The sequence below is a fragment of the Limnobacter sp. G6BE5S genome (assembly GCF_058448965.1).
In genome coordinates, this window is record NZ_JBZFLM010000004.1 from 56,769 (window position 1) to 112,983 (window position 56,215).

At 51.8% G+C, this 56,215-nt stretch carries 57 protein-coding genes (2 of these 57 only partly in view); 30 read left to right on the top strand and 27 right to left on the bottom strand.

Annotation, left to right across the window (positions count from 1 at the left end; translation table 11 throughout):
* Both hslO and ACVL1J_RS08205 read right to left on the bottom strand, forming a co-directional pair.
* Positions 1-572: the 5' portion of an Hsp33 family molecular chaperone HslO gene (gene hslO / locus ACVL1J_RS08200; protein WP_394672553.1), read on the bottom strand. The gene continues 358 nt to the left of window position 1, outside the view; 572 of the gene's 930 nt are visible here — the first part of the coding sequence; the start codon lies at positions 570-572; its stop codon lies off the left edge, out of view.
* Positions 573-596: 24 nt separating this feature from the next.
* Positions 597-1,121 (bottom strand): gamma carbonic anhydrase family protein, encoded by a 525-nt coding sequence (locus ACVL1J_RS08205; RefSeq protein ID WP_491665272.1) that lies wholly within the window; start codon positions 1,119-1,121, stop codon positions 597-599.
* Positions 1,122-1,172: 51 nt separating this feature from the next.
* On the opposite strand from ACVL1J_RS08205, the gene ACVL1J_RS08210 reads away from it, so the two are divergent.
* From ACVL1J_RS08210 to ACVL1J_RS08250, 9 genes are read left to right on the top strand one after another with little or no spacing between them, the layout of a single operon-like run.
* Entirely contained in the window at positions 1,173-2,009 is an 837-nt protein-coding gene (locus ACVL1J_RS08210) for a ferritin-like domain-containing protein (RefSeq protein ID WP_491665273.1), read from the top strand.
* 15 nt (positions 2,010-2,024) lie between these two features.
* Complete coding sequence (locus tag ACVL1J_RS08215) at positions 2,025-2,909, top strand: 3',5'-nucleoside bisphosphate phosphatase (RefSeq protein ID WP_341236988.1); 885 nt, start codon at positions 2,025-2,027, stop codon at positions 2,907-2,909.
* A gap of 11 nt (positions 2,910-2,920) precedes the next feature.
* Entirely contained in the window at positions 2,921-3,577 is a 657-nt protein-coding gene (locus tag ACVL1J_RS08220; protein ID WP_159571086.1) for an L-threonylcarbamoyladenylate synthase, read from the top strand.
* Positions 3,577-4,233 carry a site-2 protease family protein gene (locus ACVL1J_RS08225; RefSeq protein WP_341236987.1) on the top strand — a complete coding sequence of 219 codons (657 nt, stop codon included), beginning with the start codon at positions 3,577-3,579 and terminating at the stop codon, positions 4,231-4,233. Before ACVL1J_RS08220 ends, ACVL1J_RS08225 begins: the two co-directional genes overlap by 1 nt.
* Positions 4,234-4,239: 6 nt before the next feature.
* Positions 4,240-5,277 (top strand): tryptophan--tRNA ligase, encoded by a 1,038-nt coding sequence (gene trpS, locus ACVL1J_RS08230; RefSeq protein WP_341236986.1) that lies wholly within the window; start codon positions 4,240-4,242, stop codon positions 5,275-5,277.
* 1 nt (position 5,278) lies between these two features.
* The gene (locus tag ACVL1J_RS08235; protein WP_159571079.1) at positions 5,279-5,866 is read left to right on the top strand and encodes a class I SAM-dependent methyltransferase; all 588 of its coding nucleotides are present in this window, start codon (positions 5,279-5,281) and stop codon (positions 5,864-5,866) included.
* Positions 5,867-6,745, top strand: a complete 879-nt coding sequence (gene dapA / locus ACVL1J_RS08240; RefSeq protein ID WP_341236985.1) for a 4-hydroxy-tetrahydrodipicolinate synthase — start codon at positions 5,867-5,869, stop codon at positions 6,743-6,745.
* A 24-nt stretch (positions 6,746-6,769) separates the two neighbouring features.
* Positions 6,770-7,927, top strand: coding sequence for an NlpB/DapX family lipoprotein (gene bamC / locus ACVL1J_RS08245; protein WP_159571073.1), 1,158 nt, complete (start codon positions 6,770-6,772; stop codon positions 7,925-7,927).
* 5 nt (positions 7,928-7,932) lie between these two features.
* Entirely contained in the window at positions 7,933-8,751 is an 819-nt protein-coding gene (locus tag ACVL1J_RS08250) for an MBL fold metallo-hydrolase (protein WP_201301483.1), read from the top strand.
* Between the two features lie 85 nt (positions 8,752-8,836).
* On the opposite strand, the gene ACVL1J_RS08255 is transcribed toward ACVL1J_RS08250, so the two are convergent.
* Positions 8,837-9,061: a hypothetical protein gene (locus ACVL1J_RS08255; protein ID WP_159571070.1), complete on the bottom strand. Its 225-nt coding sequence runs from the start codon at positions 9,059-9,061 to the stop codon at positions 8,837-8,839.
* A gap of 238 nt (positions 9,062-9,299) precedes the next feature.
* Positions 9,300-10,451, bottom strand: a complete 1,152-nt coding sequence (locus ACVL1J_RS08260; protein WP_159571067.1) for a cupin domain-containing protein — start codon at positions 10,449-10,451, stop codon at positions 9,300-9,302.
* 100 nt (positions 10,452-10,551) lie between these two features.
* Between ACVL1J_RS08260 and ACVL1J_RS08265 the strand changes: the two genes are divergently transcribed.
* Entirely contained in the window at positions 10,552-11,100 is a 549-nt protein-coding gene (locus ACVL1J_RS08265; RefSeq protein ID WP_159571064.1) for an FKBP-type peptidyl-prolyl cis-trans isomerase, read from the top strand.
* On the opposite strand, the gene ACVL1J_RS08270 is transcribed toward ACVL1J_RS08265, so the two are convergent.
* From ACVL1J_RS08270 to ACVL1J_RS08280, 3 genes are all read right to left on the bottom strand, one after another.
* Positions 11,097-12,116, bottom strand: a complete 1,020-nt coding sequence (locus tag ACVL1J_RS08270; protein WP_341236983.1) for a hypothetical protein — start codon at positions 12,114-12,116, stop codon at positions 11,097-11,099. The two genes, ACVL1J_RS08265 and ACVL1J_RS08270, sit on opposite strands and share 4 nt — an antisense overlap.
* Positions 12,113-14,677 (bottom strand): DNA mismatch repair protein MutS, encoded by a 2,565-nt coding sequence (gene mutS, locus ACVL1J_RS08275; protein WP_341237012.1) that lies wholly within the window; start codon positions 14,675-14,677, stop codon positions 12,113-12,115. The genes ACVL1J_RS08270 and mutS overlap by 4 nt, the downstream gene beginning before the upstream one ends.
* An 80-nt stretch (positions 14,678-14,757) precedes the next feature.
* Positions 14,758-15,525 carry an inositol monophosphatase family protein gene (locus ACVL1J_RS08280; RefSeq protein WP_201301482.1) on the bottom strand — a complete coding sequence of 256 codons (768 nt, stop codon included), beginning with the start codon at positions 15,523-15,525 and terminating at the stop codon, positions 14,758-14,760.
* A 43-nt stretch (positions 15,526-15,568) separates the two neighbouring features.
* Between ACVL1J_RS08280 and ACVL1J_RS08285 the strand changes: the two genes are divergently transcribed.
* Both ACVL1J_RS08285 and cysE read left to right on the top strand, forming a co-directional pair.
* Positions 15,569-16,375, top strand: coding sequence for an RNA methyltransferase (locus ACVL1J_RS08285; RefSeq protein WP_159571058.1), 807 nt, complete (start codon positions 15,569-15,571; stop codon positions 16,373-16,375).
* A 69-nt stretch (positions 16,376-16,444) separates the two neighbouring features.
* On the top strand, positions 16,445-17,212 hold the full coding sequence (gene cysE / locus ACVL1J_RS08290) for a serine O-acetyltransferase (protein ID WP_201301481.1): 768 nt from the start codon (positions 16,445-16,447) through the stop codon (positions 17,210-17,212).
* Here cysE and ACVL1J_RS08295 read toward each other — a convergent pair.
* The 4 genes from ACVL1J_RS08295 to ACVL1J_RS08310 all read right to left on the bottom strand — a co-directional run bounded on the left by ACVL1J_RS08295 (position 17,209) and on the right by ACVL1J_RS08310 (position 21,124).
* On the bottom strand, positions 17,209-18,036 hold the full coding sequence (locus tag ACVL1J_RS08295; RefSeq protein WP_341236982.1) for a UDP-2,3-diacylglucosamine diphosphatase: 828 nt from the start codon (positions 18,034-18,036) through the stop codon (positions 17,209-17,211). The two genes, cysE and ACVL1J_RS08295, sit on opposite strands and share 4 nt — an antisense overlap.
* Positions 18,037-18,101: 65 nt before the next feature.
* Positions 18,102-18,593: a peptidylprolyl isomerase gene (locus tag ACVL1J_RS08300; protein ID WP_159571836.1), complete on the bottom strand. Its 492-nt coding sequence runs from the start codon at positions 18,591-18,593 to the stop codon at positions 18,102-18,104.
* A gap of 122 nt (positions 18,594-18,715) precedes the next feature.
* Positions 18,716-20,011 (bottom strand): L,D-transpeptidase family protein, encoded by a 1,296-nt coding sequence (locus tag ACVL1J_RS08305; protein ID WP_491665274.1) that lies wholly within the window; start codon positions 20,009-20,011, stop codon positions 18,716-18,718.
* Positions 20,012-21,124, bottom strand: coding sequence for a nuclear transport factor 2 family protein (locus tag ACVL1J_RS08310; RefSeq protein WP_491665275.1), 1,113 nt, complete (start codon positions 21,122-21,124; stop codon positions 20,012-20,014).
* A gap of 190 nt (positions 21,125-21,314) precedes the next feature.
* Here ACVL1J_RS08310 and cysS point away from each other — a divergent pair, with 190 nt between their 5' ends.
* From cysS to ACVL1J_RS08340, 6 genes are read left to right on the top strand one after another with little or no spacing between them, the layout of a single operon-like run.
* Positions 21,315-22,721, top strand: a complete 1,407-nt coding sequence (cysS, locus tag ACVL1J_RS08315; protein ID WP_491665276.1) for a cysteine--tRNA ligase — start codon at positions 21,315-21,317, stop codon at positions 22,719-22,721.
* Entirely contained in the window at positions 22,706-23,359 is a 654-nt protein-coding gene (locus ACVL1J_RS08320; RefSeq protein ID WP_201301480.1) for a DNA-3-methyladenine glycosylase family protein, read from the top strand. Before cysS ends, ACVL1J_RS08320 begins: the two co-directional genes overlap by 16 nt.
* Before the next feature lie 9 nt (positions 23,360-23,368).
* Positions 23,369-24,331 carry an acetyl-CoA carboxylase carboxyltransferase subunit alpha gene (locus ACVL1J_RS08325; RefSeq protein WP_159571040.1) on the top strand — a complete coding sequence of 321 codons (963 nt, stop codon included), beginning with the start codon at positions 23,369-23,371 and terminating at the stop codon, positions 24,329-24,331.
* Positions 24,332-25,300, top strand: a complete 969-nt coding sequence (gene tilS, locus ACVL1J_RS08330) for a tRNA lysidine(34) synthetase TilS (protein WP_341237749.1) — start codon at positions 24,332-24,334, stop codon at positions 25,298-25,300.
* 10 nt (positions 25,301-25,310) lie between these two features.
* On the top strand, positions 25,311-26,249 hold the full coding sequence (locus ACVL1J_RS08335; protein WP_341237748.1) for a 3'-5' exonuclease: 939 nt from the start codon (positions 25,311-25,313) through the stop codon (positions 26,247-26,249).
* A gap of 3 nt (positions 26,250-26,252) precedes the next feature.
* Entirely contained in the window at positions 26,253-27,932 is a 1,680-nt protein-coding gene (locus ACVL1J_RS08340; RefSeq protein WP_341237747.1) for an ATP-binding domain-containing protein, read from the top strand.
* Positions 27,933-27,945: 13 nt separating this feature from the next.
* Here the strand turns inward: ACVL1J_RS08340 and ACVL1J_RS08345 are convergent, their stop codons facing one another.
* The gene (locus tag ACVL1J_RS08345) at positions 27,946-28,440 is read right to left on the bottom strand and encodes a hypothetical protein (RefSeq protein WP_159571028.1); all 495 of its coding nucleotides are present in this window, start codon (positions 28,438-28,440) and stop codon (positions 27,946-27,948) included.
* A gap of 128 nt (positions 28,441-28,568) precedes the next feature.
* Between ACVL1J_RS08345 and ACVL1J_RS08350 the strand changes: the two genes are divergently transcribed.
* Positions 28,569-30,338, top strand: a complete 1,770-nt coding sequence (locus ACVL1J_RS08350) for a long-chain-acyl-CoA synthetase (RefSeq protein ID WP_341237746.1) — start codon at positions 28,569-28,571, stop codon at positions 30,336-30,338.
* Here the strand turns inward: ACVL1J_RS08350 and ACVL1J_RS08355 are convergent.
* Both ACVL1J_RS08355 and ACVL1J_RS08360 read right to left on the bottom strand, forming a co-directional pair.
* Positions 30,330-31,202, bottom strand: a complete 873-nt coding sequence (locus ACVL1J_RS08355) for a lipase family alpha/beta hydrolase (RefSeq protein ID WP_159571022.1) — start codon at positions 31,200-31,202, stop codon at positions 30,330-30,332. The two genes, ACVL1J_RS08350 and ACVL1J_RS08355, sit on opposite strands and share 9 nt — an antisense overlap.
* A gap of 34 nt (positions 31,203-31,236) precedes the next feature.
* Entirely contained in the window at positions 31,237-31,701 is a 465-nt protein-coding gene (locus ACVL1J_RS08360) for a hypothetical protein (protein WP_341237745.1), read from the bottom strand.
* A 122-nt stretch (positions 31,702-31,823) separates the two neighbouring features.
* On the opposite strand from ACVL1J_RS08360, the gene ACVL1J_RS08365 reads away from it, so the two are divergent.
* On the top strand, positions 31,824-31,949 hold the full coding sequence (locus tag ACVL1J_RS08365) for a hypothetical protein (RefSeq protein ID WP_256366118.1): 126 nt from the start codon (positions 31,824-31,826) through the stop codon (positions 31,947-31,949).
* Between the two features lie 98 nt (positions 31,950-32,047).
* Here the strand turns inward: ACVL1J_RS08365 and ACVL1J_RS08370 are convergent, their stop codons facing one another.
* The 3 genes from ACVL1J_RS08370 to ACVL1J_RS08380 all read right to left on the bottom strand — a co-directional run bounded on the left by ACVL1J_RS08370 (position 32,048) and on the right by ACVL1J_RS08380 (position 36,037).
* Positions 32,048-32,623 carry a hypothetical protein gene (locus ACVL1J_RS08370; RefSeq protein WP_341237744.1) on the bottom strand — a complete coding sequence of 192 codons (576 nt, stop codon included), beginning with the start codon at positions 32,621-32,623 and terminating at the stop codon, positions 32,048-32,050.
* Positions 32,624-32,760: 137 nt separating this feature from the next.
* The gene (locus tag ACVL1J_RS08375; RefSeq protein ID WP_159571013.1) at positions 32,761-34,950 is read right to left on the bottom strand and encodes a TRAP transporter permease; all 2,190 of its coding nucleotides are present in this window, start codon (positions 34,948-34,950) and stop codon (positions 32,761-32,763) included.
* Between the two features lie 106 nt (positions 34,951-35,056).
* Complete coding sequence (locus ACVL1J_RS08380; protein WP_159571010.1) at positions 35,057-36,037, bottom strand: TAXI family TRAP transporter solute-binding subunit; 981 nt, start codon at positions 36,035-36,037, stop codon at positions 35,057-35,059.
* A 256-nt stretch (positions 36,038-36,293) separates the two neighbouring features.
* Here ACVL1J_RS08380 and ACVL1J_RS08385 point away from each other — a divergent pair, with 256 nt between their 5' ends.
* A complete protein-coding gene (locus ACVL1J_RS08385) occupies positions 36,294-37,895 on the top strand; it encodes a peptide chain release factor 3 (RefSeq protein WP_159571007.1) in 1,602 nt (533 codons plus the stop codon).
* A gap of 65 nt (positions 37,896-37,960) precedes the next feature.
* On the top strand, positions 37,961-38,305 hold the full coding sequence (locus ACVL1J_RS08390) for an ArsR/SmtB family transcription factor (protein WP_159571004.1): 345 nt from the start codon (positions 37,961-37,963) through the stop codon (positions 38,303-38,305).
* Between the two features lie 47 nt (positions 38,306-38,352).
* Here the strand turns inward: ACVL1J_RS08390 and ACVL1J_RS08395 are convergent, their stop codons facing one another.
* From ACVL1J_RS08395 to ACVL1J_RS08410, 4 genes are all read right to left on the bottom strand, one after another.
* Positions 38,353-38,607: an acyl-CoA-binding protein gene (locus ACVL1J_RS08395; protein WP_159571001.1), complete on the bottom strand. Its 255-nt coding sequence runs from the start codon at positions 38,605-38,607 to the stop codon at positions 38,353-38,355.
* 18 nt (positions 38,608-38,625) lie between these two features.
* Positions 38,626-39,294 (bottom strand): TetR/AcrR family transcriptional regulator, encoded by a 669-nt coding sequence (locus ACVL1J_RS08400; protein WP_138518378.1) that lies wholly within the window; start codon positions 39,292-39,294, stop codon positions 38,626-38,628.
* A gap of 154 nt (positions 39,295-39,448) precedes the next feature.
* Positions 39,449-40,702, bottom strand: coding sequence for a patatin family protein (locus tag ACVL1J_RS08405; RefSeq protein WP_159570998.1), 1,254 nt, complete (start codon positions 40,700-40,702; stop codon positions 39,449-39,451).
* A gap of 71 nt (positions 40,703-40,773) precedes the next feature.
* Positions 40,774-41,223 carry a phasin family protein gene (locus ACVL1J_RS08410; protein ID WP_159570995.1) on the bottom strand — a complete coding sequence of 150 codons (450 nt, stop codon included), beginning with the start codon at positions 41,221-41,223 and terminating at the stop codon, positions 40,774-40,776.
* 245 nt (positions 41,224-41,468) lie between these two features.
* On the opposite strand from ACVL1J_RS08410, the gene ACVL1J_RS08415 reads away from it, so the two are divergent.
* Entirely contained in the window at positions 41,469-43,454 is a 1,986-nt protein-coding gene (locus tag ACVL1J_RS08415; protein ID WP_159570993.1) for an SDR family oxidoreductase, read from the top strand.
* Here the strand turns inward: ACVL1J_RS08415 and ACVL1J_RS08420 are convergent.
* The 4 genes from ACVL1J_RS08420 to ACVL1J_RS08435 are packed head-to-tail and all read right to left on the bottom strand — an operon-like array spanning position 43,451 to position 48,116.
* The gene (locus ACVL1J_RS08420; RefSeq protein ID WP_491665277.1) at positions 43,451-44,461 is read right to left on the bottom strand and encodes an alpha/beta hydrolase; all 1,011 of its coding nucleotides are present in this window, start codon (positions 44,459-44,461) and stop codon (positions 43,451-43,453) included. The two genes, ACVL1J_RS08415 and ACVL1J_RS08420, sit on opposite strands and share 4 nt — an antisense overlap.
* Before the next feature lie 5 nt (positions 44,462-44,466).
* Positions 44,467-46,110 carry a GMC family oxidoreductase gene (locus ACVL1J_RS08425; RefSeq protein ID WP_159570989.1) on the bottom strand — a complete coding sequence of 548 codons (1,644 nt, stop codon included), beginning with the start codon at positions 46,108-46,110 and terminating at the stop codon, positions 44,467-44,469.
* Between the two features lie 24 nt (positions 46,111-46,134).
* Entirely contained in the window at positions 46,135-46,650 is a 516-nt protein-coding gene (locus ACVL1J_RS08430; protein WP_159570987.1) for a hypothetical protein, read from the bottom strand.
* A gap of 11 nt (positions 46,651-46,661) precedes the next feature.
* The gene (locus ACVL1J_RS08435; protein ID WP_159570984.1) at positions 46,662-48,116 is read right to left on the bottom strand and encodes a coniferyl aldehyde dehydrogenase; all 1,455 of its coding nucleotides are present in this window, start codon (positions 48,114-48,116) and stop codon (positions 46,662-46,664) included.
* 122 nt (positions 48,117-48,238) lie between these two features.
* On the opposite strand from ACVL1J_RS08435, the gene ACVL1J_RS08440 reads away from it, so the two are divergent.
* The 7 genes from ACVL1J_RS08440 to ACVL1J_RS08470 all read left to right on the top strand — a co-directional run bounded on the left by ACVL1J_RS08440 (position 48,239) and on the right by ACVL1J_RS08470 (position 53,968).
* A complete protein-coding gene (locus tag ACVL1J_RS08440) occupies positions 48,239-48,952 on the top strand; it encodes a DUF8198 family protein (protein WP_159570979.1) in 714 nt (237 codons plus the stop codon).
* A gap of 132 nt (positions 48,953-49,084) precedes the next feature.
* Positions 49,085-50,776: an AMP-binding protein gene (locus ACVL1J_RS08445; protein ID WP_159570974.1), complete on the top strand. Its 1,692-nt coding sequence runs from the start codon at positions 49,085-49,087 to the stop codon at positions 50,774-50,776.
* 138 nt (positions 50,777-50,914) lie between these two features.
* The gene (rpsF, locus tag ACVL1J_RS08450; RefSeq protein WP_138518387.1) at positions 50,915-51,319 is read left to right on the top strand and encodes a 30S ribosomal protein S6; all 405 of its coding nucleotides are present in this window, start codon (positions 50,915-50,917) and stop codon (positions 51,317-51,319) included.
* Between the two features lie 26 nt (positions 51,320-51,345).
* Entirely contained in the window at positions 51,346-51,696 is a 351-nt protein-coding gene (gene priB / locus ACVL1J_RS08455) for a primosomal replication protein N (protein ID WP_159570969.1), read from the top strand.
* A gap of 25 nt (positions 51,697-51,721) precedes the next feature.
* A complete protein-coding gene (gene rpsR / locus ACVL1J_RS08460; protein ID WP_008249877.1) occupies positions 51,722-51,991 on the top strand; it encodes a 30S ribosomal protein S18 in 270 nt (89 codons plus the stop codon).
* Positions 51,992-52,009: 18 nt separating this feature from the next.
* Positions 52,010-52,462 carry a 50S ribosomal protein L9 gene (gene rplI / locus ACVL1J_RS08465; protein ID WP_159570964.1) on the top strand — a complete coding sequence of 151 codons (453 nt, stop codon included), beginning with the start codon at positions 52,010-52,012 and terminating at the stop codon, positions 52,460-52,462.
* Positions 52,463-52,582: 120 nt separating this feature from the next.
* Positions 52,583-53,968, top strand: a complete 1,386-nt coding sequence (locus tag ACVL1J_RS08470; protein ID WP_159570960.1) for a replicative DNA helicase — start codon at positions 52,583-52,585, stop codon at positions 53,966-53,968.
* A gap of 63 nt (positions 53,969-54,031) precedes the next feature.
* Here the strand turns inward: ACVL1J_RS08470 and ACVL1J_RS08475 are convergent, their stop codons facing one another.
* Together ACVL1J_RS08475 and ACVL1J_RS08480 are read right to left on the bottom strand one after the other, a co-directional pair.
* Complete coding sequence (locus tag ACVL1J_RS08475) at positions 54,032-55,687, bottom strand: PhoH family protein (RefSeq protein WP_341237433.1); 1,656 nt, start codon at positions 55,685-55,687, stop codon at positions 54,032-54,034.
* 67 nt (positions 55,688-55,754) lie between these two features.
* Positions 55,755-56,215 carry the 3' portion of a peroxiredoxin gene (locus ACVL1J_RS08480; RefSeq protein WP_159570954.1) on the bottom strand. Its footprint extends 10 nt past the window's final position, so only the last 461 of its 471 coding nucleotides appear in the window; its start codon lies off the right edge, out of view; the stop codon is at positions 55,755-55,757.

The window sequence follows — 56,215 nt, forward strand, 5'->3', positions numbered from 1 at the left end:
TCAAATTCTTTGCTTGAAGTAATGCCCCCGTGTTGTGGCATTTGCTGAAGCATGACACCGGCTGCGGTTGTTGCGTCCGAATTCAAAATCAGGCGGGTTTCCAGCTGTTCACTGCTGTGCATGTACGCTTCAAGAGAATCGGCCACGGTGCTGCCTGCAAGCGGCACAATGCCTTGGTAGGGGGCTTGTCCCGGCAGGCGGTTGCGTGGATCCAGAATAATGGCGCAAATGCCTTTGCCTGTTGCATTGACCAAGTCTTTGAAGCTGGCATTCTCAGGAATTTCAGCATCTTCAGCAAGCTTGACAGTGGCACGCAAGCCCAAGCGGCTGTTGCATTCAGCAACCAATAAACGAATTGGCCCGTCGCCTTGTATTTGAATAATCAAGGATCCCTCAAACTTCAGGGATGCGGACAACATGGTGCTGGCAGCGACCAATTCACCCAGTACTTTTTGAACAGGCCTTGGGTAGTCGTTGTTTTGAACCACTTGTTGCCAAGCCTTGGAAAGGTGGACCAAGTGCGCGCGGCAACTGGATTGATCAAAAATCAGGGTACGTAGAGTGTCGGTCATGGATACTAATTGGGGCTGCTAAGATTAATCGTCAATTCTTTCAAGTGTTTCTTTGAACAACTTGGCTTTTTGTACATAGAAGGCGGCGCCAATCAGGCGGGCCACTTCATCGTCGTTCAAGGTTCGGATCACTTTTCCAGGCGAGCCTACTACCAGGGAGCGATCGGGAATTTCCTTGCCTTCGGTGATCAGGGCGCCGGCGCCGATGATACAGTTTTTTCCGATCTTCGCACCGTTCAACACCACTGAACGAATACCGATCAAACTGCCTTCACCCACTGTGCAGCCGTGCAAACAAGCCTGATGCCCCACAGTGACATTTTTGCCCACAACCATGGGGTAGCCGATGTCGGTGTGCAGCACAGCGCCTTCCTGCACATTGCTGCCTTCCATGATGTGGATTAGTTCGTTGTCGCCGCGAATCGCCGCAAAATCCCAAACCGAGGTGTTTTCATCGAGCTGCACTTTGCCAATGATGCTGGCCATTTCAGCTACATAGGCGCTGGAGTGCACGGTGGGCGTTTCGCCGTTGATTTTGTACTTGGCCACAATTGTCTCCTGTGTCGGGGTGTTGCCATGGTTTGTTTGCCTTAAAATACCATGATCGATCCCTTATGCAGTGTGCTCATGGGCAGTGAACTTGAACAAACTTTGAGACAAACCGCCTTGCAGGCTTTGGAATGTAAAGATTCCCTGGAGAAGGTGCGTCTTGTTCTTGCAATTGATGTGAGCTTGCCCCTTGGGAGTCAAGCAAGCTTTTGCTCCCGTGTGGGGCGGCCAGACAAGCCTGAGCTGGTTCACCCTGCGCGCGTGCCCACACGAAAAGTCAGTCAACCCGTGGGGCGGGGCATGTTGCTGCACTCACTGGCCCATATTGAATTCAATGCAATTAACTTGGCGCTCGATTTGCTGGTTCGTTTTCCTTTCATGCCTGAACAGTTTTATCTGGACTGGCTGAAGGTGGCCAAAGAAGAGGCGCTTCACCATTCGTTGTTGTGCGACCGTCTTGCGGCGTATGAATTGACGTATGGGGACTACCCTGCACACGACGGCCTGTGGCAAATGGCCGAAAAAACCAAAGAAAGCTTGCTGGCGCGACTTGCACTGGTGCCCAGGTTACTGGAGGCACGGGGGCTGGATGTGTCGCCTGCCATACGTGAGAAACTGGCTGCAGCTGGTGACATGGAAAGCGCCAAAGTGCTAGACATTATTTTGCGTGATGAAATTGGGCATGTGGCCATTGGCAACCGCTGGTTCAATGAAGTGTGCAACAATGAATTACGCGATCCCATTGAAGCGTTCGAATATTGTCTGCGGGAATACACCGCACCACAGCCCCGATCGCCGTTCAATTTCAAGGCTCGCGCCCAGGCTGGTTTCTCTGAAGAAGAGTTGGCCTGGTTGATGCAAGTTGAATTGGAGCAATCGGCCCAATAAGCCAATTGCAAAAGTATGAGTAAAGCAGCACAAATCAATTGGAGTGATCCGCATTTGATCAATGCGGATTTGCATTGCCACTCCACCACATCGGATGGCACGTTGACGCCAGAAGAGTTGGCAGAACGCGCAGCCGCCAACGGTGTACAAATTTGGTCATTGACCGACCACGATGAGGTGGGTGGTTTGGCCCGAGCGTCAAAAGCCGCCGCTGAACACGGCATGATTTTTATTCCTGGTGTTGAAATCTCGGTGACCTGGTCTGCGGTGACCTTGCACATTGTGGGTTTGAATGTTGATTACGTAAACTCACCCCTGGAGAATGGCTTGGTCAGCGTGCGAAATGGACGCACCGAACGTGCCATGGAAATGTCACGCCAACTGGAAAGGGTTGGTATTGATGGCGTGTACGAAGGTGCCTTGAAGTTCGTGGGTAATCCCAACCTGATCAGCCGCACACATTTTGCGCGTTGTCTTGTAGAAAGGGGCGTTTGCAAAGACATTCGTGAAGTGTTCGAGCGCTTTTTGACCCCCGGTAAGCCCGGCTACGTGCCGCATGAATGGGCCAGCCTGAAACAGGCGGTGCAATGGATTCTCGATTCAAATGGCCAGGCCGTGATTGCGCACCCTGGGCGCTACGATTTGAATCCCATGCAGATGGACGAACTGGTTACCCAGTTTGTGAAGCTGGGCGGGGAGGGCATAGAGGTGGTAACGGGCAGCCACACCACCGATCAGTACGCCACCTATGCACGCAAGTCGGTGCGCTCAGGTTTGAAGGCGTCGCGTGGGTCCGATTTTCATGGTCCCACTGAATCCAGGGTTAATTTGGGTGAATTGCCCCGTCTGCCGGATGGTTGCGTGCCAATCTGGGATAATTGGGGCAAGTTGTTCAGCTAACAGGATCCCCATTGGCGCAGTTATTCAACGTTCACCCCCAAAATCCGCAATCGCGTTTGTGCAAGCAGGCGGCTGACCTGATCAATTCAGGTGGCATTGCCGCCATTCCAACGGACAGTTGCTACGCCCTGGTGTGCCATCTCGATGATAAAAATGCAGTAGAACGTTTGCGCAGGCTGAAAGGTATTTCCGAGAAACAGCACTTGGCCTTGCTATGCAAAGACTTGAGTGAACTGGGTAGCTACGCCAAAGTGAACAATGTTCAATACCGCCTGTTGAAGTCGGTTTTTCCGGGGCCTTACACCTTCATTCTTGAAGCAACCAAAGAAGTGCCCAAGCGGGTTTCGCATCCGTCCAAAAAATCAATTGGTTTGCGCGTGCCTGCTCACGCGGTGGTGCAGGGCTTGCTCGAACACATTGAAGGCGCGTTGATTGCCACGACTTTGCAACTTCCGGGAATGGAAGAGCCGGCACGCAGTGGCTGGGAAGCCCAAGAGGCTGTGGGCAATGATGTCGATTTGATTGTGGACGATGGCGAATATTGTGGCGCTTTCCCGACCACAGTGATCGACTGGACTGGCGAAGATCCGGTGGTAGTGCGTGTGGGTGCCGGGCCTTTAACCGGCCCGCTCGAGCCAGTCAACATTGAAGAACAGGAAGAGCTGTAATGGATTCAAGCATCATTCAAACGATTGCGGTGTATGCACTGCCGGTGTTGTTTGCCATTACCTTGCATGAGGCTGCGCATGGTTATGTAGCAAGAATGTATGGCGACAACACTGCGATGTACGCGGGTCGAATTACGTTAAACCCGATCAAGCACATTGACCCTGTGGGCACAATTCTGGTGCCAATCGCAATTTTGGTGTCTTCGAGCTTAATGGGAGTTGGCGCTTTTCTCTTTGGCTGGGCCAAGCCCGTACCCGTGAATTTCGGGAATTTGCGCAATCCGAAAAAAGACATTCGTTTCGTGGCATTTGCCGGTCCAGGTGCAAATTTCATCATGGCCCTGATGTGGGCGCTCAGTCTGAAATTACAAATTGTTACCGGTTTGAACGAACCATTTTTCGCTGAAATGGCCAAGGCCGGTATCGTGGTGAACCTGGTGTTGGCGGCTTTGAACCTGTTACCCATTTTGCCGCTGGATGGTGGTCGAATTCTGTTCAGCTTCCTGCCCAGTTCTGCAGCCTATAGTTTCAGCCGCACCGAGCCCTATGGCATGATCGTGCTCATTGCACTCTTGATGCTGGGTATCTTGCCCATGTTCATTCAGCCCGTTGTTAGTGTCGGGTTGAACGTGCTAACCCTTTTGTTTAATTTTTAAGCCACCATGTTTGCTGAACGCGTATTGTCGGGCATGCGCCCAACCGGTTTGTTACACCTTGGCCATTATCATGGCGTGCTGAAAAACTGGGTGAAACTGCAAAATGAGTTTCCCTGCCTGTTTTTTGTGGCCGATTGGCATGCGCTGACCACGCACTACGAAACCCCTGAAGTGATCAAGGAAAACGTGTGGGACATGGTTGTTGACTGGCTTGCTGCGGGCGTAGATCCCGAGAAAGCCACCTTGTTTGTTCAATCGAAGGTGCCCGAGCATGCCGAGTTGCATTTGCTGCTCTCGATGAACACGCCGTTGAGCTGGCTTGAACGCGTACCCACTTACAAAGACCAACAGGAAAAGCTCAGCGACAAAGACTTGGGCACCTATGGCTTTCTGGGCTACCCGCTGTTGCAGTCAGCCGATATTCTTATTTACCGAGCAACGCAGGTGCCGGTGGGCGAGGACCAGGTGCCGCACATTGAATTAACACGTGAAATCGCGCGGCGCTTCAACCACTTTTACAGCAAGGAAAAGTTGCTGAATGCGAAAGGTGCCGAAATTGGCCGCAAGCCGATTTTACTGGAGCCCAAGGCTTTGCTGACTGAAGCCAGCAAAATGCCGGGCCTGGACGGTTTTAAGATGTCCAAGAGCTACCAAAACACCTTGGCCCTGCGTGAAACACCCGAAAACATTTCTCAAAAAGTGCGGAAAATGCCCACCGATCCCGCTCGGGTGCGCCGCACGGATCCCGGTGACCCCTCGAAATGTCCCGTGTGGCCGCTGCATGAAGTGTATTCCGATGCCAGCACCAAGCAGTGGGTACAAGAGGGGTGTAAATCGGCGGGAATTGGCTGCATTCAATGCAAAGAACCGATTATTCAAGCGATCACCGATGAATTGGCTCCCATGCGCGAGCGTGCAGCCATGTACACGGAGAACCCGACACTGGTGCGCAAAATAATCAGCGAAGGTTGTGAGCGTGCGCGTGCCATGGCCAACGACACCATGAAAGACGTGCGCAAGCACATGGGTCTGGATTATTCCTGAGATGACTGAACACCATGCCAACCCTGCCATGGCGCCTTCACCATGGGTTCGCCTTTGTGTGGAAAGCCTGCATGCCTCGGGTGCTGTCAAGCCGGGTTTAAGGGCACTTGACCTTGCTTGCGGCGGTGGTCGCCACGCTCTGTATTTGGCTTCTCTTGGTTACACGGTGCATGCTGTTGACAAAAATACGCCAGACACCATTTGGCCCGTCAATGTACAGTTTGAGGCCATGGATCTGGAGCAGGCTGATTGGCCTTTGGCCGGGCAGCAATACGACTTGATCGTGGTGACCAACTACCTGCATCGCCCACATTTTGCGAACCTTTTGGCTAACCTGAAGTCTCAGAATGCAGTGCTGGTTTATGAAACCTTCATGGATGGCAATGCGCAATTCGGTTCGCCACGCAGCCCGCAGTTTTTGCTGCAACCGGGCGAATTACTTTCCCGTATGTCTTCATTGAATGTAATGCGTTTTGAACAGGGGCTGCGAAGCATTCCAAGCCCTGCAATGATTCAACGGGCCATGGGCATTACAGGTGCTTGGTCTGAGATACAATCTGGAACAATAACACTCACTCAAAGGGACTAAATGATCACTGGCAGCATTGTCGCGATTGTTTCGCCGATGTTTGAAGACGGGTCGCTGGACTATGACAGTTACCGTCAGCTCATTGATTGGCACATTGAACAAGGTACCGACTCGATCGTAGCGGTAGGAACCACTGGCGAATCGCCTACTGTGGACGTTGAAGAGCATGGCGAGCTGATCCGCGTTGCTGTGGAGCAGGCTGCTGGCCGCATACCTATTATTGCGGGTACCGGCGGCAATTCAACCACCGAGGCAATCGAGCTTACTGAATTTGCACGCAAGGTGGGCGCCGCTGCCAGCTTGCAGGTGGTGCCTTACTACAACAAACCCACCCAGGAAGGCATTTACCTGCACATGCGCAAGGTGGCCGAGGCTGTAAATCTGCCAGTTATTCTGTACAACGTGCCAGGGCGCACGGTGGCCGATATGGCGCATTCTACGGTTGTACGGCTAAGCCAGGTCGATGGTATTGTGGGCATCAAGGAAGCCACTGGCAACCTTGAGCGTGGCGCGTGGCTGATCCGCGATACAGCGCCCGATTTTGCGGTGTATAGCGGAGACGATCCCACCGCCGTGAATTTGATGCTCATGGGCGGGAAAGGCAATATTTCGGTGACTGCCAACGTGGCCCCCAAGTTGATGCATGAACTGTGTGTTGCTGCCATTTCAGGCGATTCGAAAACTGCACACGCATTGAATTTGAGTTTGCTGGATTTGCACCAGGCCATGTTTGTACAGGCCAACCCAATTCCCGTGAAATACGCATTGAGTAAAATGGGCAAAATGGCACCGGGTGTGCGCTTGCCACTAACTCGACTGGAATCCAATTTTCACCAAACCGTGGACGCCGCCTTGCGTGCGCACCGGTTGATCGACTAAAGACGACTTAAGGCTGTGAAACAAATGGAATTGAACAAGACAACCTCTTTCAAACTGTTGCTGATCGTAGCGGCTGTATCCACTGCGGCAGGCTGCGCCTCCTACAAAGAGGCTGTGGAAGGACAGAAAACGGCATACCGCACCGCTGAAAAGCGGGAGCAGGGCCTTGAAGTGCCGCCCGATTTGACTGCTCAGTCGGCTGATGAGCAATTCCTGATTCCCGGTGAGTCTGGTTCAGGTTCTGTGTCGGCATCGTCTTTCTACAGCGGCGGCGGTACTCGTCCCGCAGCAGCACGTCCACAAGCGCAGACCGAGCCCATACTGGTGGCTTCTGAAGATGTAAAAATCAAGCGCGTGGGCAATTTGCGTTCTCTGGAAGTGAAAATGCCTCCGGAACAACTGTGGCCCAAGTTGCGTGAATTCTGGAAAGACACAGGATTTGAGTTGGCAGTGGATGATCCCAAAATTGGTTTAATGGAAACCAACTGGGCTGAAAACCGGGCAAATATTCCCTTGGATGGAATTCGCAAGGTTATCGGTACTGTATTTGATGGTATTTACTCCAGCAATACCCGTGACCGTTACCGTACCCGTGTTGAGCCCATTGCAGGGGGTGTTGAAATTTTCGTGACCCACCGTGGTATGGAAGAAAACTACACCGATCAGTCTCAGTCCAGCCTGGTGTGGATGAGTCGTCCTTCTGATCCCGAACTTGAAGCCGAAATGCTGAACCGCTTGATGGCCAAGCTGACAGGCGATGAAAAGGCTGCAGCAGCGGCAGGTCGCCCAGTCACCCAAGAGTTGATTTCCGTGCAGAAGAAACCTGAAGGAACGTCGATCATATTGGCTGAGGATTTTCCGTTGGCATGGCGACGCGTGGGCTTTGGTCTTGATCGTGCCGGCTTTATCGTCGAAGACCGTGATCGCTCCAATGGTGTGTACTACGTGAAGTACATTCCTGATTCGGCCTCGGCGGAAGGCGAGAAAACCGGTTTCTTCGGAAAACTTTTCGGTGGTGCATCCAATGACAACACCCTGAAAGCAGATCAACGCTTCCAGGTGGTTGTTGCGCCTGAAGGTAACAAATCAACCTCGGTCAAGTTTACTTCCGAGCGTGGTGCGGCTGTTGATGCTGCAATTTCCGAAGAAGCGGCAACCAAGCTGGCCGGTAAACTCCGGTAATTGGTGTGCGCTTTGCGAGTCTGGGCAGTGGTAGCGAAGGCAACAGTTGGCTGTTTGAATGCAGGCTGACTGATGCCCCCACACGCCTGATGGTGGACTGCGGTTTTGCTGTCAAGGAAACCGTGGGGCGCCTTGAGCGCGTTGGACTTGCGCCTGGGGATGTCGACGCCATTGTGGTCACCCACGAGCATGGTGATCACATTGGTGGGGTGTTCAAGTTCAGTCGAAAATTTGGCACCCCCGTGTATTTGACGCACGGTACCTGGCGTGCCGCGTTGAGATCCAAATTGACCGACGAGGATTATCTGCAATCGGGGCGGGTGGTGTTAATTGACAGCCATTCCCCGTTTAGCGTGAAAAGCCTGACTTTGCACCCATTTCCCGTGCCTCACGATGCTGCTGAACCGATTCAAATGCTGATTGAATCGAAGTCGGGGTTTGTCACTGGCATTCTGACCGACTGTGGCAGCGCTACGCCGCATTTGGTGAACATGTTGAACCGGGCGCATGCCCTGATTCTCGAATCCAATCACTGCCCTGAAATGCTGTCCAATTCGCCTTATCCGCCAAGCTTGAAAAAAAGGGTAGGCGGCGATTATGGGCACCTGAGTAATCAGGTGGCTTGCGACATTCTCAGAAGGCTTGATTCCGGCAGTTTGCAGTTTGTGGTGGCTGCTCATTTAAGCCAAACCACGAATTGTCCCAATGTGGTTCAACAAATGTGGGCCGAGGTACTGACCCCACGGGGAATTGCGTTTGACATTGCCTGCCAGGCGGAGGGTTTTGGTTGGACCAGTCTTGATTCAAGGCAAATAGCCGCTTGATTTTTTTCAGCTGAATCAACAAAAAAGCCCCATGGTTTTCACCTGGGGCTTTTTGTTTTCAATCGCTTTTACAAGCGAATTGAATTTACTTCTTTTCTTCTTCAGCTGGGGCAGCTGCTGGCTCAGTAGCGGCTGGCTCAGTTGCTGCTGGTTCCATTGCTGCTGGCTCAGTTGCTGCTGGCTCAGTAGCTGCAGGAGCTTGCTCAGTTACTGCAGGCGCTGCTGGTTCAACAGGAGCTGCTTCTTCTTTCTTGCCACAAGCGGCCAAAGCAACTGCAAACAAAGATGCGATCAAAATTGAGTTTTTCATGTTTATTCCTTTTGGGGTCACGAACTAGGCGCCGATTCAAGCGCCTTTTTTAGAGCAAATAGGCTCACAAGAGAACCCAGAATCACCCATTTTCCTGCCGGGTGTTCAAGCACTCAAGCGGAAAACTCTGCAAATTCTAACGAATAGCCCGTCAAATTCAAGTCATTGTTTCGACCTTATTTTCGAAGCAAAATTCTATTGACTTTGCCGAGTCGTTTCAAATTCTAAATGAAATTAATCATATTAGGGTTTCTACCCAACCGGCTTTTGCAAAACCAATTAAAAAATACTGAAATTCAGGGTTTTTTAATGCTTCTGCGGCGTCGGTTGGCTCCATTTCACGCTGGTTTGCGAGCTTTTGCAGCTGTTTAACGGTAAGGGCACTGGTCGGGTTGACAGCGTCGCCATTGATATAGAAAACCTCATCTTTGAACAACATTTTAGTTTTCATGCTTAATGCAATGCCGCGCACGCCAAGTACACTAATTATTTCCGGTATATCTTGATCGTCTGTGTTGTTTACAAAATACACATGAGGCTTGGGTTCGGTCAGCAAAATCCCCATGCTGCGCTGTATTTGAGGCGATTGCGCTGAAAACTGCTGAATCAAATTAAAACCGAAATTCAGCATGTCGTCAGGAATTTCTGCGGGGTTTTTCTGTAGCCCTCGCGCTGGGTCAGAAAACAATTTTTGAGTCATGCCTGGATCTTGTTCAATTTGATCGGCCATGTCGCGCAAAATACCGCTTAGAACCTCCGCTTGTGTGGGTGCTCTGAATCCAATGCTTAGTGTCGAGCAGGTGCCCTCTGCGATCCCATCGTGACCATAATTGGGCGGCAGGTAAAGCATGTCACCAGGTTCGAGCACAAATTCCTCTGTTGGCTCGAACTCCTTCAGTATTTTCAAAGGTACGCCTTCTTCGAGTTCCTTGTTTAAAAGCGGACCGATCTTCCAGCGCCTTTTGCCATGCATTTGAAGCAAAAATACATCGTAGGAGTCGTAATGTGGGCCCACGCCGCCACCGTCGCTGGCCAGGCTGAGCATGATGTCATCAAGGCGCGCATCGGGAATAAAGCGAAACAGTTGTAGCAGATCGTAGGCCTCGGGCAGGTGATGGTCGATGCCCTGGATTAGCACGGTCCATGCCTTTTTCTTCATGGGTGGAAGCTCGTCAAACGGCCCTTGCTCGAGTGTCCAGCCGTTTTTTCCATATTGAATCAAGCGACTTTCAATGTCTTCATCCGAGGCCATCTCGGCGATGGTGTCCAGATCGCAAAGGGGTTCAAAATTCGGGAACGCTTGACGAAAAAGGAATGGTTTGACGTGCCAGTGTTCGGTCATGAACTGTTCAGTGGTCAGATTGGCGATTTGGGTGAGGGGTTTGATCATCTGCGGGAGCTTTATTTGGGTGATTTATCGATTACGGGTATCATAGGCCACCTTAAAAGACTGCCCACTGTTCGGGCGCTGATTTCTGGAGTTATGTACGATGATTGTTGAGCACGGCACGGTGGTTACCCTTGATTTTGAGCTGCGTGATGCGCAGGGTGAACTGATTCAGGAACATGGTGGCGAGCCGATCATTTACCTGCAGGGCAGCGAGAATGAAGTATTTCCGAAACTTCAAGAGGCTGTACTCGGCAAGGCTGTTGGCGATGAAGTGTTTGCTCAGCTAGAGCCCGAGGATGCATTTGGTGACTTTGATCCGGAGCTGATGCGGGTTGAGGACATTGAAATGTTCGGCGAAGAATTGGAAATCGGCATGCAACTGGAAGAAGTGCCTGTCGACGACGAGAACGAGCCAGACGAGCAGGCCACCGAGGAAAACACGGGTTTTGGCCGGGTTTGGACAGTGACTGACATTGCCGAGGGCAAGGTGGTACTGGACGGCAATCACCCGTTTGCTGGCATGGCTCTGCGATATCACTTGAAAGTGCTGGACATTCGCGCAGCCAACGAGGAAGAAAAGGCGCAAGGCGCAGCAGCCCAATCGTTGTTCAGCGTGGCGCCCAATCCGGGTGCAGGCAAGTTGAACTAATTGCTGACTTCTGGGGCGGGTAGCGAAATACTGCTGGCCTCAAAAGGCATCTTGGTGCCGGGTGTTACCGTGACCGGTACCCATGCGTTCATGAACGGATGGCCCCAGCCTTCGACCCGATAGAACAGTGCATCTGTTTCGGGTGTTCCCCCAAATCGTTTAAGACTGGGTTTGTCCCATTTAAACCTGTGTGTGTCGCCGTGCGCCAACAGCACAGGGCGCTTGGTGGTGTTGATGTATTTCACCAAGCTTTTCATAAAGCGGGCATATCCATTTTTGACTGGATTGCTGCCTGCACCGCCTGATCCATCAATTGGATTGCCTTGAATGGCGATCACGGTTTCCGTGAGGCGTGGGTCTGCCTTGTCGAACAGTTGTTCTGCTTCCGCAAGCCAGGATTCAATGGCCAGGGAACGTGCCTCGAATAATTGTTTTACTTTTTTTGTGCTGGCATTTCTGGATTTTGGGTTGAGCAGGTCGTTGTTACTGCCGGGGATATTCAAGCTCAGGAACAGCGTGCTACCTTGAGTCCACATCAGGTGTTCAGGGTAGGGGTGCTTAATTTGCTGGCGAATCGGGAAGCCTTGTTTGCCCAGTGTGCGAGATTTTGAGAAGGCTTGTTTGCGTAAAAATTCCAGGCGCTCCTGCGTGTCAAAATTTCCGTTTGATGATCGGTGGCAATCAGTCCATTCGTTGTCGCCGGGTACATACACCAAGGGCTTTTCGCTTTGTTGTAGTTGATCCAGTCTGCGTTCAAGCAAGTCATCGGAGCAGGGCTCGTTGCCGCCTTTGATGTCGCCAATGTGCAATATCCAGCTTACATGGCGTTCCCGCCCGATTTGTTGTATCAGCTGGCTGGTTGCAGGTTCAAAAAAGTTGTTGTAAGGCTGGTCGCCGATGAGTGCGAAGCTGAAACTGTCGGTATGTGAATTGGCCGATACCCATGGGGTGGCAATGGACAAGACCACCAGCAAAGTAGCCGCACAGGTTTTGCTTACCGTGCGGCGCAAGTTCATGTATGAAGGCCCTTGAGCTGAAAAATCAACTGCAGTGCTTCTCTGGGGCTGAGCTCATCGGGGTCGATCTCGTTGAGCTTTTCGAGAATCAGGTTCACATGCTGCGGGCTGGCCGGTGCTTCGGTGTCTGTTTCAACCGGCAGGTCGAACAAATCCACTTGCGTCGTCATGGCGCGTTTTTCAGCTTCCAGTTGGTCCAGTCGCTTTTGTGCATTTTTTACCACCAAGGCTGGCAAGCCTGCCAGTTTGGCCACTTGCAGGCCGTAACTTTGGCTTGCAGGGCCAGCCTCGATGCGGTGCAAAAATACCAACTTGCCTTGGTGCTCGGTGGCAGACAAATGAACATTGAATACGCTGTCCAGCTCGTTGCCCAGCGCTGTGATTTCAAAATAATGCGTGGCAAACAGTGTTAAGCATTTGTTGGTGTTGGCCAGGCGCTTGGCAATTTCCCAGGCCAGTGACAAACCGTCGAAAGTGGAGGTGCCACGCCCAATTTCGTCCATGATGACCAAGCTGTGTGGCGTGGCTTGGCGAACAATGGTGGCAGCTTCGGTCATTTCCACCATGAAGGTGGAGCGGCCGCCAGCCAGGTCATCGGATGCGCCGATTCGTGTAAAAATTCTGTCAAGCACCCCAATTTGTGCACTGCTTGCCGGTACGAAACTGCCCATGTGAGCAAGCAACGCAATCAGCGCGGTTTGGCGCATGTAGGTGCTTTTACCGCCCATGTTCGGACCGGTGATCAGCGCCATGTGTTTGCCTGGGTGTAATGCACAGTCGTTCGGTGTGAATTGTTCTACCTGAACTTCCAGCACGGGGTGGCGACCCTGGTGAATATTCAGCAAGGCATGGGGCAGCAACTGCGGGCGCACCCAGTTGGCTTCGAAAGCCACAATGGCCAACGCAGCTAGTGCATCGAGTTCAGACAGTTCACGTGCACACCGTTGCAAAAACGGCGTGAATTGGCCCAGCCACACCATCAGGTTTTCGTAAATTACTTTTTCAAGGTTCAGGGCTTTGTCTTTTGCAGACAATGCTTTTTCCTCAAAGACTTTCAGTTCTTCGGTGATGTAACGCTCGGCATTTTTCATGGTTTGCCGACGAATGTAGTGTGCGGGCACCTTTTCGGCCTGCGCGCTGCTGACCTCAATGTAAAAACCATGCACGCGGTTGAACTCGACTTTCAGGTTGGCAATGCCAGTGGCTTCGCGTTCCTGTTTTTCAAGCTCAATTAAAAACTGCCCGCTGCCGGTTTGAATATTGCGTAATTCATCCAGCTCGGCATGATAGCCGTCGGCGATTACACCGCCGTCGCGAATCAGCACAGGCGGATTTTCGGCCAAGGCCTGCATTAATTCTGCCAGCAACTGTGGGGGTGCTTCCAATGCCTGCAGTGCAGTGTTGAATTCATTGTCGCCAAAGTTTGCAATCAGTTCAGCAACTTGCGGCAGCGCTTGCAGGCTTTCCCGCAGCGCCAGCAAATCGCGAGGCTTGGCCGTTTGCATGGCCACACGGCTGCTGATGCGTTCAATGTCTGCCATGGCGCGCAAGGTTTTCACCAGTGCGAAACAGGCCGGTTCAGGCGCCTGGCCCAAAGTGGCAAGCAGGTGCTGTATTTTGTTTTGTCGTGCTTCAATGGATTCAATACTGCGAAGGGGTTCTAGCAACCATTGGCGCAAGCGCCGCGCACCCATGCCGCTGCCTGTGCGGTTGATCCGTGAAAACAGGGTAGGGGCTGGCTCGCCCCTCAATGTTTCAGTCAATTCCAGATTGCGGCGTGCGGCTTCGTCAAGCACCAGAAAGTCTTGCTCGTGTTCAACCTGAATATCGGACACGTGCTTGAAGGTATCGATGCTAAGGTGAGTTTCCTTGGCATATTGCAAAGCTGCGCCCATGGCGGGCACGGCAAGCTTGGCTTTGTGTAGTTCAAGGCTTTCGAGATTCGCAGCCTGTAATACCGACTGCAAATGGGTTTGCGCAAAACCGGCATCGAAGTGCCAGGCGGGCCGCTCAAAGCTACCCGTGATTTGGCTTTGCTGCGCCCAGCTGCGGTTGTTCACCAGCACTTCGGCCGCGTTGAAGCGGCTGATGTGCGCAGCCAATGCGCCTGAATCACATTCGAGCAAACGAATGGAGCCAGCTGACAAGGCCAGGCAGGCGACACCCCAATACTTGCCATCTTCGGAATACAGGCTAAGCAAGGTTTTGTTTTCTTGATCAGGCAGCAGGGTTGATTCGGTCAGTGTGCCTGGCGTAACCACCCGCGCCACCTTTCGCTCCATGGGGCCTTTGGTCAGGCCTGGCGTGCCCACCTGTTCGCAAATGGCCACTGAATGCCCCAAGGCAACCAGCTTGGCCAGGTATTGGTCTGCGGCGTGAAATGGTACGCCAGCCATGGGTATGGGCTGCCCGGCAGATTGACCCCGATGAGTCAGGGTGATTCGGAGTAATTGTGCGGCCAGTTGGGCATCGTCAAAAAACAGCTCGTAAAAATCGCCCATGCGATAAAACAGCAGCTTGTCTGGGTATTCGGCTTTCAGCGTGAGGTACTGCTGCATCATCGGCGTGTGGCTTTCAAACGCCTGTGATGCGGCCTGGTTGTTTGTACTCGCTTGTTTGCTCAACTGGGTCCCTGTTTGTTTTATTTGAAGCTCAGCAGGTATTGAAGTGCTTTGGGGTTTCCGGCTACTGCGTCGCCAGTTGCCATGTAGGTGTCGTTGCCTTGTGGGTCGGTAATCAAACCACCTGCCTCGGAGACAAGCAACACGCCTGTTGCCAAGTCCCATGGCTTCAGGCCAAAACACATGTAGCCGTCCAGGCGACCGCAAGCCACATAAGCCAGGTCGAGAACGGCTGAGCCTGATTTGCGAATACCTGCGGTGCTCTCAGTCAGGGCCAGCATTTTACGCTTTACGCCAAGGGAGCCTTCATTCTGGCCGCTCGGGAACGCAAAACCCACCAAAAACTCGTTAGGTTTGCTGCGCTTGGAAACCCGGATGCGACGGTTGTTCAAGAACGCACCTTCGCCCTTGGAGGCGGTGAACAGATCGTTCGTGGCTGGGTTGTACACCACGGCCTGTTGCACATTGCCATTGACGCGAAGTGCGATAGAGATGGCATAGTGTGGATAGCCATGAATGAAGTTGGCCGTGCCGTCGATGGGATCGATCACCCACTCGTAATCTGATTTGCCAGAGGCGCCGCTTTCCTCGGCTAGAATGGCGTGATCGGGAAAGGCTTGCTTGAGCACGTCGATAATGGCGCTTTCAGCGGCCTGATCGGTTTCGGTGACGAAATCGTTGGGCCCTTTGACTCCGATTTTTACCTGATCGAGGTCAAGCTCCGCTCGGTTGATGATTTTTCCCGCAGCGCGAGCGGCTTTCACCGCCACGTTCAACATCGGATGCATGGCCTTTCCTTTCAATTTGAATACGTTTAACCCGACATTATAAATGACCGCAGCCATTTCCCTCGAATCCATTTCAATTGTTCTCGTAAAAACAAGCCATCCGGGCAATGTTGGTTCAGTGGCGCGTGCCATGAAAACCATGGGCCTGAGTGATTTGCGACTCGTTGAACCCAAAACGACAGACATTTGCAGCGCTGATGAGGCGATTTCGCTGGCCAGCGGTGCCACGGATGTACTTGAAAAGGCTCGAATTTTCAATACTTTGCCCGATGCCTTGGCAGATCGAAGTGTTGCATTTGCCTTGTCAGCGCGTTTGCGGGACCTGGGCCCGCGTTTACAAAGCCCCCAAGAGGCGGCACAGGAAGCCTTGAAATTAACTGAAAGCGCAGTAGGCGCTGCTTTTGTATTTGGTGCTGAACGCACGGGTTTGAGCAATGATGAGTTGCTGGTGTGTAACCGGCAGGTGACGATTGCTGCCAATCCGGCATATAGCTCGCTCAACCTGTCACAAGCGGTGCAAATTGTTGCTTACGCCTTGCGCACTGAATGGGCCGCCGGGCAGTTTGATCTGGAAGAAGATTCCTTGGCTGGCACTTTGGCAAAAGGCGAAAAACTGGCCACCGTGAAGGCTGTGGCTGATTTGCAAGCCCATTGGTTACAGGCAATGCAGGCGGTGGACTTCATCAACCCGGACAAGCCGAAAAAAGTAGTTCAGCGTTTGGCCAGAATGTTGGCCAAAACCCCTTTGGAACAAGAGGAAGTGGATATGCTGCGCGGGTTTTTTTCAGATGTGATCCGAGTGGTAGACGATCGCCTTTATCCGCATGAATTCGAGCGCAAGAAGCCTTGATTCAGCCGTGATACACTGCGGCGACCAGTGTATACGTACCAATAACAATTGATCCAAGGTTTTCCGCGCATGTGGATTCGACTACAAGAAGACATTGACACGATTTTGAGGAAAGACCCGGCGGCCCGAGGGCGTTTGGAAGTGTTCCTGTGCTACCCCGGTTTGCATGCCTTGATTTGGCATCGCCTGGCCCACAATGCATGGGCGGCTGGTTTCAACACGCTCGCGCGGTTTTTGTCTCATTTGGGTCGATTTTTTACTGGTATTGAAATTCATCCAGGTGCCAATATTGGCAGGCGCGTATTCATCGACCATGGCATGGGCGTGGTCATTGGTGAAACTGCTGAAATTCATGATGACGTCACCATTTACCAAGGGGTTACGTTGGGCGGTACTTCACTGGCCAAGGGCAAGCGCCACCCCACGCTGGAAAAAGGCGTGGTCGTGGGCGCAGGTGCGCAGGTGCTGGGTCCCTTTGTGGTGGGTGAGGGCGCCAAGATAGGCTCGAACGCTGTGGTCACGAAGCCAGTACCGGCAGGAGCCACCGCGGTGGGCAATCCCGCCCGAATGATTCTGAAAGCGGCTGAACGAACGCCTGACGAAGTGTTGACAGGTGCGGCGAAAACCAAGGAAGAGTTTTTGGCCTATGGAGTGTCTAAAAACGGAGATGACCCACTGATCAAGGCGATGCATGGTTTGATTGATCAGGCCATCGCTCAGCAGCAGCGAATCGAACAACTTGAAAAGCAACTGAGCAAAGGCAAAGCAGAGCCGGATTGCGGCGATTCCGTGGACTGCGAAGAACTGAAAGCCTTGAATAAACTGGTGGACAATTAATTGAACAGATTCAGGCTGAATTCCCCGGTGCTGAGTAATTTCAAGAAACCGCCCTTTGGGCGGTTTTTTTCTGGTTCATCGAAGTTCCAGTCGGGCAAAACGATTCGCTGACCCTTTTGCAGTTGTCCTTGAGTGCTTTCGGGTACCAGGGGTGCCTGGCTATCGAGCGTGCCGTGTATGGCACAGCGGTGGGTGTGGCCATGCAATATGACATCGCTTTTTCCCACGTAGTAGCCATCGGGCCAATTGCCCTTGAATGACTCAGCCACAGCGTGCAGATTGGCGTCCATAATACTCATGGCACTGTTGGCCTTGTGTAATTTGCTTTCGCTGCGAATGGCCTTGGCCATTTCAAGACGTTGTTCGAGGGGTAGTGCCAGAAAGTTTTTTTGCCACTTGTCGTCACGGCTTTGAAGCCTGAACTTTTGATAGGCCTTGTCATCTGTGCAAAGCTGATCGCCATGCGTAATCAATACGACTTGGTGATTGATCTGCAAAAATTCGGGATCGGGAAGAATCTCGAGCCCCGCTGCTTCGGCGAATTGATCGCCCAGAAGAAAATCACGGTTGCCATGCATGAAATACAGTGTCGCGCCGGTAGATTTTGCGCTTTGAACAGCCTTGATAACGCGCTCGCTGGTGCTGTCGCTGTAGTCGTCGCCGTACCAAACCTCGAACAGGTCGCCGAGCAAAAAGACAAGTGTGTTTTCCTGGGATACGCTAACAAGCCAATTCTCGAAGGCGTCCAGTGTTTTGGGGGTGTGTTCTGACAAGTGCAGGTCGGAGGCAAAGAATGCAGCACCTTGTTGAGGAATTTCTATCAACTTGTTACCTGATTATAAGGTCATTAAAAAAGCCCTTGAACAAGGGCTTTTTTTATTGGGTAGCTTTACAGTACTTCGACGCCCTGAATAATCACATCTTCCAGCGGTACGTCTTGGTGAAAACCTTTAGAGCCGGTTTTGACCGCCACAATTTTGTCGACAATGTCTTTGCCCTCGGTCACTTTGCCGAATACGCAATAGCCCCAGCCTTGAGGGGTAGGGCTTTTGAAGTTCAAAAACTCATTGTTTTCCATGTTGATGAAAAACTGGGCAGTCGCAGAGTGCGGGTCGTTGGTACGCGCCATCGCAATGGTGTACTTCTCGTTTTTCAAGCCGTTGTCGGCCTCATTCTTCACGGGGTCTTTGGTGGGCTTCTGTTTCATGCCGGGTTCAAAGCCGCCGCCTTGAACCATGAAGCCGCCGATGACACGGTGGAAAATGGTGTTGGTGTAGAAGCCACTTTTTGCATATTCCAGAAAGTTGGCCACGGTAGCGGGGGCTTTTTCAGCGTCCAGGGCGATTGTAATGTCGCCAAAATTTGTTTTAAGTTTAACCATGGTTTGTTTTTTCGCTTTTGCAAACGCAGAGGAGATTGAAGAATTACCGATGCTAACAGCAATCGCCGAGAACATCGACCACTTGAGAAAAACACGTTTGCCTTGAGTCACAGACTTGTCCTTTACAGTTTTGAAGTATCTTCTTGCACAATTTGCCAGCGTGTGCCGACTTTCATCCAGTACTGTTGCTTGCGGATTTCACCCGACAATTTGTCCTCTTGTTTGAAGGACACCAGCATCATGTCTTTGTCGCTGGGGTATCGCATGACCGTGAGGTCGCCGATGGAGATTTTTCCAAACGACTTGTTGCCGATTTGCTGATTTTTCTGCCACTCAATCAAACCCTGGCCGTCTATTTTCACATCGCTTGCGTAATGATAAATTCCTTTGGAAAAGCCTTTTTCCAAGTCCTTTTTCCAGGTGTCCACCATGCGCAAGGCAGCTTTGCGGTGACTTTGCCACACATCCACGGGCACGAAGTCAAGTCTCTCGCTGATGACAACTTGTGTGCTGCCAATGTCGACAAATTTTTTCAAGGCAAGCAAGTCCTGGTTTGCCAGCACTACACAGCCATCGCTGGCCTTGGGGGGGCGACTCACATAGTGTTTGGGCATGCCGTGCAGCCAAATACCATAGCCGGTTTTACCTAGCCGTTTGTCCCAAGCATTTGGATAATCGATGGGCAAGGCAATGGGCCCGTAGAAATCAGTCAGTTTTTCTTTGGGCAGTAATTCGGTAATTGTGTACACGCCAATGGGTGTGCGTTTGTCACCCTCGCGCACCTTCACCGCCCCCATTTTTCCTTGGGACACGTAAAAGTCAGTCACCAAGCGTGGCTGGGGAAATGCGTTTTCATAAAGAAAAAGCCGTGAGCGAGTGGTGTCTACCAAAATCACGTAACGTTGATCGTCATTCAGTTCAACCAGTTCGGCAGGCAGCAAGTCGCGTTGGGGGCGATCTTTAACTGCTTTGAATCGTGCTATGGCCTCGTCTCGCAACTCAGTGAGTTCTTCCTGTTTTCCCTTGGGAACATCGAGCATGTCGCCGATTTGCGTTAAGGGACGCCCAGCCTTCAATGACAAAATATCGCCTTTGAGCATGTGGCCAAGGTAAAAATTGGGAAATTCGGCAAGCAGTCGATCTGTTAATTTCAGCGCCTTGTTTAGCTCATGCTTGCTCAAGGCGAGGTAAATTTCCTCTACGGCGGTGTCGATTACGGGCTGGTAGCTGGCTGACTCAAACAGCTTGCTGGCCAGCGAGCCTTTTTTGGGTTCGGCGCTACTGTAGGCGGCGAGGTCAAACGACTCTTCAGAGCCTGATTGAACAAAAGTGGGGGCTGCGGTGAATGCCCAAAACAACAGGGGTGCGGCAAATCGCAACCCTTTGGACATTCTTCGAAGCTTATTGCTTAACCACATTTAACCGCCCACCCTCTCGCTGGTAATTTTCCAGGTGCCGCCTTCCTGTTTCATGGTCAATGTTTTCGCGGACACATTGTTCAGGCGGTTGGAGAAATAACTCTGCTTGAACTTCACCACAGCTTCATTGCCAGTGATTGTGATTAAGGGGTTTTCAACAACCACGCGAATGGTTTCCTTACCAACAATGCGTTGTTCGCGCATTTTTTCCCAATTGGCACGGTTCATTTTGCCGGGTGTGTCGAAATCCTGGCTGTACGCGCCCAGATAACCGGCCATGTCTTGATCCGTCCAGGCTTTGGCCCATGCTTCAACAGCTGCAAGTACCTGGCTGTCCATGCCGATCGTATTTGGTTTTGTCTCGGCTGGTTTGCTGGCAGTGATTGCTGGCGCTGCTGCCGGGGCAGGTTTGCTTGGTGCCACTTCAACAGTGGGTGCAACAGTGGGTGGTGCGGCAGCAACCACGGGCGGTGTGGGTACTACTGCGGGTGCAGTTTTGGCTGGTGCGGGTTTGCTGGCTGGTGCTGCAGCAGGTGCAGCGGCCACAGCCACTGTTTCTGGTTTGCCTGCAATCAGGTTGCGCACCAGTGACAGTTTGGTTTGAGCGGTTGAATTGCGACCATCCAGTTGAAGGGCTTTGTCGTAGGACTGACTCGCCAATTTGGCATACACGTCGCCCAGGTTTTCATGGGCAGTTGCATAGCTGGGATGGGTGCGAATGGCCATTTCAAGCGATTCACGGGCTTTTTCGTATTCGCCGCGCCCCGCGTACAACACTGCCAGGTTGTTGTAGGGTTCAGGCAACTCGGGAAAGTCCTCAGTCAACTTGGTAAACACAGTGATCGCTTCGGTGGTCTTGTTCCGCTCTGTCAGGATCAAACCTTTCAGGAAACGCATTTGTGCATCGTTGGGACGATTGGCCAGGTAAGCGTCAGCACGGGCTTGCGCCTGTTCGAACTGACTGTTCTGAATTAATTTGGATACTTCATCCGCCTCGTCGGCATAGCCGGGGCCACCGGCAAACGCCAAGCCCATGAGGGCGATCAGCAGCGCATATTTGCTTTTTTTGAATTTGCCACTGATTGACGACGTGATTGTTTTTTTAGCCTGCATTCGGTTGCGCCTTTGCGGGGTTACCCGTTCATGTGATTGGTTGGGAAAAACTCGATCATGCGTAATGATATACTCGACCGCTATTGTAGCAAGCCCTAGAGCGGGTTGGCTTCTGAACTAGGTTTCCTGAGTGCTACTGTGTCAGATTGTACCGTTTTGACAGGCTGAGTCCGCTTTTTATCCGAGTCCAATGAAATCGTCTCTCCAAATTTACAATTCAATTCTAAGGAAAAAGCAGGCTTTTTCACCGCTTGATCCACAGAACGTCCGGATGTATGTGTGTGGCATGACAGTCTACGACTTCTGTCACCTGGGCCATGCCCGCGTCATGGTGGTGTTCGATTTGCTCAAGCGTTGGTTGCGCGCCTCGGGGTACCCGGTTACCTATGTGCGTAATATCACTGACATTGATGACAAGATTATTCGCCGTGCTGTTGAGAACGGTGAAAGTATTCGTTCGTTGACAGATCGCTTTATCGCAGCCATGCACGAGGATGCTGATGCATTGGGCATTGAACGGCCTGATCATGAGCCGCGTGCCACAGAGTATGTGGCCGAAATGCAGGAAATGATCCAAACGCTGATGAGCAAAAGACTGGCGTATCGGGATGATTCCGGTGATGTGAACTTCGCCGTTCGCGCATTTCCAGACTACGGTTGTCTTTCTGGCAAAAGCCTGGATGAGTTGCGTGCTGGCGAACGCGTGGGCGTCTCTGGCAGCAAAAATGATCCACTTGACTTTGTTCTGTGGAAAAGCGCCAAAACCGATGAGCCTGTGGATGCCAAATGGGAATCTGATTTTGGCGTAGGTCGCCCGGGTTGGCACATTGAATGTTCAGCCATGAGTTGCAAGTTGCTGGGCAATACGTTCGATATTCATGGCGGTGGAGCAGATCTGCAGTTTCCCCACCATGAAAACGAAATTGCCCAAAGTGTGGGTGCGACCGGTGAAAGCTTTGCCCAGTATTGGATGCACAACGGTTTTGTGCGGGTAGAAACCAATGGGCAATCGGAAAAAATGTCGAAATCGTTGAATAACTTCTTCACGATTCGCGACATTTTGAAAGTCTACGATGCCGAGGTGGTGCGGTTTTTTATTCTTCGTGCCCAGTATCGCAGTCAACTGACTTATTCCGAAGGTCATGTTCAAGACGCGAAGGCAGCCTTGGGCCGTTTGTACACAGCCGTGGGCGATGTGCAAGCCGCAACCACCATTGACTGGAGTCGGGACTTCGAATCCCGCTTTGCCGAGGCGATGAATGACGACATGAACACACCCATTGCGATTTCTGTGTTGTTTGAAATGGCCCATGAAGTGAATCGCAGCGCCGATCAGACACTGGCCGAGCGATTGAAAGCGTTGGCACAGGTGTTGGGCTTGTTGGGTCGAACCTCCGAGGCCTTCCAGAAAGCGGAGGTGGGCGAACAGGCAGGTACGTTCGACGAGGCAGCGATTCAAGCGCTGATTGACGCCCGCACACAGGCCAAGACGGATCGAGATTTTGCAAAAGCAGACGCCATTCGCCAGCAGTTGCTTGATTTGGGTGTCGTGCTGGAAGACAAACGGGGCGGTGCCACTGAATGGCGGCGAGCCTGAGGCTGAATCACGACCCTGATGCGCCTGCCTACTGGCAGGAGGCGTGCATGGCGTTGACCCTGCAAAGCCCTGTGTGGGCTGACTTGGTCAATCGGCATTCCGACCGGGCATTGCGGTCTCGCGGTGCGCCTTATGAAACCATGTTGCGCTCGTTGGTGGGTCAACAAATTTCGGTGAAAGCAGCAGATGCGGTGTGGGCCCGAGTGGTTGGTGCCTTGAATGGTCAAATCACCAGCCATTCTTTGCTCGCCTTGGCGGATGACACTTTGAAGGCCACAGGCCTTTCCCGCCAAAAAATTGCTTATTCCCGGGCTTTGAGCGAATTCGAACAGCAGGGGCGGTTAAAACTGGAATTACTTGACAGGATGGACGATGAAACCTGTACCAGCCACCTGTGTGAAATCAAGGGAGTAGGGCGCTGGACGGCGCAGATGTTTTTGATGTTCTGTTTGCGCAGGCCCGATGTATGGCCTGTGGATGACATTGGTGTGCAGCGCGGTATCTCGCGCCAATTTTTCGAAGGTGAACCCATCGGACCGAAAGAAGCACTACAATTCGGGGAAAAATTAAAACCTTGGCGGACCGTGGCAGCGTGGTATTTGTGGCGCAGTCTGGATCCAGCTGTGGTGGACTATTAAGAGAACCTCATGAAGCAAACATTTCTAGATTTTGAAGCGCCCATTGCCGAATTGAAAGGCAAAATCGAGGAGCTGCGCCTGGTTCAAGATGGCTCAGCCGTTGATTTGTCAGAGGAAATTCGACGCTTGGAAGGCAAAAGCGATGTGTTGACCAAAGAGCTTTACAGCAAACTTACCCCTTGGCAGGTCTCGCAAGTGGCAAGGCATCCGCAGCGCCCTTACACGCTGGATTACATTGCCAACGCGTTCACTGATTTTCATGAACTGCATGGCGACCGCCATTTTGCCGACGACCCTTCGATTGTGGGGGGCTTGGCCCGGCTGGATGGTGAAAGCGTGATGGTGATTGGTCATCAAAAGGGCCGTGATGTGAAAGAGCGTACCCTGCGCAACTTTGGCATGCCACGCCCCGAGGGCTATCGCAAGGCGCTGCGTTTGATGAAAACCGCTGAAAAATTCGGTATTCCCATTGTGACTTTGGTTGACACGCCCGGGGCCTACCCCGGCATTGATGCTGAAGAACGCGGACAATCCGAGGCAATTGGTCGTAACCTGATCGAGATGGCACAAATTCAGGTGCCCATTGTCAGCGCAATTATTGGTGAAGGTGGTTCGGGCGGGGCGCTGGCATTGGCCGTTGCCGACCATGTCATCATGATGGAAAACGCCACCTATTCCGTTATTTCTCCCGAAGGTTGCGCCTCGATTTTGTGGCGCAGTGCAGAACGGGCCTCCGATGCAGCAGAAGCGTTGGGTATTACGGCAAAACGCCTGCGCGATTTGGGCTTGATTCAGGAAATTGTCAAAGAAAGTTTTGGTGGCGCGCACCGCGACCACGCGCAAACAGCCAACAATTTGAAAACCGCCATCAAGGCTGCCTTGAATATGTTGGTGACCTACAAGCCCAAAACTTTGTTGGATGCTCGCCATGACCGCTTGATGAGTTATGGTCACTTCAAGGTGAGCAAGTAATTGAGGCCGTCGCTTGAAGCCTTTTTAAGCGACCTCAAACGCCACACACCGACACCCGCCAGTTTTGTAGTGGCTTATTCTGGTGGTGTCGATTCCACCGTGTTGCTACACGCTTTGCACAGCATGGGCTTGTCGCTGCACGCTGTGCACGTGAACCATCAAATTCAGCAACAGGCTGATTCTTGGGAAGCACATTGCAAAAGTCAGTGCGAACAGTGGGGTGTACCGTTTACAGCGTTGAGGGTCGACGTAGAGCCGGGTGATTTGGGCCTTGAAGGCCAGGCCCGTGTGGTGCGTTATCGGGCAATTTTCAACTGGATGAAAACCAATCAACACACGGTATTGCTGTGTGCCCACCACCGGGATGATCAACTTGAAACTGTGCTGCTGCAATTGCTGCGGGGGTCTGGTTTGCGGGGCGTGGGTGCCATGCGGGTTGTGGGCCCGGTGGGGGTGGATCGACACCTGCATCCCCAATTGCTGTTGTGCCGCCCTTTGCTCAACTGTAGCAAGGCCAGCCTGCTGGAGTACGCACGGTTGAATCACTTGCAACACATCGAAGACCCCAGTAATGATGACACCACACTGCGCCGCAATTGGGTGCGTCACGAATTGTTGCCCAGTCTTGAAGAACACTTTCCTCAAAGCCCGAAGGCCTTGTTGCAACTGGCCGAATTTTTTCAGGCACACTATTCAGAAGAAGACTCCAATACCGAGGCTTACGCGCCGCAAGTGGTTTCCGCTTCAGGAACATTGCTATTGAATCCGTGGCGGGAACTGGATGAAACAAACCAATTGAATACCCTTCGGCATTGGCTGTTGGGGCAAGGAGTGCGCTGCGGCAAGCTGAAATTGCAGGAATTGGCCCGCCAGTTGCGGATCAACAAAGGCGGCATTCGGGTGGTGAAAAAAGGTTGGCATGTCAAAGTAAGCCGACAGCAGGCTCACCTGCAACACACTCAACCATAGGACAAAGCGTTTGAATAACGATGACTTGAACAACAGCATGGGCAATATAGACCCGGAAACGGTGGCCCAATGGCTGGAAAGCAGCGGCAACTACAAAGTGCTGCGCCGTATACAAATGCGCGACAGTTTCGGTGGGCAGATCAGCAGCCCTGTGAAAGTGTTGGTGGTCGACACCGAAACCACGGGTCTTGATTTTGCGACTTGTGAGGTAATTGAAGTGGGTGCCTTGCTGATCGAGGTGGACCAGGACACCGGAGCAATTGGCGCGGTGCTGGGTAGTTACGGCGGGCTCGAGCAGCCTAAAGTACCGATCACTCCTGAAAATTCGGCCATTCATGGCATTACCAATGACATGGTGAAAGACCAGCATTTCGATGAAGCGGCCTTGAAAGCCTTGTGCAATGACGCTGCATTGTTTGTGGCACACAACGCAGCATTCGACAAACCTTTTATGCTGCGCCGCTTTCCCTGGCTTGAGAAATCAATCTGGGCCTGCACATTTCGTGAATTGCCGTGGACACAGGAAAATTATTCAGCCCGTAAGCTAGAGCATTTGCTGTCCGATTGCGGCTACTTTCACGGCGCACACCGCGCGGTTGAAGATTGCAATGCCTTGATTCATGTATTGGCACAGCCCCTGAAGACTTCACAACGCATGCCTTTTCAGGTGCTGTTCGACAGCGCCAATGAATCGATTTACCAAATCGCTGCACTGAAGGCACCATTTGAGAAGAAAGATTTTCTAAAGTCCAAGGGTTTTCGCTGGAATGCGGATGACCGTGTTTGGGAATTCGAGGCGGTTGGCTTTTCCGAGGGCAAGGAAGTCATTGAGTGGCTGCGGGAGCAGGTGTATTGCACCACTGGCAAAATCATGCTGGGTTTTCGCATTCAGGCTGGGGTTGATCGTTACTCTGGCACCACACTGAAACAACAGTTCAAAGAGGTGTAAGGCGTGCCCGCCAAGGTTTATCCATCGGACACCAGCGAGCTTGCACTAGACGGCGCCCAAGCCCGTGAGCGCGATGTTTTGCTGCAATTGCAAGCGCAGTTGCCCGACAACTACACCATTTATCACGGCATACACTGGTCACGAATCGAGCACGGGCTCACGGTCACTGGCCGTATCCAGTTTCTGATACTTGGCCCAAGCGGCATTGTTTACAGCATTTTGATGAAAACCGGTTTGATGAAGCTGGACCAGGGCCGGGTGGTGAAGCAATTGGGTGAGCAGCGCCAAGACGTGTTCAACGCTTTGGCCGAGCAAGGGGCTTTACTCAAGCAAAAATTCAGTCAACAACACCAGGGCACCCTTCGGGTTGAGCCTGTTTTTTATTGCCCGGATTTCACCGTGTCAGATGCCAGCGGGCTGACTGTGAATGCCGAGCGTATTGTAGACGCACGTCACAAAGATGAGTTGGCCGCACTGATTCAAACCATCGACATCACGGCTGACCTGTTCAGCAGCCACTCCAATCCGAAAGCGATTCATTCCTTTTTGTGCAATGAACTGAATCTGGTTCCTGAAGTGGGGGCATTGTCACAAGCCGCTGAAACCTTGGTCACGCGCTTGTCACATGGCTTGGAACAATGGGTTTCAAGGCTCAGTTTCGAGCCTTTTCGTTTGCGTGTAACGGGCACTGCGGGCAGCGGAAAGTCGCAATTGGCCTTCAGTGAATTGCAACGCAACCATGCCTTGAAAGCGCGAACTTTGTATGTGTGTTACAACCGCCCGCTTTCTTCGCACATGGCGCAGCAGGTTCGTGAAGCAGGTTTGATGGGTGCTGTGGTGTTTAATTTTCATGCTCTGTGCGACCGCATGCTGCGAGATGCAGGGCAGGAAGTGGACTACGCCTCGCCCGGCGTGTTTGGCCGTTTGGCAGAGCAAGTGCTGGCCACCCCTTTGGACAAACGTTGGGTGTTTGATTCAATTGTGGTGGACGAGGGGCAGGATTTCGACCAAAGCTGGTTGCCTGTGCTTCAGCGTTGCGCGCATTCCGGTACACGCTGGTTGTGGCTAGAGGACCCCATTCAAAATCTGTATGCCAAGCCGGCGGTCAGTTTGCCAGCTTGGGTTAGCCTGCACACGCCCATGAATTACCGCAACCCCAAACGCGTGGTACAGGCTTTGCAACTTGTTCAACATGAATTCAGGTTTGAGTCGCCGCTACCATTGGACATTGAAGCGGCATGCCCACTGGAAGGTTTGCCACTGGAGTTTTTTGAGTATGACAGCGATGAGTCCTTGTTAAGTCAGACCGCCAAGGCGATTACTGCCTGCTTGCGACATGGTTTTACTCGCGACAAAATTGCGGTGCTCAGCATGCGCGGTCACGAGAAGTCAAAGGTATTGGCGCAAGCCAGTCTTGGGCCGCACAGCTTGCGGCATTTCACGGGTCGGTACGATGACAATGGTAGCCAGGTGTTTACCGAAGGCAATGTACATGCAGAATCGGTTTATCGTTTTAAAGGGCAGGCTGCACAGGCTGTTGTGGTGACTGAATTGGCTTTTGTTGACTTCAACGAGGCGGATTTCAGGAAGCTGTTTGTGGCGATGACCCGCGCCAAGTTGTTGTTGGTTTTGGTAGGGCAGGTCGATACCTTGCAGCGTTTACGCCGTGCTGTATATGCCTGAGCCTGGTGGGCGGTTACTGCTGAATTTGCCAGGTCCCTTTGCTGGGTGAGCACACTTCGCCCCGGAATTTGGTTTTTTCACCATTCACAATCGTGACGCCCAAGTAAGTGCGGCAAGTGTCAGACTTTGCGCCGGGCGACAAATACACCCCAACGCCATTCACTGGGTTGAGCCAGCGCACAGCTTGCCCCGAGGGCACCAACTCCATGGTGTGTCCGAAGCAATGGGAGTCAACCGCAAATGCGTCAACCAATTCGGTTTCAGTGAAGATTGTCTTGAAGGCGTCGGTGGATTCAACGTAGGCCATTTGCTCGGTCAGGGCACCCTTGAGTGCCTCGTTTTGAACCAGCTTGGCATCGCATTGCCCACGCAGTACCCCAAAGTCGTTGTTCCAGCCTTTGCCCGTGTAACCGATAAAATTTTTGGCATTGGCCACATGAAATGGCAGTGCCATGGCAAGCGCAAGCAGGCAAAGAACAGTTTTCGAGCGTACTTTGGCTATGGGCATGGAAGAATACTTAACTGGGCAGCCTGATGACATTGATAAAAACGGTGTGTAAGCGAATTTCGTTGACCCAAAGAGTGTATCTTTTTCTGTATAAAAAAACATGAGACAGCGCCCGGAGGCCGCACAAAATGACAGTTCAAGGCAAAACAGTATCCGCAATTGACATTGCCAAAGGTGCCTTGGGTTTTCTGCCTGACGTTCCCCATATTTTACCTTCGTTGGCCAGTTTGGCATTTCTCCGGCCGCATTCACGCCGCTCACTAGGCCTTCTGTTTCAGGAAACTGCGCGCAAGCATGCGAAATCTTCATTCCTGAAAAGTGACGAGCAATGTTGGACCTACGGACAAGCCAACTCAATGTGTAATCAAATGGCGCGCGGGCTGCTTTCGATGGGAGTCAAGGCCGGTGACACGGTCGGGTTGCTGTCGGCCAATCGACCTGAAACTTTGCTTGCAGTAATTGCCTGTGCCAAGTTGGGGGCTGTTGCCGCGCTGTTGAATATCAATCAGCAAGGTGCTGTGCAGGCGCACAGTTTGAAGTTGGTGAAGCCCAAAATAATTTTGGCCTGCGATCGTGGGCTGGATATTCTTAAGCAACTGGAATCTGAGGACGCCACGCTGCTCAAAGGCATCGAATTGCTCTCGCTGCAAACGGACAGTAGCCTTTTGCGGGTAAGTGATTTTCGCAGTGCCTGGTATACGCAGCCTTCCCACAACCTGGCACAAACTGCTCAAATTACAGCGAACTGGCCCTGTTTTTATATCTTTACTTCAGGCACTACCGGTTTACCCAAAGCGTCGGTGATGAGTCACTACCGTTGGTTGCAAGCTGCCTCGGGAATGAGTACGGCTGTGCGTTTAACTGCGAATGATGTGTTTTATTGTTGTCTGCCGCTGTATCACAACAATGCGCTTACCGTGTCGCTTGGTATTGTGTTGGCCTCGGGGGCCTGCTTTGCGCTGGATGAAAAATTCAGTGCCAGTCAATTCTGGAAACGGATCGCCCATTACAAAGCCACTGCGTTTTGTTATATCGGGGAATTGCTGCGTTATCTGTTGAATCAAGCACCCACCATGGATGATCAAAACCATGAAATTCGCTTGATATTGGGCAATGGCTTGCGTCCGGAAATATGGGATGACTTTGAGAACCGGTTTGGTATTCATCAAATTTTCGAGTTTTACGGAGCAAGCGAATCCAACCTGGGTTTTATGAATGCCTTTGGGTTGAAGGAAACCGTGGGTTTTTGTCCAATGCCATTTGAAGTGATCGCCTGCGATGCGGATTCCGAGCAGGTGGTACGAAATGCACGCGGGTTCTGCAAAAAAGTTGCGCGTGGCGAAGTGGGTTTGCTGATCAGTGAAGTGACCGATCTGCGCCCCTTTGATGGGTATACCGACCCGAAAGCCAACGAAGGAAAACTGCTGCGCAATGTGTTTAAACAAGGTGATTGCTGGTTCAATTCAGGCGACTTGGTGCGCAGGCAAGGGTGGCAACACATTCAGTTTGTAGACCGTTTGGGCGACACATTCCGCTGGAAGGGTGAGAATGTAGCGACCTCGGAAGTTGAGGGTGTGTTGGCCAAATTGTCATTTCTGGAGCATGCAGTGGTATATGGCGTCAAGCTGGAAGGCGTTGATGGCCGGGCTGGCATGGCAGCTGTGGCGGTAAAACCGGGTGTTGAGCTGGACTTAAAAGCCTTGGCAAAGCATTTGACTAGCCAACTTCCCGGGTATGCAGTGCCGCAGTATGTGCGCTTACTTCAAAGTGTGGAAACCACCGGCACCTTCAAATATCAAAAAGTACAACTGAAGAAAGAGGGCATTGATCAAGCGGTGGTGAGCGATCCCTTGTATCGTTTCGACACTGCAACCCGGGAGTACACGGTGCTAGTTTGAGGCGGTTTGTACCGGCTTTCCTTGAACCAGCTTGACAATCAAATCGAGAGTTTCAGTGTCGTACAACATGCCGCTGTGTGACACGCTTTTACCCGGGAGCAAGTCTTGAATATAAATGTTTTGGACGCCGGGCTCTTTCACAAACTGATTTTCAACAGGTACCACGACCTTGTCATTTTTGGTGACCAGCACGCTGTATTGCACACCAGGCATTGTAATGGGCCCATCTTTTAAATCACGCAACAATGCCGAGCGGGGGTGTTGGTCCGCGCAAGCCAGGCAATACTCCACTAAATCGCGGTTGGGTGTTTTTGCAATCGATGTGCCATTGACACTGGGTGCCAAAGCGACAAAACGATCAACATGATCAGCACCTTGTAATTTCTTCAAATAATAAAAGCCAATCAGCCCACCCTGAGAGTGACCCACCAAGGTCACCTTGTCGTGCTTTGTGGCTGATTTTACGAACTTGATGAAATCAGCGATCCGTTGCCCCGATTCATCAACTGCGCCTACGCCTTTGAACCAGTCGCTGGGTTCGGCTGCACCATAATCGATCGAATACACACACAGGTTTTGATTGGCCAGTGCGGGGCCCAAAGCGCCGAATGAATACATGCTGGAAGAAAAAGTACCGTGTATCAGCACCACCGGGTTTTGATCATTCGTGGGACGACACGCCCAATTGTTAACGCCATCAGGCATTGTTTGACCGCCAAAGACCTGGCTCAAAAACGAACTGGTCCAGTTGGCTTTGGCCTGGTACTGACCAGTGGAATTTGCAGGACTGGTTGTGCTACACGCCGCCATGGTCAGCATGGTCAGCGTGGCAAGCAGTAAACGGCGAGTGAACTGGTTAGACATTGTGAGGTATCCCCGGGTAAGCATGGTTTGCTCTTTAAGACCAGAATTGCAGCAAAGGGTTCTGTAGCGCACCAGCAAACAAGTAGAGCGTCCCACCAATTTCCGCAAATACCAAGGCCACCATGAATACAGCCAGGCCCGCCCGGGGCATGGGGTGTTTTCCAAGTTTGTGGGGTTGTCGCAGTTGGTTGTCGGGTCCTTTGAGTGCAGCCTGTATCAGGTAGCCGGTAACGGCCAGCACAAAAAAAGCAATTACGATTATTGCCGCGTAAAGATTGTTGTCTGGATTGAAGACACTGAAATGTGCCAACACGGCCAAAGTGATGCACGCAAAGCCGTAAAGCAGACTGGCCCGGTGGGCGATGTCTACGTATGGGTGTGCCAAACCTTCAGCGCTTTTCCACATTTGCAAGAATTTCCACAATCCACTGAAAAGTCCAACCAAAAGGAAGAACCCTGCGGACAGTATGGCAAAGGCGGTGGCCGAACTAATTGTCATTGTATTTACCTCTTGGGGGTAGTCGGATAAGGTGGCCCCCTTTGTGGGAAAGACTCACTTGTGTTTTTGCTCTTAAATAGAGTCATCAACACACATGTGCATTATGCACCGGGAGTATTACCATGGACGATTTCGCAAACAAGCGCTTTGATGTGACCATGCTGGGTGAACTGGAAGCCAAACGAGAGTGGTTTGTCGGTGTGCTCGGTGCCAGTGTGTGCTACGGCCTGATTCTTTGGTTGCTTTGACAACGCACTGAACAATTCATTGTCACCATAAAAAAACCCTCGAGAGTTCGAGGGTTTTTTGTTTAGTCAAAGCACAGCTCAAGCTGGGCAATGTCTTTTCAGACCGAGGCCTTGGGTGTAGCAGCAGCGCGCTTGGCGCGTGGTGCAGCAGCTTTCTTGGTAGCGGGCTTCTTGGCAGTTTTCGTCGCGCCAGTTTCACCTTTCACACCAATTTTCTCGAACAACTGAGAAGCGATTTGCTCGGCTTGCTCAATGGCAGGCTTCAAAGTTTCGTTTTTCTTGGCTTGTTCCAAGGCGCTTACACCCATGGTGATTGCGTTTTCAGTCAAAGACTCGGCTTGCGACAAAGCCAAAGCTGCGTATGAAAAACCTTTGTCGATCACAACTGGCAATTGCTGTTCGAACAGCTCAACGCCTTTTTGTGTGTACACCTGGCTAACACCAACAACTTTTTCCAAGCCTTGCTTGATCTCGGTGCGTGCATTGACAACCACTGACTTGTCAGCCAAAGGCAGCTTTTCAGCAGCAGTGAATGCGTTACCCAAACCTTGTGACAACAGGCCAAATTGTGCTTGTACCAGGCTGTTCAATGCCTTGGCAGCAACTTGGTGCTGGTTCTTCAGTTCGGTATTGGTTTTGGTCAGCAGTTCAGCTGTTTTTTCAAATGCGTACATCGTGAGATCTCCTTGGGTAGCGGGTAGTCAAATTTCGTGACACTTCGCACTATAGGGAAATCGCTTTGGCAATGAAAGGGTTTGAACCTGAGGCTCTACACTAAAAAAGAGTGTAGGTGCCTCAGGGTGTTACGTTTTTAATCCATTCCGCGAGTTTGAACCATGGGTTCTGGCGCGGGTTTTCCTTTAAAGAATTTATTAAGAATGATGGCAACAATAGCCAGTACAGCACCGCCAATGTCGGTGTACAAACCACCTTCGATCATGCAAAGCGCTGCGACAAGCAAAATGCCCCGTACTACCCAGTTCGAGTGTGCGCCCCAGAACCAGCCTTGGATGGCGGACGCCAGGAAAAACACGCCGATACACGCCGTGACAAAGGCACGCAAAATCACAAACCATTCACCTTCCATGAGCAACGCCGCATTGTAGAAGAACATGAAAGGCACGATAAAGGCCGTCAAACCGATTTTAAAGGACGTGAACGAAGTTGCCATGGGGTTTGCGCCTGAAATGCCGGCGGCTGCATACGAGGCCAGCGCCACAGGTGGCGTGATTGCCGAGATTACTGCAAAGTAGAACACGAAGAAGTGGGCCACCAGTGGCTGAATTCCCAGTTGAATCAGGCCAGGCGCAACCACCGAAGCAGCCACTGCATAGGCTGCCGTGGTTGGCATTCCCATGCCCAGCAAGATTGCAATACACATCGCAAAGAACAGGGCGATCAGTTGCGAGTTTTCAGCAATGTCCAGAAGAATGGAGGAGAACCTGGCGCCCACACCCGTCAAGGCGATCACACCCACGATAATGCCTGCACAGGCACACACTGTGATGATCTGAATCGACATGACCCCCGCAAGATCGAAGGCTTTGAAAATACTTTTTGGACCCATCTTAAAGGGCGTGAGCCAGCTAACTACAGCAGCAGCAGCCGTGGCCAATGTGCCGGCCCTGATCACTGAATAGCCCATGAACAAAGCAACGATCAGGATGATGATGGGAATAAACAGGTAGACCTGTTTCACCATTTTGGAGAATTGAGGCAGTTCGTCGGACCGCATGCCACGCATGCCCAGTTTGGCTGCTTCAAAGTCAACCATCAGGTAAGTCGAGAGGAAGTACAACACGGCCGGGATCACTGCCGCGATCGCGATTTCCGAGTAGGGAATGCCCGTGATTTCCGCCATGATGAAGGCACCAGCGCCCATGATGGGCGGCATGATTTGCCCGCCAGTAGAGGCTGCGGCTTCAATGGCGCCAGCAGTTTTTCCGTTGTAGCCTACTTTTTTCATGAGTGGAATGGTCAGCGAACCCGTGGCCACTACGTTGCCGGCGCTCGTGCCGTTGATCATGCCCATCAGGCCAGACGCGAAAACTGCCACTTTGGCAGGGCCTCCACGGGCTCTTCCTGCGGCAGCAAATGCAAAATTGACAAAGTAGTCGCCCACTTTGGAAGCCTGCAGAAACGCAGCGAACACAATGAACAAAATAATGTAGGTGGAAGACACTGCCGTGGTTGCACCCAACACTCCCGCATCGGTGTAGATGTAGGAAAAGAAGCGGCTGAAATCAAAGCCGTCGTGTGTCAAAAAGCCGGGCAGGTAAGGCCCAACGAATGAATAGAGCACGAAAATAACTGAAATGATCACCAAGGCGCTTCCGGCCACGCGACGCGTCAGTTCCAGAATCAGGGCAAGACCTACCATGGCTGCCCAGGCATTGCCGGGTGAGGCGAAAGGCGTGCCCGCACGCATGCGCAGCGCAGTGCCGTCCAGGTGCACCATCAAATAGGCTGTGCTCGCTATTGTTGCCAGAACCAGCGTTGCATCCAGCCAGTTGAAGCGATGGCCTTCCGGGCGTAGAAACCATGAGGCCACGATAGCACCCAGCCCTGCGATGGCCAGGGGAATGCCAAACTGGTTCACTTCCATCTCGGGTGCGATCATTTCACCATTGGCAATGATCTGGTTCATGTCAAACACAATGTAAAGCGAGTAAAGGGCGGGTAAGGCTAGTAATACAGCCAAGGCCTTGATCAGCATTTGATTGCCACGTTGCGGCTGGTCAATGTTCGCAGATGAATAGGCGATGAAACCAATAATCAGCGCGCCTGAAACGTGCAGAATGCGAAAAGCCCAGGTTTCCACCGGCGCGATGTTAAGGGTAAACACATGCCAAAACGCATAAGCCGCAGAAATGATTGAGACAAACAGCGCTGTTTTTTGCACAAATTTGCGTTGATTGCTTGCCATTGGTTCGTCATCGACGCCTTGCGCGATGAGGTGTTCCTCTTCGGCATGGCTGGATATGCTGGTGGATTTGGACATGATTTGACCGATTCAAAAAAAATTGAGAATTGAGGTTTAAGAAAAGCGCTGAACTCTTGAGTTGAGTCCAGCGCTTCCCGATTCAGCCGTCAAGGCTGTTTGCTTTTTATTTCAACTTAAGATTCGCTGGAATCTTGATGCCTTTTTCTTCGTAATACTTCACGGCACCGGGGTGGAATGGGATGAATGTGTTCTTGTCCCAGTTCTCGGCCAATGTGGTGCGGGCACCTTTGTGGATGGTCAACATTTTCTCGTTGTTGTCCAGCACCGCCTTTGTCGCTTCGTATACAAAGCTTTCTGGCAGGTCGCAGTTGGCAATGGCGTAGTTCCACATGGATACCGCACGTGCATCTTTCTTCAAGGTTTTGTAAGTGCTGGCCTTGATCGGGAATGCCGACACGGGGTAGGTGTCCATGATCTTTTTCTGTTCAGCTTCTGTAAATTCCAGAATATTGATCTCGGTCTGCACCTCAAGCTGGGTCACGGCAGGAATGGGTACACCGGCTGCAAATGCCACCACATCGATCAGGCCATCTTGCAATTGCCCGCCCAAATCGCTCCAGCCACCGTTGCGGCGTTCAAATTTCACGCCCAGGGTTTCCAGCATTTTCGGGAAGTAGGTGTCAGAGGTAGAACCTGCAGGGCCAAAACCGATTTTGGAGCCAGGTGGAATCTCCTTAATGGATTTGATTCCACTGGAGGACAGCACGGTGACCGAGAACGGGGTTTGGTACATGGGGAACATGGCGCATACCTTGTTCATCTTCAGGCCGGGGGCCAGGGGGCTTTTGCCGTCCAGTGCCTCGCGCGCTGGGCCCATGGTGGTCATGCCAAAGGCAAGTTTACCTGTGTGTACCAAAGCCAGGTTTTGAGTGGGGCCGCCAGTAACTTCCGCGCCGCCGGTAATGCCCACAGTTTCTGCAACCAGGTTTGCCCAGCCAGCGCCATATGCGTAATACGTACCGCCCTGAGAAGCAGTACCTACGGTAAAGCTTTTGGGCCATTTGGATTTGTCTGCGTAAGCTGCACCCATGGCCAACGCGGCCAGGCTGATTGCAACGGCGGATTTTGCCAGAATTGCTTTCATTGGTATCCCCTATGATTTGATGAAACTGTGCCCATTGGGTATTGGGCTTTGTGATTATTATCGTTCTCTAATTGAACGAATCGAGTGTGCAAATACACCTGGCTAATGTCTTATTTATACACAAAATGAGCAATACGGGATGTCCGCAACAGGGTTTTTATCAGGTTGGTCGTTTATGTATCGATATGACAATTAAAGAGGGTGAATTTAAGCCACCGGGCGTGTAAAATCACCGCTTTTGAGCCAAAGGGCTGCTGTGTCGATTGAATCTGAAGTCAAGCGTCGCCGAACGTTTGCAATTATTTCCCACCCCGATGCCGGTAAAACCACCCTGACCGAGAAGCTCTTGCTGTTCGCGGGCGCCATTCAAATCGCTGGAAGCGTTAAGGCTCGCAAGGCGAGTCGCCATGCGACGTCGGACTGGATGGAAATTGAAAAGCAGCGTGGTATTTCTGTGGCCAGTTCGGTGATGCAGATGGAATACCGCGACCAAGTGATTAATTTGCTCGATACCCCGGGCCACCAGGATTTTTCTGAAGACACTTATCGGGTGTTGACTGCCGTAGACGCGGCCTTGATGGTAATTGACGCCGCCAACGGTGTAGAGCCGCAAACCTTGCGTTTGATCGAGGTGTGCCGTGCGCGTAACACGCCAATTATTACATTCGTCAATAAAATGGACCGCGAGGTGCGTGACCCCCTTGAGCTGATGGACGAGATCGAAAGCACGCTGGGTATTCCTTGCGTGCCTTTTGCCTGGCCTGTGGGGCAGGGCAAGTTGTTTCACGGTATTTTCGACATTCGCAAAAACCACATGCGGGTATTTACGCCTGGTGCAGATCGCCGTCGGGAAGACGACGAAGTGGTCGATGGCAACAATCGCGAGTTACTCAGAAGTCGCTTTGGCAACGAGTTCAAACAGGCCGAGCAGGAAATTGAACTGGTTACGGGCGCTGCCCCCAGTTTTGATGAAAAAACGTTTCTTGCCGGTAAGCAAACGCCCATGTTTTTTGGTTCTGCGGTGAACAATTTTGGTGTTCAGGAAGTGCTGGACGCCTTGGTGGACGTTGCGCCACACCCCGGCCCGCGCAAAGCGATTGAGCGTGAAGTGGCGCCTACCGAGAACAAATTCAGCGGCGTGGTGTTCAAGATTCAAGCCAATATGGACCCTTCCCACCGGGATCGCATTGCTTTTGTTCGCGTGCTGTCAGGGCGTTTTGAGCATGGCATGAAATTCAAGGTGTTGCGCACAGGCAAGGATTTCCGTCCCACCAGTGTGGTGACCTTTCTTTCTCAGCGCCGCGATCGGGTTGATGAAGCTTATGCGGGCGACATCATCGGTTTGACCACCCACGGTGGTTTGCAATTGGGCGATTCTTTGAGTGAAGGCGAAGGTTTGCAATTCACGGGTTTGCCGTTTTTTGCACCGGAGCTGTTCGCATCCGTCGAATTGAAAGACCCCATGCGAAGCAAGCAGCTACAGAAAGGTTTAATGGAACTGGGGCAGGAGGGCGCCATTCAGGTGTTCAAGCCCCTGTTGGGGTCGGAAATGTTGTTGGGTGCAATCGGGCAGTTGCAGTTTGAAGTGGTTCAAGCCCGTTTGAAAGGTGAGTATGGTGTGGAAGTTCGCCTGGCGCCAAGCCGTTACAGTTGCGCACGTTGGGTAACCAGCAAAAACGCCAATGACTTGCGCCGGTTTATGGATGCCAATGTGGGTCGCATTGTGACCGATGCTGCCGACACACACGCTTTTTTGGCGACATCGAGATTTGATCTTGATGTGATGCAAAAGCGTTGGGAAACCATTGAGTTTCATCCCATGCGCGAACATGCAGGGCTTTTGTTGGCCAATCACTGACCCGCCACCCCCGTGTGAAAACGGGGGTACAATCATTTCAACATAAAAAATACATCGGTCATGCTATGAGTGAACTGGATTCCCTGCTGGAACAAGTGTCAGGCTACTTTGCTGTGTTGTCTGAACCCACGCGTTTGAAAATTATCCACGCCCTGTGCAACGGGGAAAAATCAGTAAACGACATCGTGGAAGAGGTTGATTCAACCCAGTCGAATATTTCTCGTCATTTGAACTTGATGTACCGTGCAGGCGTGTTACAGCGCCGCAAAGAAGGCACCTTGGTGCTATACCAGGTAAAGGAGCCGACAGTGGTGGAGCTTTGCCGGACCGTGTGTGTGCATGTGGCGGCCAAGCTAGACGCCGTGCCTGTCGACTCCAGGCAGCTGCCTGATTTTTTCAAGCAGCCATAAAAAAACCGGCCATTGGCCGGTTTTTTTTATGAATTCAGTGCCTTGATTTATTTCAGCGACTCAATCAGATCAATGTAATTCTGCATGGCTTGATCGTTGCTGGTGCCTTCCAGGCCCTTCCACGCGTCAAACTTTGCGCGGCCAACAATGTCGGTGAACCCTGGGCGTTTTCCGGTGTTGTCACCTTCAGTTGATTGCTTGAACAAAGCATAAATCTTCAACAGGGTCTGGTTGTCGGGGCGTGACGGCAGTGATTTTGATTCGGCCACTGCCTTTTCGAAACGGGCTTTCAAGTCGCTCATAAGTTCTCCTAAGTCTTGTTATGTGTTTTCTTCAGTAATAAAAGATTGGGCAAGGCTTTCGAACAGTTCTTTGGCATTGCCTTGTAAATAGGGTGCGAGCAGGCACATGACCTGATACACACCGTTGGCCAGCGCAGCACTCATGGTGGCTTCATCGTTGAAGTGGCGCGGGTCCCTGACGTATTCGAATGACAGCCAGTAAGTGGCCACAACCACCATGTTGGTGGCCAAGGCATTGATTTGTGGCTGGGATGCCATCATGTCACCCGATTCCACCAAGCCTTGACACAAGCGGCGTGCCACATCAACTTTGTGTTTCAGAATGCGTTTGAAATGGATTTCGAGTGTGCGGTTGCGCGACAGCAGATCGTTCAAGTCGCGGTACAGGAATCGATAGCGCCAAATCAGCTCAAATGACACCTGAAGGTAAAGCCAGGCATCTTCGATATTGGCTTGGCGGTTGCCGGGTACGTCGAGCAGACCATCAATTTCTTTCTCGAAACTGGCAAAAATACTGTTGACGATGTCGTCTTTGTTTCGGAAGTGATAATACAAATTACCGGGGCTGATGTTCATTTCATCAGCGATCACGGTAGTTGTAATATTGGGCTCCCCGAATTCATTGAATAGCCGAAGCGATAAATCAAGAATTCGTTCTCTTGTTCTTCTTGGAGGCTTGCGTTCCATGTTCTGGTCGTCTCCTGTCTGGCCAAAGTCCTGATCAAGCTTAAGACTTCATGCAGCAAGTCTGTTATTGGTATTTTGAATACTATTAGTCTACGTTGTTTTATCAAGTATTTGGGGCCTCACTGCCCTTGTTACTTGTGAGTAATGGCGTTCTTCACGCAGCATTTCTTGTTTTTGCAATACGTATGTAACGATCAAGCTCGTTGAGCGAGTCTTCAAGTTGATCAAATTTGGACACCATGGATCCAGTACGTGCTGGTCTTTTGCTGGTTTTGTTGGCCAGCTGCATGGTGGGATCTTTCAGAACTTCCAGATTCAGTTCAAGACCATGTCGCGAAAACTTCTCGGCCAAATCGTAACGGCGTGCCCACAATTCTTCGCGCGTGCGTTGGTAGGCATGCTCACACAAACGTCGGCGGCTTGCGTAGCTGAAAGGGTTGGTGAAGAAAAATTCGCCATCGCCATGTTGGGGTTCAAACAGCACAATGTCAGCATTGGGATAAAGGTGCGCGTAGCGCTCCATGCCAATGTCCATGCGTGAATGAATAATTGATCTAAACGTTTGCGAGAGCACCAGCGGCAATCCGCCTTCGTATAAACGCGATCCGGGCTGAAATGCTTTGCCCTTGGCCCTGCGTCGATGGTTTTTGGGGTTTAACCGGTCATCGTACGGTACTAAGGGGTTCAGGCAAATCAGTAACTCCACACCTTCTTTTAAGGCTGTGGAGGCATGCAGGGTTTTTTTCAACGCCCCATCTACATAGTGCCGATTGGCAATGCGCGTGGGCGGAAACAAGCCGGGCAGGGATGCAGAGGCTTGCACAGCTTTTGATATGGGAACGTCATCAAACCCGGGCATTCCGAAGGGGATGGAGTCGCCTGAATCCAGATCGGTCGCCACCAAAATAAGCCGGTTGCGCAAACTGCGGAAATCGTTGGTACCACCGCCTTTGGCGATCAGGTCCGCCATCCATTCGTGCAATTCGTCGCCATTGAACAAGCCAGTGGGTATTGCTGCACCCAAGCGTTCAATGCAGCTGACCCAAGTGGCGTCATCGCGCAGAAAATAGTCTGAAATGGCAGTGCCCAGAAGGCTGGGTACCTTTCGAAGGCGCATCCAGTACTCTTTCCAGGCCGGCCGCAACAAAATCGACGGATCAAAGGCAAACTCTTCGGGTTCGCCTTCAATGAACAGCTTGTAGATTTGGTGTGGAGTCAGATCGTGCGCCAACCCGGTGGCAACAATTCCGCCAGCAGATACACCCACATAGACACTCATGTCGTTCAGATCGAGTCCATCGATGGCCTCTGAAAGCGCGACCAGTGCACCAATTTCATAAATGGCGCCCAAGGGGCCGCCACCTGCCAAGGCCAGCCCGATTTTCGGGCCAGATTCGTGATTGTTCATGCGGGTTGTGTGCTCCAGCCCAAAGCGTTTGTTGACTAGGCCGTCGTTGGCCCGGTCAACAATTGATTCAATTACTCAGCAGATTTTTTGGCACGCGTGGTGCTGGTGCGCTTTGCAGTGCCTGCTTTGGTTTCTGCTTTTTTGCCTGTCAATTCAGCAATGGCAGCAGACAATTGATCAATGCGTTCAGACAATTGTTGAACGTCTTTGTTGGTTGGAACACCCAAGCGACCCAAGGCGCGGGCTACGCGTTCCTCGAATACTTGTTCAAGCTTGTCCCAGTGCTGGGTGGCTTTGCTGGATACTGAGCCTGCCAGCTTGCTGACCTTGCCTGTGACTTCAACTACTTTTTGATCTGCAAATTTCACGGTTCGCTCCTGAATATCATGGCCTTCCTTGACCAGGTTTTCCAAAACACGGTTGCTTTCTTCTTGCGCTTTGGTAATGGCGCCCACACCTGCGGTCCACAATTGTTGTGCGCTATCGACTGCACCTTTGATGGGCTTTTTCTTACCGGCCATGTTGTCTCTCCTTGTGATGGCAAAGTGACCCGTCGCGGGTCGCTGCCTTTTTTGATTATTGTAGTAGTTTATCGAGGCCACACTAGAGAAGGCACACTAAACCCTACCTCGTGTTTTCCCGTAAGCAGGGTGCTGACAAAACACCCGCACAGCCCGCATGGAGTTTGAGAATTTCGGGCGGGCAGTTATAGTAAGCCTTCCTGAGACGTATCTTCCATAAAAAACCCCGCGCGGAGAAGACATACATGAATTATTTTGTGACCGGAGCCACGGGCTTCATCGGTAAACGATTGGTGAAACGCTTGGTTGAGCAAAAGCGCAAAGGCACCATTTACTTTTTGATTCGCGAATCGAGTCTGGACAAAGTGCCCGAACTCCAAAAGTATTGGGGTGCCAAGAAAGGGCAGTGCGTGCCTGTGGTTGGTGACTTGACCAAACCAAAGTTGGGTTTGAAAGCCACTGAAATCAAAGAGCTAAACAAGAATATTGCCCACTTTTTTCACCTGGCTGCCATTTATGATTTGGCTGCGGATGCCGAAAGCCAGCAAGAAACCAATATCAAAGGCACCGAAAACGCGGTGGATTTGGCCAATGCAATTGGAGCCGGCTGCTTTCAGCTGACTTCCTCGATTGCGGCTGCTGGCTTGTACGAAGGCGTGTTCCGTGAGGACATGTTCGAAGAGGCCGAGAACCTGGATCACCCTTATTTCAGCACCAAACACGATTCAGAAGAAATTGTGCGCAAGAAAGTAAAAGGCGCATGGCGTGTGTACCGGCCGGGCTTTGTGGTGGGCGATTCGAAAACTGGCGAGATGGACAAAATTGACGGGCCCTATTACCTGTTCAAGTTGATCCAGAAAATGCGCAAGCTACTGCCTTCCTGGGTGCCTACGATCGGCATCGAAGGCGGTCGAATCAATATTGTGCCTGTGGATTTTGTGGTCAATGCCATGGATCACATTGCGCACCAGCCTGATCTGGACGGTAAGGCATTCCACCTTGTTGACCCCAGCCCCAATCGAATTGGCGATGTACTGAACATTTTTGCGCGTGCTGCACATGCACCGAAAATGGAAATGCGCATTAATGCGGCCATGTTCGGTTTTGTACCTGGTGCAGTGAAAAAGGGGCTGATGAGCCTGACCCCAGTGCGCCGAATTCGCAATGCCTTGCTGAAAGATTTGGCCCTGCCCGAAGAGGTGTTTGGTTACATTAACTGGCCAACCCGATACGACTGTCGCCAAACTTTGGCTGCACTGGACGGCAGTGGCATTGAGTGCCCGCGTCTTGAAGACTACGCTTGGGCCATTTGGGATTACTGGGAACGTCACCTGGATCCCGATTTGTTCATCGACCGCAGCCTGACAGGCCAGGTGAAAGACAAGGTGGTGCTTATTACTGGTGGTTCATCCGGTATTGGTTTGGCGGCTGCGCAAAAATTTGCGGCAGCGGGTGCAATTACCATTATTTGTGGCCGCGATGAAGAAAAGCTGGCTGAGGCCAAGGCCTTGATCAAATCAGAAGGCAACACGCTGCACACTTATTCTGTCGACATTGCGGACATGCAGGATTGCGACCGATTCGTTGCGCAATTGCTGTCTGATTTCGGCCATGTCGATGTGTTGGTGAACAACGCGGGTCGTTCAATTCGCCGGGGTATTGAAAACAGCTTTGACCGTTTCCATGACCTAGAGCGAACCATGCAGCTGAATTACTTTGGTGCCTTGCGTGTTACCTACGGTTTGTTGCCAAAAATGATGGAAAAGCGCAAAGGCCATGTGGTGAATATTTCTTCAATTGGTGTGTTGACCAACGCGCCTCGCTTCTCTGCCTATGTGGCTTCCAAAGGGGCGCTGGATGCATGGACGCGTTGTGCAGCTTCTGAATTTGCGGATTTGAACATTACTTTCACCACCATCAACATGCCGCTGGTGCGCACACCCATGATCGCGCCCACCAAGCTGTACAACAATGTGCCCACGCTGAGTCCTGAGCAGGCAGCTGATTTGATTGCGCAAGCGGTCATTCACAAGCCGGTTCGAATTGCAACGCGCCTGGGTGTGTTGGGTCAGGTAATGCATGCGCTGATACCGAAGCCTGCGCAAATTTTGATGAATACCTCGTTCCGCATGTTCCCGGATTCGGAATCTGCGGCGAAGGGCAAGAAGGGTGGTGGGCCATCTGCAGAGCAGGTTGCCTTCTCAACCCTGATGCAAGGTATCCACTTCTAAGCCCTGTTTTCTGCCAACGGATAGGCCTGAGCATCTTCTGCAAGCCAGTTGAGAATCAGGTCTTCCGTGGTGGAATCTGTCACCAAAGCCACGTGCCCGCATCCGGGCACAGCGATGTTTTTTCCAAACTCTAGTTTGCTGGAAACCGGTGGACACACCATGTTGTCTTGTGGGCTCCACAGCGACCAGATCTTGTTCTGAAGTTCTCGGTCTGTCGGGTGTTCCCGCAGCGTATTCAAGAAAAAACTTCCCCAGGCCATTTGCTTCACATTCTTGCCAATACCGAAGGTAGACAAGGCTGTGCCGTAATGCGGACTGCCAATTGTAATCATGCCGGCAATGCGATGGTGCCCGTACTCGGTGGCGTGGTAGCGCACAGCGACTCCGCCCATGCTGTGTGCAATTATTTTGACTTGGGGGGCGCCTGTCGCCACCAATAATTCATCAATCGCCTCATGGATGGCGTCGGAATAACTGCGAATGGACCCGATTGCAGGCTCAAGCGTAATGGCGTGGGTGCTTACGTCGGCGCGTTCAAGCAGGGCACGCGTGCCAGCCCACACTGCGGAGTTACACAGATAACCATGTACAAGCAATACGGGCAAAGGTTTTTTCTTGCGCCAGTTTTTGCCTGCCAGTTGAATGCCGTCGGGGTTGGGTGCCCAAGGCTGAAGCAGTGTGATTAGTTTCAATGAGCCAATACTTTCAGCCAGCACTGCTTTAATCCAACGGGCAAGGCTTAGCCGATGAAAGCCTTCACCTTCGGTGCTGTGAAAGTGAAGCCCCTTGTCGCGGACTTGCGGAATTTGACGCACGCTGTAAGAAAGGGCGAAGCCCGAGATGTTAAAGCCCACATGTGCGGCAAACAATACGCCGACTACCAGGACCATGGCGGCCACTGCAGCGTTGTCGGCCCGAATACCGAGCCAATGGTGAAGTGCCCAGTAAAGGCTGAACATGACTGAAATGTAGCCAATCCAGTACAGCCTGTTCAGGTAGCGAACCATGGTACTTAAGCCAGCGCCGTGGCTGCTTGGCCAGTCAACTCGGCCACCAGTTGCTGGCTGAGTTTATTGGTGAGGCCATAGATGGACAACTGCGGGTTTGCGCCGATGCTGGTGGGGAACAGCGAGCCGTCGTGAATGGACAGGTTTTCGATTTGCCAGTGACGGCCATCCGGCCGGGTAACCCCAAGTTTTTCTTCGCCAGCCATGGCGCAGCCGCCCATCACGTGTGCTGAAACCACCTTCATGCTAAGGGGCTTCATGTCGAGTTGATTGATTTGTTTCAATGCATCGTCAATGTTGTTGGCCGGTGTGGCGAATTCATGCACGGGCAGGGTAGATTTCGCACCTGCAGCGTGTTGCAATTCGGCCATGGCTATCAATGCACGGCGCGCAGCATCCCAAATTGCGGGGGTTAATTTGTAGTCCAGCACAGGGCTGCCATCGCCGTTCAAACGCACCTGTCCACCCACGCTGCCTGAATTGAAACCATCGCGCAGCAAGGCCAGTTGCATGTGCGTTTTCGAGAAATTCTTCATGATGTCTGCATGCTTTTTTGCAAAGCCAGGCAGAGTCGAAGCAAAAATAACCGGGTGCAGGGGCGGTGCTTCCAGCTTGAAGCCCACAGGCCCGTCGATCGGGTCGGTGTGCAGGTAGTGGTCGCTGTAGATGGTTTGGGGGGCACCGGCGTCGGCGCGCACTTCCTGCTCCATCATGGCGGCGGAAATCACAACGGGGTGCAAAAAGGTACGCTCGCCCAGGCGGTCATAAGGGTCGCTCGCATTCGAGCGCAACAGCACAGCAGGGCTATTGATGGACCCACCGGCCAGCACAAAATGCTTGGCTGAGACTTCAACTTCCTTGCCAGAAGGCAAGACGCCGTCTGCGTTCATGACCTGACAACGCAGTGTGCGAATACGGCCTTGCGCGATTTTGAATGAGTGTGCACGAAGCGAAGCCACCAGTTCGGCACCATGCTGCAGGGCGGTCGGAATGGTGGACACGAGCATGGACTGTTTGGCGTTGGTGGGGCAGCCCATGCCGCAGTAGCCCAGGTTCCAGCAGTCTTTCACGTTGCGGCGTATCGCGCCCCATGAAATGCCTTTTGCTTCAGCGCCTCGGCGCAAAATATCGTTGTTCTCATTGGGTGGCACCAACCAGTCAGCAATGTTCAAACGGCGTTCAGCCTGTTCAAACCAAGGTGCCATGGCCTCTACGGTCATGTCCTTCAAGGCGAACTGGTTTTGCCAAAATGCGAGTGTGTCAGCTGGGGTTCTGAAGCTGGAGGTCCAGTTCACTGTAGTAGACCCGCCCACCGCGCGGCCTTGCAAAATATTGATTGCCTTGTCAGCAGTTTTGCGAGCAGCACTTTCTTGGTACAACGTGGGGTAGGCCTCAGATTCCAGCATCTTGAAATCTTTCGAGGTTTTAAGTGGCCCTTCTTCGATCAGCAGAACCTTCAAGCCAGCCTTGGCGCATATTTCAGCAGTAATGCCACCACCCGCGCCCGTGCCAATGATCACCACGTCGGCAGTCATTTGTTTGGGCATTTCACGGCTGTGGGCTTCGTAGGCATTCCAGCCACTGGCAATGCCGGCTGTGAAAAGGTCTGGCACCAATGTGCTCATGGGCTTGATTTCTTGTTCAGTCATTGGTCTTCAGGGTGGTAATACGTGTCAGGAAAGCTTGAATGGAGGGCCAGGATAGCCCATGTCAGCCCATTGCTCAGGAAGGCCGTACCAGCCAGCCATCATCAGGTCGTGTAGCGCGTGATAGCCAGGCTGCAGTGCCGGAATTGGATGGTCCCGAAAAGCGAACAGAAACGCTTGCACTTGCGCTGGCGTGGCATCTTCCCAGCTGTTGTCCAAATCTGCAATCAGTCTTCTTCCCACTGGGTTTTCGAGAATGTTCAGTAATTGGCCCAGTTCAGCCTGTGCGCTGGCTGCCAACATTTTGCTGGCGTTCACAAATGTGTTCACTGCCGTTTCAATTGCTTCAGCGCGGCCGGTAGCCGGTAAGGCGGAGTCGAGCAAGCCTGTTGCAATTGCCCTTAGCATGGGCAGGTGCTGCGGCTGTACTACCGATTGGCCCGCCACAATTTCAACCTGGGCAAAGTGCTTGCCCAACCAGCCCAAGCCGCCTGCCATTAAAAGGCCGGCGGCACTAAGCTTGAAAAATTTACGTCTGTTCATGGGGTGGCGGTTTATACCTTGCGGGTCAGCAGTTTGGTCATGAAGGCGAACATTTTGTTGTCATACGGGGGAGACAACATTTCCATGACGTGGAAACGGCTTTGTTTGAAAATAGGTTTCAGTTTGGTCATGGTGTCAAAACCAAATTTGCCATGGTAGTGACCCATGCCCGAGTCGCCCACGCCACCAAATGGCAGGTTTTCCTGCGCAATGTGGAACAGTGTTTCGTTCAGGCACACGCCACCGGCAATGGTTTGTTTCATGACCATGTCTTGGGTTTTTGATTCGTCGTCAAACAAATACAAGGCCAGTGGACGAGGGCGGTCGTTGATGTAATCAATCGCTTCATCCAGGCGTTTGTATGTGATCACTGGCAACACCGGACCAAAAATTTCTTCTTGCATCAGCATGGAATCGGGCTTGGCATTGAACACCAGAGTCATCGGGATTTTGCGGCCAGGGCTGTCGGCAGTTTTCATGAGTGACACTACGCGCGCACCTTGTTCCTCAGCTTCGTCAATCAGGCGTTGCAGGCGTGTGGCGTGGCGGTCAGAAATAATGCCAGTGAAGTCTTTGGACAGAATGCCGTCCGGGAAGCGACGGTCAATAATTGCTTTGGCGTGTTGGATCAGCTGTTCTTCACAACCTTCCGGAACCATCAAGTAGTCGGGTGCAATACAGGTTTGCCCGGCATTGATTGACTTGCCAGACAAGGTACGGGCAATCGCATTGTCAAAGCGGCCAGGATTGGCTGCGGTGGGCGCAGTAATAATCACAGGGCTTTTACCGCCCAACTCCAGGGTAACGGGCACCAGGTTTTCACTGGCGGCTTTCATCACCATTTTACCCACAGGCGTTGAACCGGTGAACAGCAGGTGATCGAAAGGAAGGTGAGAAAACTCCGCTGCCACCTCTGGACCACCGTTGATGACTTGCACAACTTCTCGACCCAGTGCTTTGGCCAACAACTCATCGAGCAAAGCGCTAAAGCGTGGGGTGTACTCACTCATTTTGATAAATACACGGTTGCCTGCAGCCAGTGCGGCAATCATGGGACCGATTGACAAAAACAGGGGGTAATTCCAGGGCACGATCACGCCCACAACGCCGAGCGGTTGGGGCATCAGGCAAGTGCTCGCAGGCTTGAACCAAATGCTGGCGCCTTGATTGCGTGGTTTCATCCAGCTTTTGCCGTGCTTGATCGCATGGCGAATACCTTCAAGTGAGGGAAATACCTCGGCCAGAAGCGTGTCGTTTTTCGATCGATAGCCAAAGTCTTCAGAAATGGCGTCTGCAATTCGAAGCTTGTTGTCATAAATCATGTCGCTTAACGCCATCAGCCAGGCTTTGCGCTGGTTCCATTCCGGGTAGGGATTGATGCGGTAAGCTTGCTTTAACGACTCCAAAGTTGCTTTTAGTTCTGCTGCTGTCAATTCTTGGCCGTGTGCTTTGGATGGGGCATTCATTGTTGTCTCACTCTCCGGTTTAACATTAACGGATGTAAACATAAATTTTGACTATTTTCCATGTCTGATTTGTGCTGCTATGCAGCAAACAGCATGGAGCTTTATGACGCAATTGCAATTCAATGGCCATGATCGATATTCACAGTTCTCCCTTGGAATTACAGAAAGCCATCACTGCCCTTCGACAAGGACAGGGGCGATCAGTTGAATTTCTGAATTTAAAGAAAGAAATAAAAGTATTTCAAAACAGTCGATTAGAGGGAACATATAAGGATTTACTTGCAGATGATGGCATGCGTGCTGCGTGCCGTTTTTTCCTCGATCAGCTCTACTGCACACATGATGTCAGCATGCGAGACCACCAGGTGGAAAGAGTGTTGCCCAAACTGGAAAAATTATTGCCCGCAGGCGCAGTCGATACCGTGCGAAAAGTGATTTACATGGACTATTTGGCGGAATTTCTGGATGATGAAATAACCTTATTTATCAGTAATAAAGAGTTTTTTTCTGATAATTCACTTAAAGAAATGCTGTACATAAACGCCTTTCGGGAACAAGGGCAGTTTGAATTGCGCGAGCGGCAAATTCTGCTGGTTCGGGAAGTGGGCGAATCCTTGCGCAAATTGATGCGTCTGCCTTTTTTGAGACCTTTGATGAAGATGACGCGTGGTGCAGCGCAAAAGGCCAATTTAGAGGATTTCCACAATTTTTTAAGCCAGGGCCTGGATGCGTTTGCCTCTCTTGAGAAGCCAACCCTTTTTTTCCAACTGATTCAAGAACGTGAGATGTCCATACTGGAAGGGATTCGACAAGGTACCTTGTCGAAATTTCCTTGATTGCGGCTTCGGAGCAGGTACACATCACAATCGTAGTGCATTAGAATCCATGCTCTTTGATATTCCGGTATCGTTTTCCATCAATACAAAACAGTTGCGAAGCACGGCAGTGCCTACAAGAAGGAGACATTTGTGACAGATAAAGCCTGGGCTCAGAGCTACCCACCGGGTGTACCCACGTCGGTTGATTTGGATCAGTACCCCTCCATTCGGGATATTTTTGAGGACGCCAGTCGCAAGTTCGCTGACAAAACTGCTTTCAGCAACATGGGTACAGCGCTCACTTATGAGCGTCTCGATTCTCTGACTCGTGACTTTGGGGCTTACCTTCAAAGCCTGCCCGGCATGAAGAAAGGCGACCGCGTTGCCTTCATGATGCCCAATTTATTGCAATACCCAGTGGCGATGCTGGGCGCTATTCGCGCTGGCTTTGTGGCGGTAAACGTAAACCCGCTGTACACACCCACCGAATTGGAGCACCAGTTGCGCGATTCTGGTGCCAAGGTGATCGTGGTGTTTGAGAACGTGGCCCACACCCTTGAAAAAGTCATTAAAAACACCCCGGTTGAGCACATCGTGCTGGCCTCAATGGGCGAAATGCACGGCTTTTTCAAACGTTTGTTGCTGAATTTTGTAGTGCGATATGTGAAGAAGCTGGTGCCAGCATTCAATATTGCCGGCGCCATTACCTTCAAAAAAGCCTTGACCCATGGTCGCAACAATGAGCTGCGCAAAGTCAATATCACTCACGACGACCTGGCCTTTCTTCAATACACCGGGGGTACCACGGGTGTGGCCAAAGGTGCCATGCTGACTCACGGCAATATTGTGGCCAACTTGCAGCAGGCATCAGCCTGGTTGAATCAGGACATTGAGGAAGGCAAGGAGATCGCCATTACCGCGCTGCCGATGTACCACATCTTCTGCCTGACCGCGAACATACTGGTATTCATCAAAGTCGGTGGGCATTGCCTATTGATTACCGATCCGCGCAACATGAAGACATTTGTTAAAACCTTGTCGGCTGTGCCATTCACCGCATTGACGGGTGTAAATACTTTGTTCAATGGGCTGCTGAATACACCCGGGTTTGAGCAGGTTGATTTTTCACATGTGAAGTTGGTGCTGGGCGGAGGTGCGGCCATTGAGCCCGCTGTGGCCGATCGCTGGAAGAAAGTGACTGGTACCCGCCTGTCGGAAGCCTATGGCTTGACCGAGGCATCACCCGCCGTGTGTATTAACCCGCTGCATGAGGAATACAACGGCTCGATCGGCCTGCCTGTTCCTTCCACCGAGGTAACCATTCGCGACGATGATTTCAATGAATTGCCTGTTGGGCAAGAGGGCGAATTGTGCGTAAAAGGCCCGCAGGTTATGCGCGGCTACTGGAACAAGCCACGCGAGACTGCCGAGATTTTGACGCAGGACGGCTGGTTGAAAACCGGCGACATCGCCTACATGGATCAAAGCGGTTATTTTTATATCACCGATCGCAAAAAGGACATGATCCTTGTGTCGGGTTTTAACGTGTACCCCAAGGAAATTGAAGCGGTCGCCACGTTGCTCACTGGTATTTTCGAGGCGGCAGCTGTGGGCGTGCCCGACGGAAAGACAGGCGAGGCCGTGAAGCTTTTTGTGGTCAAAAAGGATGCTGATTTGACCGCCGAGGCGGTGATTGAGCATTGTCGCAAGCACATGACCGCCTATAAAATTCCCCGTCACGTGGAATTCATGAAGGAATTGCCCAAGAGTCCGGTGGGCAAGGTGTTGCGCAGGGAGCTTCGCGACATGGAAAAGAAGCGCTTGCAAGACCAAACGGCCTGATTTTCCAGGTTTTAGTGGGCAATGGATCAACTTCGTTGCCTGTTTTCTGAAAACCCACTATAATTTCGGGTTACCTGCTGCTGCACCACGGGGGTGTGGCGGCTTTTCCAATTGTGGAAAATCCATAGGAGTTAATCAATGCGTCACTATGAAATTGCTTTCATCGTGCATCCCGACCAAAGCGAGCAAGTGCCTGCCATGGTTGAGAAGTATCGTGGAACCATCGAAGCCAACGGCGGTAAAGTACACCGCCACGAAGATTGGGGTCGCCGCCAATTGGCTTACCCAATCCAGAAACTGGCCAAAGCACACTATGTGTTGTTGAACATCGAATGCAGCCAGGAAGTTCTGGAAGAACTGGAAACTGCGTTTAAATTCAACGATGCCGTACTGCGTCACTTGACCGTGAAGATGAAAAAAGCTGAAACAGCTCCTTCTCCAATGATGAAGGAAGTTCAGCGTGAGCAAGAGCGTAAAGCCGCTTCTGCCACAGCGTCTTCAAGCGACGACAGTTCCGATTCAGACGAGGGTGATGACGAGTAATTTCGTCTTCGCAAAACACTGAATCAATGAATCAGGAGGAAGCAGCGGAAAATTCAAACAAGTTTGGGGAAGAAGGAAATGCTGGCGTTAACCAGTTCACCTTGACCGCCACGTTGGTTGCAAAATCAATATTGCGATATACCCCGGCAGGTTTGCCCATTTGCGAATTTGAGCTTGAACACGAAGGTGAACAGCTTGAAGCCAGCAAGCCAAGAATGGTGAAGTGCACAGTTTCAGCGGTCGCGCTGGGTGTGGCAGCCAACCAAATCAGCGGCCTTGAAGTGGGAAGCCTGAAAAACTGGTCCGGATTTATAGCGCTTCGTTCGCACAAATCAAAAAGTCTTCGATTCCATGTTTGCGCAGTGCGCGAATGTTGAAGACTTGAAATAGTTGGAGAATATTATGGCTTTTGGTCGTAAAAATGATCGCAAGGGACGTCGTCCACAACAGAACCCTTTGTTCAAGCGCAAGAAGTTTTGCCGCTTCACAGTGGGCAAGGTAGAGCAAATCGATTACAAAGACATCGACACGCTCAAGGATTTCATCAGCGAAAACGGCAAGATCATGCCCGCTCGTATCACTGGTACCAAGGCGAATTATCAGCGCCAGTTGGACACAGCGATCAAGCGCGCACGTTTCCTGGCTTTGCTGCCTTACACCGACAACCACTAAGCAGTACGGGAGAACACCATGCAAGTAATTCTTCTTGAAAAAATGCCCAATTTGGGTCAACTGGGTGACGTGGTTCGCGTAAAAGACGGCTACGCACGTAACTTCTTGATTCCTTATGGCAAAGCCAAGCGCGCCACTGAGTCAGCAATTGCTGAGTTTCAGGCACGTCGTGCTGAACTGGAAAAAGCAGCCGCTGAAAAGCTGACCGCAGCCCAAGCCTTGGGTGCAAGGTTGACTGCAGCAACTGTTCAGTTGAGCGAAAAAGCTGCCGTGGACGGTCGTTTGTTTGGTTCTGTAACCAACAACGACATTGCCGCCGCTTTGAACGCGACTGGCTTGAAAGTTGAGAAATCCCAGGTGCGCATGCCCAACGGCGCACTGAAAATTGCTGGCGAGCACACAGTAACTGTAGCCCTGCACCCCGACGTGGTTGTAGACGTGAAAGTTGTAGTGGCTGGCGAAGCAGCTTAAGTACCCGCGGGTTTTACGGCGAATAAGATCAAAGGCATTGACCACATTCGGTTATACTTTTGATCTGCCTGAACCCCACAAAAAGGTCACCTCAGGGTGGCCTTTTTCTATTGCGAAACTATGTCCGAGAATCGATTTACAGAACAAGAAATGACGGGCCTGCGTGTTCCGCCTCACTCGCTTGAATCAGAGCAATCGGTGGTGGGGGGCCTGCTGCTTGATAACCAGGCTTGGGATAAAATCGGCGACGTTATTCGTGCCGATGACTTCTACCGCTACGATCATCGCGTTATTTTCGAACACATCGCCAAGCTGATCGACGGTTCGAAACCTGCCGACGTCATCACCGTGTATGAATCATTGCAGTCCTCGGGCAAGGCCGAAGACGTAGGCGGTTTGGCTTACCTGAACACGCTGGCCACCAACACGCCGTCTGCGGCCAATATTCGCCGCTACGCGGAAATTGTGCGCGATCGGGCAGTGCTGCGGCGCTTGATCACCATTAGCGACGACATTGCCACCACGGCCTTGAATCCGCAAGGCAAAGACACCAAAACCATTCTGGACGAAGCTGAAAGCAAGATTTTTAAAATTGCAGAAGACGGCGCCCGTGGTGCAGGTGGCTTTCAAGACTTGCAACCAGTACTCAGCAAAGTGGTGGAGCGTATTGACGAGCTTTACCACCGCGACAGCACCAGTGACATTACCGGTATTTCTACCGGCTTCGTTGATCTGGATGGGAAAACCTCGGGGTTGCAGCCCGGTGATTTGATTATCGTGGCTGGTCGACCCTCAATGGGCAAGACAGCATTCAGCCTGAACATTGGCGAACACGTGGCCGTGGAAGAGGGGCATGCAGTGGCTGTGTTCTCCATGGAAATGGGCGCAACCCAATTGGCCATGCGTTTGCTGGGTTCTGTGGGGCGTTTGGACCAACACCGCTTGAGAACCGGGCGATTGACCGATGAAGACTGGCCGCGCCTGACTTATGCGGTCGAGAAAATGCAGAATGCGCAGCTGTTCATTGATGAAACGCCTGCCTTGTCTTCAATGGAAGTGCGTGCCCGTTGCCGCCGCTTGGCGCGCCAATGTGGCCAGCTCGGATTGGTGGTGATTGACTACATTCAATTGATGGGTGCGTCCTCGCCGGGAGAAAACCGGGCCACCGAAATTTCTGAAATTTCCCGTTCGTTGAAAGGTTTGGCGAAAGAATTGAACTGCCCTGTAATTGCACTTTCGCAGTTGAACCGTTCGCTGGAACAGCGACCAAATAAGCGCCCAGTGATGAGCGACCTGCGTGAATCGGGGGCGATTGAGCAAGATGCCGACGTGATTCTGTTCATTTACCGTGACGAGGTTTACAACCCGGATTCGCCCGACAAAGGCACCGCCGAGATTATCATCGGCAAGCAGCGTAACGGACCGATTGGTACGGTGCGGGTGACCTTCCTTGGTATGTACACCAAGTTTGAGAATTACGCAGGGATGCAGCCGGAAGGGGAATAAGCGGGGTATTTGCTCGTGCTGCCTTGATGAGGGCATGCAATTGCTCACATGCCCATCAACGAATCAAAGGTTATCCGACGCAAAATCAGCCAACCTTGAACGCTCGCCACGCTGTAGCGTAATGTGCCCCGCATGCGGCCAGCCTTTGAATCGATCCACCACATACGTCAGGCCGGAAGAGCCTTCAGTCAAATAAGGCGTGTCAATTTGCGCCAGGTTACCCAAACAAATCACCTTCGTACCAGGGCCTGCCCGGGTAATCAGGGTTTTCATTTGCTTGGGTGACAGGTTTTGCGCTTCATCAATAATCAAAAACTTGTTGATAAACGTGCGGCCCCGCATGAAGTTCATCGACTTGATTCGAATTTTGGTACGAATCAAATCGGTGGTGGCCGAGCGACCCCAATCACCACTGCTTGGGTCGGGCTTGTTCAGCACTTCCAGGTTGTCTTCAAATGCGCCCATCCAGGGAGCCATTTTTTCTTCTTCAGTACCTGGCAAGAAGCCGATGTCTTCACCCACGGGCACGGTGGCACGGGTCACGATAATTTCGGAGTACTGTTTGCTTTCAAGTACCTGCGACAAACCTGCAGCAAGAGCCAACAATGTTTTACCCGTACCGGCTTGACCCAGCAGCGTCACGAAATCGCATTCAGGGTTCATGAGCAAATTCAAAGCGAAGTTTTGTTCGCGATTGCGTGCGGTAATGCCCCAAACGCTGTTCTTGTTGTGGCTGAAATCGCGCAGTGTTTTCAGTACTGCGGTGCGGCCACTCACTTCGAGTACTTGGGCGATCAATGGAATGCCGGTTTCGCAATACACGAACTGGTTCACCATCATGTCTTTTACTGCAGGGCCGCTGATGCGGTAGAAGGTGCTGCCACCTTGCTGCCAACTTTCAATGCCTTTGCTGTTCTTTTCCCAAAAATCGGATGGCAATTCCATGATGCCGGAATATAGCAAATCACGGTCTTCCAGCACCTGATCATTGAAGTAGTCTTCGGCCAGCAAACCCAGGGCACGCGCCTTGATTCGCATATTGATGTCTTTGGACACCAATGCGACTTCGCGATCTGGGTGGTGTTTACTCAATGCAAATACCACACCCAAAATTTGATTGTCAGCCTTGCCCACTGGCAAGGTTTTGGGTAATTCGGCAGCCAATTCTGTGGTTTGAACAAGCAAACGCCCCATGGCATCCACATTGCCCAATCGGTTCAGCGCCACTCCTTTTTCGATGTCCTCGATGTTCTCCATCAAAGCATCTAGTGCGCGGCTAACCTGCCGGGCGTGACGTGCCACTTCCGACATGCCTTTCTTGTGGTTATCCAGTTCTTCAAGCGTAATCAATGGCAAGAACACATCATGTTCTTCAAACCGGAATAGTGATGTGGGGTCGTGCATCAACACGTTGGTGTCGAGCACAAAAATTTTCTTGCCAGTGTGGGTGACCTGTCGCTTGGTTTTCGTAATCGCAGTGCCCGCAGATTTTCGCGTTTTCCCAGAGGCAGCGGCTGGAATGTTTCGTGTGCGGTTTGTTTCCGGGGCTTTGGCCGTGACAGTGTTGTCGGCAGCCAGGGTCAGGGGCGCTTTGCCCGTTGCCTCGGTGTTGTCGGAAACGTCAATTTTCTTGGCCGGCTTCTTGGGTTTGGGCGCCGTGATTGGAGGAATTTCGTTCAGTGTGGTTGCGGGTTTGCTGGGTTCTTTGGGCAGAGGCATTGTCAACGATCTGAAGTAGGAAGCTCATAAATCGCGCGGGGTCGTCAATCCCGCGCCCGTGAGGATATTAGTCCCCAATTGTGTGTACAAAGTCAAGCACAGCTTGCGCATGGCCTGGCACCTTCAAGCCGCGCCATTCCTGCACAAGAACACCTTTCTTGTTGATTACAAAGGTACTTCTTTCCACGCCACGCACTTGTTTGCCGTACATGTTTTTCATTTTCATCACGTCGAAAATTGTGCACACTTTTTCGTCGGGATCAGAAATCAACTCAAATGGCATGTCCAGTTTGGCTTTGAAGTTTTCATGCGACTTCAGTGAGTCGCGAGAAACACCAAACACGAGGCAGTCTGCCTTCAAGAATTCGGGGTGTAGATCGCGAAAATTCTCGCCTTCGGTTGTGCAGCCGGGTGTGCTGTCTTTGGGGTAGAAATAAATGACCAGGTTTTTGCCAGCACAAGCTGACAGGGTAAAATCGGCGCCGCCTGTGCAAGCTGCTGAAAAATCAGGCACTTTGCTGTTGACTT

Coding starts and splice junctions, on each gene's coding strand:
- ACVL1J_RS08210 (WP_491665273.1), top strand. CDS start 1,173: ATGATCGATCCCTTATGCAGTGTGCTCATGGGCAGTGAACTTGAACAA.
- ACVL1J_RS08215 (WP_341236988.1), top strand. CDS start 2,025: ATGAGTAAAGCAGCACAAATCAATTGGAGTGATCCGCATTTGATCAAT.
- ACVL1J_RS08225 (WP_341236987.1), top strand. CDS start 3,577: ATGGATTCAAGCATCATTCAAACGATTGCGGTGTATGCACTGCCGGTG.
- trpS (WP_341236986.1), top strand. CDS start 4,240: ATGTTTGCTGAACGCGTATTGTCGGGCATGCGCCCAACCGGTTTGTTA.
- ACVL1J_RS08235 (WP_159571079.1), top strand. CDS start 5,279: ATGACTGAACACCATGCCAACCCTGCCATGGCGCCTTCACCATGGGTT.
- dapA (WP_341236985.1), top strand. CDS start 5,867: ATGATCACTGGCAGCATTGTCGCGATTGTTTCGCCGATGTTTGAAGAC.
- bamC (WP_159571073.1), top strand. CDS start 6,770: ATGGAATTGAACAAGACAACCTCTTTCAAACTGTTGCTGATCGTAGCG.
- ACVL1J_RS08255 (WP_159571070.1), bottom strand. CDS start 9,061: ATGAAAAACTCAATTTTGATCGCATCTTTGTTTGCAGTTGCTTTGGCC.
- ACVL1J_RS08260 (WP_159571067.1), bottom strand. CDS start 10,451: ATGATCAAACCCCTCACCCAAATCGCCAATCTGACCACTGAACAGTTC.
- ACVL1J_RS08265 (WP_159571064.1), top strand. CDS start 10,552: ATGATTGTTGAGCACGGCACGGTGGTTACCCTTGATTTTGAGCTGCGT.
- ACVL1J_RS08270 (WP_341236983.1), bottom strand. CDS start 12,116: ATGAACTTGCGCCGCACGGTAAGCAAAACCTGTGCGGCTACTTTGCTG.
- mutS (WP_341237012.1), bottom strand. CDS start 14,677: ATGATGCAGCAGTACCTCACGCTGAAAGCCGAATACCCAGACAAGCTG.
- ACVL1J_RS08280 (WP_201301482.1), bottom strand. CDS start 15,525: ATGCATCCGATGTTGAACGTGGCGGTGAAAGCCGCTCGCGCTGCGGGA.
- ACVL1J_RS08285 (WP_159571058.1), top strand. CDS start 15,569: ATGACCGCAGCCATTTCCCTCGAATCCATTTCAATTGTTCTCGTAAAA.
- cysE (WP_201301481.1), top strand. CDS start 16,445: ATGTGGATTCGACTACAAGAAGACATTGACACGATTTTGAGGAAAGAC.
- ACVL1J_RS08300 (WP_159571836.1), bottom strand. CDS start 18,593: ATGGTTAAACTTAAAACAAATTTTGGCGACATTACAATCGCCCTGGAC.
- ACVL1J_RS08305 (WP_491665274.1), bottom strand. CDS start 20,011: ATGTGGTTAAGCAATAAGCTTCGAAGAATGTCCAAAGGGTTGCGATTT.
- ACVL1J_RS08310 (WP_491665275.1), bottom strand. CDS start 21,124: ATGCAGGCTAAAAAAACAATCACGTCGTCAATCAGTGGCAAATTCAAA.
- cysS (WP_491665276.1), top strand. CDS start 21,315: ATGAAATCGTCTCTCCAAATTTACAATTCAATTCTAAGGAAAAAGCAG.
- ACVL1J_RS08320 (WP_201301480.1), top strand. CDS start 22,706: ATGGCGGCGAGCCTGAGGCTGAATCACGACCCTGATGCGCCTGCCTAC.
- ACVL1J_RS08325 (WP_159571040.1), top strand. CDS start 23,369: ATGAAGCAAACATTTCTAGATTTTGAAGCGCCCATTGCCGAATTGAAA.
- ACVL1J_RS08345 (WP_159571028.1), bottom strand. CDS start 28,440: ATGCCCATAGCCAAAGTACGCTCGAAAACTGTTCTTTGCCTGCTTGCG.
- ACVL1J_RS08350 (WP_341237746.1), top strand. CDS start 28,569: ATGACAGTTCAAGGCAAAACAGTATCCGCAATTGACATTGCCAAAGGT.
- ACVL1J_RS08355 (WP_159571022.1), bottom strand. CDS start 31,202: ATGTCTAACCAGTTCACTCGCCGTTTACTGCTTGCCACGCTGACCATG.
- ACVL1J_RS08360 (WP_341237745.1), bottom strand. CDS start 31,701: ATGACAATTAGTTCGGCCACCGCCTTTGCCATACTGTCCGCAGGGTTC.
- ACVL1J_RS08365 (WP_256366118.1), top strand. CDS start 31,824: ATGGACGATTTCGCAAACAAGCGCTTTGATGTGACCATGCTGGGTGAA.
- ACVL1J_RS08370 (WP_341237744.1), bottom strand. CDS start 32,623: ATGTACGCATTTGAAAAAACAGCTGAACTGCTGACCAAAACCAATACC.
- ACVL1J_RS08375 (WP_159571013.1), bottom strand. CDS start 34,950: ATGTCCAAATCCACCAGCATATCCAGCCATGCCGAAGAGGAACACCTC.
- ACVL1J_RS08380 (WP_159571010.1), bottom strand. CDS start 36,037: ATGAAAGCAATTCTGGCAAAATCCGCCGTTGCAATCAGCCTGGCCGCG.
- ACVL1J_RS08390 (WP_159571004.1), top strand. CDS start 37,961: ATGAGTGAACTGGATTCCCTGCTGGAACAAGTGTCAGGCTACTTTGCT.
- ACVL1J_RS08395 (WP_159571001.1), bottom strand. CDS start 38,607: ATGAGCGACTTGAAAGCCCGTTTCGAAAAGGCAGTGGCCGAATCAAAA.
- ACVL1J_RS08400 (WP_138518378.1), bottom strand. CDS start 39,294: ATGGAACGCAAGCCTCCAAGAAGAACAAGAGAACGAATTCTTGATTTA.
- ACVL1J_RS08405 (WP_159570998.1), bottom strand. CDS start 40,702: ATGAACAATCACGAATCTGGCCCGAAAATCGGGCTGGCCTTGGCAGGT.
- ACVL1J_RS08410 (WP_159570995.1), bottom strand. CDS start 41,223: ATGGCCGGTAAGAAAAAGCCCATCAAAGGTGCAGTCGATAGCGCACAA.
- ACVL1J_RS08415 (WP_159570993.1), top strand. CDS start 41,469: ATGAATTATTTTGTGACCGGAGCCACGGGCTTCATCGGTAAACGATTG.
- ACVL1J_RS08420 (WP_491665277.1), bottom strand. CDS start 44,461: ATGGTTCGCTACCTGAACAGGCTGTACTGGATTGGCTACATTTCAGTC.
- ACVL1J_RS08425 (WP_159570989.1), bottom strand. CDS start 46,110: ATGACTGAACAAGAAATCAAGCCCATGAGCACATTGGTGCCAGACCTT.
- ACVL1J_RS08430 (WP_159570987.1), bottom strand. CDS start 46,650: ATGAACAGACGTAAATTTTTCAAGCTTAGTGCCGCCGGCCTTTTAATG.
- ACVL1J_RS08435 (WP_159570984.1), bottom strand. CDS start 48,116: ATGAATGCCCCATCCAAAGCACACGGCCAAGAATTGACAGCAGCAGAA.
- ACVL1J_RS08440 (WP_159570979.1), top strand. CDS start 48,239: ATGGCCATGATCGATATTCACAGTTCTCCCTTGGAATTACAGAAAGCC.
- rpsF (WP_138518387.1), top strand. CDS start 50,915: ATGCGTCACTATGAAATTGCTTTCATCGTGCATCCCGACCAAAGCGAG.
- priB (WP_159570969.1), top strand. CDS start 51,346: ATGAATCAGGAGGAAGCAGCGGAAAATTCAAACAAGTTTGGGGAAGAA.
- rpsR (WP_008249877.1), top strand. CDS start 51,722: ATGGCTTTTGGTCGTAAAAATGATCGCAAGGGACGTCGTCCACAACAG.
- rplI (WP_159570964.1), top strand. CDS start 52,010: ATGCAAGTAATTCTTCTTGAAAAAATGCCCAATTTGGGTCAACTGGGT.
- ACVL1J_RS08470 (WP_159570960.1), top strand. CDS start 52,583: ATGTCCGAGAATCGATTTACAGAACAAGAAATGACGGGCCTGCGTGTT.
- ACVL1J_RS08475 (WP_341237433.1), bottom strand. CDS start 55,687: ATGCCTCTGCCCAAAGAACCCAGCAAACCCGCAACCACACTGAACGAA.